Origin of the sequence: Halobacillus sp. A1-3, from assembly GCF_050971765.1 — a bacterium.
Taxonomy (GTDB): Bacteria; Bacillota; Bacilli; order Bacillales; family Halobacillaceae; genus Halobacillus; species Halobacillus mangrovi_B.
In genome coordinates, this window is sequence record NZ_JBPCEO010000004.1 from 173015 (window position 1) to 230685 (window position 57671).

Below are 57671 nucleotides of genomic sequence, written 5' to 3' on the forward strand. Positions count from 1 at the left end.
AAAGAGAATACGTTGACTCCTTTTCGTAAAATTGATGATTACTTCTCTTCCATCATAGGAATGGAAAATTTAAAGATTCGTATAAAAGAGATTTATGCACAGGTTTTAGTAGCTCAAAAGAGAAAAGATGTTGGATTGAAATCAAATGGGCAGGTTTTACACATGATCTTCAAAGGAAATCCTGGTACGGGTAAAACGACAATTGCCCGTATGGTAGCCCAGCTCTTCAGTGAAATCGATGTGCTAGAGAAAGGTCACTTTATAGAAGCAGATCGAAGTGATTTGGTAGGCGAGTATATCGGGCATACCGCGCAGAAAACGAAAGACCTGATTCATAAATCCTTAGGGGGAGTACTCTTTATAGATGAAGCTTACTCGCTTGCTCGCGGTGGGGAAAAGGATTTTGGAAAAGAAGCCATTGATACGATTGTTAAATGCATGGAGGATCACCATGACGAATTAATTATTATTTTGGCAGGGTACCCTGATGAGATGGATGATTTTCTAAAAATCAATCCAGGCCTTGCTTCTAGATTTCCTATTCAACTATCTTTTTCTAATTATTCTGCAACAGAGTTATCAGGAATAGCTTCTGAGATGCTGAAAGAACGCCAGTATTGCTTGACGAAAGAAGCGGAAAGAAAATTGTTCAATCACCTTGTGCACGTCTGTTCGGAGTCATCATATAACTTTTCTAATGCAAGGTATGTGCGCAATGTAATTGAGGAAGCTATAAGAAAGCATGCCTGGAGGGTTGTATGCAGTCTTGATCAGCGTAAATCAACTTTGATGACGCTTCAGCCAGAAGACTTTGCTGAAATCCAATCACGCTATAACTACCATTAATGGATGCAAATATCTATCCTGCTATTTTTTTGATATGATGGAGAAGAAAAAGAGGAGCAGAAAAGAAGGTGTTACAATGAAGGCAAAAGAACAAGTCATCCTCGTAGCAAGAAAAGATCCACAAGAACAGGAAGAACGGTTTCAATCTTCTCTTGAAGAGCTGCAATCCTTAACGGAAACGGCTAATGGAGAAGTATGTAAAGTCATTACCCAAAATAGAGACCGGGTTCACCCGGCTACATATCTAGGACAAGGGAAGCTTGAAGAAATTAAAGAAGCTGCAGATGAGATTGATGCTGATCTTGTTATATTCAATGATGAGCTTTCCCCTGGTCAGTTAAGGAATATAACGGATCGAATTGAACGACGCGTTATTGACCGCAGTCAGCTTATTTTGGATATCTTTGCTGGGCGTGCCCGTACAAAGGAAGGAAAGCTGCAAGTAGAATTAGCTCAGCTTCAATATTTATTGCCGCGGCTAGCAGGACAAGGGACCGAACTCTCTCGTCTTGGTGGCGGAATCGGAACTCGTGGACCTGGTGAAACGAAACTGGAGACAGACCGCAGGCACATTCAGAGAAGGATAGATGATATTAAAACAAGACTTAATACAGTTGTGAAACAGCGAGAACAGTACCGAAAACGCCGAAAAGAAAACATGGCTTTTCAAATCGCCATTGTTGGTTATACCAACGCAGGAAAATCAACATTCTTTAATCGGGTAACAGAAAGTGAATCCTTTGAAGAGGATTTGTTATTCGCTACGCTTGACCCCTTAACAAGACAAATGAGTCTTCCATCAGGTTTTCAGGCGCTTATATCTGATACAGTAGGGTTCATTCAAGATCTCCCTACAACATTGATTGCTGCGTTTCGTTCAACTCTTGAGGAAGTCTCAGAAGCAGATTTTATCATTCATATGGTAGATGCCTCACACCCTGATCATATCCAACAGGAAAGAACTGTGTTGCGTCTATTAGAAGAATTGGAAGCAGGTCACCTCCCGATCCTTACTGTCTACAACAAGAAGGACTTACTAAATGATGACTTCATACCAAATATCCATCCATCATTAACCGTCAGTGTTCATGATCGAATTGATATAAAACGCATTCTGGATAAAGTGGAAGGGGTATTAAAAGAAGAATGGCACGAATATGACCTATTCTTGCCAGCTTCAGATGGAAAGCTGCTACAGCAGTTTAAGAAATACAGCATGATTACATCTTTGCAATTTTTAGAAGAGAAAGAAGGGTATGCTCTTCATGGATTTATTCATCCAGAGCACCCACTAAAGCATCAGATTTTATAAGATTTCAAAAAGGCAGGAAAAGCACCGTGAATATACAAGAAGTTAAAAGACAAGCAGAAGAAGAAATTATTCATAAACACAAGGAAGTTAACCAAATCGTCGAGGTGAATCAGGCCAACGTTTTGAACGCTTTCCAAAAGTTGAGAGTGAGCGACTCCCATTTTAACCCAACGACAGGCTATGGTTATGATGACTTTGGGCGAGATACATTAGAAGATTTGTATGCGGAAATATTTAAAGCTGAAGATGCGCTCGTCCGCCCTCAGCTTATTTCTGGTACCCATGCCCTCACAACAGCCTTGTTCGGAGTCCTGAGACCGGGGGACGAGCTATTATACATTACTGGCGAGCCATATGACACGCTACACGAAGTGATTGGGAAAAAAGACGGTAAAGACACAGGATCGTTAAGAGATTTCGGAGTTTCATACAACTCGATTCCTTTAACAAAGGAAGGTTCGTTTAATGTCGGACGAATAAAAGAAATGATCTCTACTGAGACCAGGATTGTCGCTATCCAAAGATCGAAAGGGTATGATGATCGTCCCTCTTTTACTATCGAAGACATCTCTCAAATCATTAAGGAAGTGCGTCAAGTTAAATCGGATGCAGTGGTTTTCGTTGACAATTGCTACGGAGAGTTCGTAGAAACACGCGAACCTATCGAAGCTGGGGCAGATTTGATTGCTGGTTCGCTAATTAAAAATCCTGGTGGAGGTATTACCAGGATTGGAGGGTACATAGCAGGAAGAAAAGATCTAATTGAATTGTGCAGTTATCGTCTTACCGCTCCAGGTTTAGGTAAAGAAACAGGAGCAAGCCTGAACAGTTTGCAAGAAATGTATCAGGGGATCTTTTTGGCACCGCATGTAGTCGGTGAGGCCTTAAAAGGAGCCATTTTCACAGCGAAGTTTTTAGAGAAGTTAGGCTTTAATACGAACCCAGCATTTGATGCGAAAAGGACAGACCTGATTCAATCGGTCAATTTCGAAACAGCAGAACAGATGGTCCGCTTTTGTCAGGCGATTCAACAAGCTTCCCCTGTTAATTCTCATGTTCTCCCTCAGCCTAGTGCAATGCCTGGATATGAGGACGACGTCATAATGGCAGCAGGTACGTTCATCCAGGGAGCAAGTTTGGAATTAACGGCAGACGGGCCGATCCGTCCACCTTACACCGCTTTTGTTCAAGGTGGATTAACCTACGCCCATGTAAAAATTGCAGTTACCCAAGCAGTGACACAGTTGATTGAAGACAAGATATTCATCCCACATCGGGTAGATACTGAGATTTTCTGACAAGAAATGTCTCTCTACGCTTTGTATTATCCTGAATAAGATGATAAATATGCAATGAAACAGGTATTTCTTATCGATATCTGACTGAGGTTTTTTATTCTTATTTTATTATGTGAACATTTCTCACATATGTTGACATATCCCCTGTCTCACGTATAATTAAAGTATCATTCTTATGGGGAGGAGGCACATCGATGAGTGATGAAATTCGTCGTTCTATGCCGTTGTTCCCGATGGGGATTGTTCAATCTTTAACGGATCTTACTGCTCGCCAGATACGATATTATGAACAGCACGAGCTGATTTTTCCTGCGCGATCAGAAGGCAACCGCCGTATATTCTCGTTTAATGATGTCGATCGATTATTAGAAATTAAAGACCTCATTGACCAGGGAGTGAATATGGCGGGTATTAAGAAGGTTCTTAAGCTTAACGAGCAGCCGAAGAACGAAGCGTACGATGAAGAACAGGTTCATGAAGTTCATAATGAACTTTCTGAAAAAGAACTTCGCCGTATGCTCCAACAAGAACTATTCACCGCGGGACGACAAGGGAAATTAGGTATTCGGCAGGGAGAATTATCTAGGTTCTTCCATTAAATTATGTTGAGAGGGGAATATTGAATGGGTTTGACTAAAGAAGAAATCTACAAAAAAATTGATGAAGAAAACGTCCGGTTTATCCGACTGCAATTTACGGATATGCTCGGCACAATTAAAAACGTGGAAATCCCACTAAGCCAGTTAGATAAAGCACTAGAAGGAATGATGATGTTCGATGGATCGTCCATAGAAGGATTCGTGCGAATTGAAGAATCTGATATGTATCTTGTGCCAGACTTAGATACATTTGTCGTTTTCCCTTGGACATCGGAAAAAGGGAAAGTGGCCCGATTCATCTGTGACATTTACAACCCAGACAAGACTCCATTTGAAGGCTGTCCGCGTTATAATCTGAAGCGCAACATCAAAAAAATGGAGAAACTTGGATTTTCCGCCTTTAACATCGGAACAGAACCAGAATTTTTCTTGTTTAAGCTAGATGAAGCAGGCGACCCTACAATGGAATTGAATGATAAAGGCGGGTACTTCGACCTTGCTCCTACAGATCTAGGTGAAAATTGTCGCCGTGATATCGTTCTTGAACTAGAAGAAATGGGTTTTGAAATTGAAGCTTCTCACCACGAAGTAGCTCCAGGACAGCATGAGATTGACTTTAAATACTCCGATGCTGTGAAGCACTGTGATGATATTCAAACATTTAAATTAGTTGTTAAGACAATCGCACGTCAGCATGGATTGCATGCAACCTTTATGCCTAAGCCTCTATTTGGTGTGAATGGATCCGGAATGCACGCAAACATGTCATTATTCAATGAAGGCGGAAATGCTTTCTTCGATGAAAGTGGCAAGGAACAGCTTTCAGATGTAGCGTATCAGTTCACAGCTGGAATTATTAAACATGCGACGAACTTCACAGCAGTAACGAACCCTACAGTGAACTCATTTAAGCGTCTCGTTCCCGGGTATGAAGCCCCTTGTTATGTTGCTTGGTCCGGCCAAAACCGTAGTCCACTTGTACGTGTACCGACTTCTCGTGGTCTGAGCACGCGTATTGAGGTGCGAAGTGTTGACCCGGCAGCGAACCCATATATGGCGATGGCTGTGCTATTAGCTGCAGGACTTGATGGTGTGGAAAATAAACTCGATGCCCCTGCTCCTGTTGACCGCAACATCTATGTGATGGATAAAAAAGAGCGTGAAGCTCACGGTGTTAAAGACCTTCCAGCAACACTTTACGATGCCCTTGTAGAATTGCAGAAGGATCCGATTATGGTTGAAGCCCTCGGTGAGCACCTATTCGAGCATTTTATTGAAGCGAAAGAAATTGAATGGGATATGTTCCGTACGCAAGTCCATCCTTGGGAACGCGAACAATACTTACAAACGTATTAATGGATAGGAAAACCCTCGATTTTAAGGATCGAGGGTTTTTCATTTGCGAAAATTACTACATATTTCTAGTGTACAAAAAGACATCCACTCCATATAATAAATATAAGAACAAGTGTTCGTTTTATGGGAGGGGTGATACCAATGGGTAATTTAATGGTCCGTTCGAAAGAAGAAAATGAAAAAATTGATATTATTTATCTATCCAGCCAGGGGAAGCTTACTCAATGGATGATCCGAGTCATTGCTATTCGTGAGATTTACATTCTTGCCTATTGCTTCAATCGGAAGGAGGTGCGAGCGTTCCACACAGAAAATATTCTCTCTGCTTTTCCGATAACCAATACCAGAGGCGTAGGAGCATGACTTATTCGTTCACTTTATTCAAGTATTAGGGTGAGCCAAGTCTTTAACTTATCACTTAAACGCAAATAAATAAATTATTTTTGCCTGATTGCTTTCCAACTATTGACTCTTCTGGTGTATGTGATATAGTTAGAGTTAATTATTCTTGTTCGTTTACGAATGAAAGCAAAAGTAACTTTTAAGTCACTTTCGTCTTGAATGAATATGCAGAGCAATAATAGTAATACAATGTGGAAAAAGTTCCACGCAGGAGGTAACAACATGTTACAAGGTAATGTTAAATGGTTTAATGCAGAAAAAGGATTTGGATTTATCGAAGTAGAAGGTCAAGACGATGTATTCGTACACTTCTCTGCTATTCAAGGCGAAGGATTTAAAACTTTAGAAGAAAACGAAACTGTTACTTTTGAAATCGTTGAAGGTAACCGTGGACCACAAGCAGCTAACGTTCAAAAATAAGACGTTAAGTGTAAAAAAGAGACTCTCTTAGGAGAGTCTCTTTTTTTGTTTGGTATAATAAAGCCCATATTAATAAAACGAGACGAGCAGCGGCTCGTCTCATTTTTAATGTACAGTACGGTATAAACCAACCACTTTGCCAAGAATAGAAACATCATTAAGAATAATCGGATCCATGGTGGCATTTTCAGGCTGTAGACGAATGTGATTTTTTTCTTTAAAGAACCGCTTTACAGTAGCTTCTTCATCCTCTGTCATAGCAACGACAATATCACCATTCTGGGCTGTCTGCTGCTGTCTCACAACCACCATATCACCATCAAGAATACCGGCCTCAATCATACTTTCTCCTTGAACGATCAAGACAAAAGTATTGTCATCGGATCCAGCCAGCGTATCCGGCAGAGGAACATACTCCTCTATGTTTTCAACAGCCGTAATCGGCGTACCTGCCGTAACCTTACCAATAACCGGAGCATAGGCAGCCTCACTACGAGGAATACTATGATCTTCTTCCAATTCTATCACTTCAATCGCGCGAGGCTTCGTAGGGTCCCTGCGGATGTATCCTTTTTTCTCTAGTCTTGATAGATGTCCATGGACTGTAGAGCTGGATGCTAGACCCACAGACTGACCAATTTCCCGAACAGAGGGAGGATAACCTTTCAATAGTACTTGTTCTTTAATAAAATCTAGTATTTCTTGCTGCCGCTTCGAAAGTTTGCTCATAGATTGCCACCTCGTACATAGGATTATAGTAACCACATTGTACCATGCCTATATTTAAAATACAAACAAGCGTTCGAAAAAACGGTTGACAAGAACCTGTGTTCGTATATAATTAAAATTAACCAAACGCGAACATAAGTTCTTAAGAACGTAGGTTCTCAAAAAATGGAGGGTTTTAAATGTTTAACAAACTATCAAAGCTTGATCTCACGTATCTAGTATTATTCGTAGCGAGTTTAGCGTTTTTATACTTTTCTATGGTCACGACAGGATAGTTTGTAATATCCTTGTTAAAGTAACTTTAGAAGAGGGAGACCAGACATTATGAGAGTCGTTCTATATTGTCGAGTAAGTACAGAAAAGGAAGCTCAGGTATCTTCTTTGAAGAGACAAAGAGCTGAATTGATGCGTATGGCCGAGCATCATGAAATGGAAATTGTAGATTGTATAGAGGAACAGGCAAGCGGCTATGAGATCGAACGGGAAGGTATTTTCCGCTTGCTTGAATACTTTTCCAATCGTAGCGCTGATGCCCTTCTCATTCAGGACGAAACAAGGCTTGGAAGAGGGAATACGAAGATTGCTTTATTCCATCAATTAAATAAACTTAACGTTCGGATTTATTCGTTGTCTCATGAAGGTGAATTGGAAATTTCAGAGTCAGATTCGATGGTTCTCCAAATTGTAGGTATTGTTGAAGAATATCAAAGGAAAATACATAATATGAAAATCCGAAGAGGAATGAAGAAAGCTGTGGAAGATGGATACAACCCAGCTGAGAATCTCTCAAATAAAGACATGGCCTCGGGGAGAGAGAGGATTGAATTTCCTATTGAGGAAGTCATTCGCTTACGCCGTAACAAGTTGACTTTCAAAGACATTGCGTCAACTCTAAGAGGAGTGGGCTACGATGTATCGAAAGCCACCGTTCACCGCAGGTATCAGGAATACGTATCACTTGAAAAACAAAGTCAATCAAGTTACGATAATGTAGACAAGGGTGAATAGCCTCTTGTCTTTTTCTTGTCTTAACGACATTAACCCACATTAAGAAAGCGGGGTATTAACTATGCTATCGAAAGATAAAATCAATCGTATAAATGAACTAGCTAATAAATCAAAAAAAGAAGAGCTTACGAAAGCTGAGAAAGATGAGCAGCAAAAGCTTCGTCAGGAATATTTGAAGAATGCTCGTAAATCATTCAAAAATCAGTTGAAGGGTGTTAAAGTCATTGATCCTTTAGGAAATGATGTAACCCCTAACAAGCTGAAACAAATGCAGCAGAACGAGAAAAAAAATTAAACAAAAGATCCGTACTTAAAAAAGTGCGGATTTTTTGTTTAAGAAATCCGATTAAGGGAAAATTAGGCAAGAATTAAAAGGAATTATTGAAAAAGTTGTGCGATTGCTTGTTTCAAATCAATTTTCATTATAGGATAATACATGGTACATATACCTGAGAAAGGGGAATGAAGATTATGGCAAACAGCCTTGAACAAACTTCTATTAATACAATTCGTACTTTAGCTATTGATGCAGTAGAAAAAGCGAGTTCTGGACACCCGGGTATGCCGATGGGGGCAGCCCCAATGGCTTACACACTTTGGACGAAATTCATGAACCACAACCCAAATAATTCCGAGTGGTTCAACCGTGATCGTTTTGTTCTGTCAGCTGGACACGGTTCAATGCTTCTATACAGCCTTTTACACCTGTCTGGATACAACGTGACAATCGATGATCTAAAATCCTTCCGCCAATGGGGTTCAAATACGCCAGGACACCCTGAATATGGCCACACTGATGGGGTAGAGGCGACTACAGGCCCACTTGGACAAGGGTTGGCTATGGCTACAGGTATGGCTATGGCAGAGGCTCACCTTGGTGCAAAATACAACCGTGACGATTACAATCTAGTTGACCATTACACGTATGCTATTTGCGGTGACGGTGACTTAATGGAAGGTGTCTCTCAAGAATCAGCTTCCCTTGCAGGTCACTTAGGACTAGGAAAATTAATCGTCCTTTACGATTCTAACGATATCTCCCTGGATGGAGACCTTGACCGTTCCTTCAGTGAGAGTGTTGAGAAACGCTATGAGGCTTACGGCTGGCAAGTGATTCGTGTAGAAGATGGAACCGATACCAATGAAATTACTAATGCGATTGAAAAAGCAAAGCAAAATACAGATCAACCGACAATGATTGAAGTGAAAACCGTTATCGGTTACGGTGCGCCTACTAAATCTGGTAAATCTGCTTCTCACGGGGCACCATTAGGTGAAGACGAAGTTACGAAGACGAAAGAATACTATAAGTGGGAGCATGAACCATTCCACGTTCCTGAGGAAGTTTACGCTGATTTTAAAGAAAAAGTTCAGCAAAATGGAGAACAGCAAGAGCAAGCTTGGAATGACATGCTGAAGCAGTATAAAGAAGCTTATCCTGAACTTGCTTCTGAATTTGAAACAGCGATCAACAATGAGCTTCCAGAAGGATGGGAAAAACAGCTTCCTACCTTTACAACTGGTGAAGACAGCCCAGCTACCCGTGCAGCTTCTGGAGAAGTTATCAATGCGCTTTCTAAAGAAATCCCGAATTTCTTTGGAGGAAGTGCTGACCTTGCTGGTTCCAACAAGACAGCTGTCAAAGAAGAAGAAGACTTCTCTCGTGAGAACTACGCAGGACGTAACATTTGGTTTGGTGTTCGTGAATTTGCCATGGCTGCCGCAATGAACGGTATGGCGCTTCACGGAGGTCTGAAAGCTTATGCAGGAACGTTCTTTGTATTCAGCGACTATCTGCGTCCAGCACTTCGTCTTTCAGCACTTATGAATTTGCCAGTGAACTATGTATTTACCCATGACTCAGTTGCGGTAGGAGAAGACGGTCCAACACATGAACCGATTGAACAGCTTCCTTCTCTTCGTGCAATGCCAAACCTTTCTGTCATCCGTCCTGCTGATGGAAATGAAACGAGTGCTGCGTGGAGACTTGCGCTTGAATCAAATACAACTCCAAATGCACTTGTTCTTACACGTCAAGGACTCCCTACACTGGAAGGTACAGCAGAGAAAGCGTATGAAGGTGTGAAGCATGGTGCTTACATTTTAAGTGACTCTGACAAAAAAGATCCTGATGCAATCTTGCTTGCTTCTGGTTCCGAAGTTCAGTTGATTGTAGAAGCGCAGTCTGAGTTGAAGAAGAAAGGCTATGACGTTCGCGTCGTAAGTGTCCCTTCCTTCGATCGATTTAATGCGCAAAGCGCAGAGTACAAAGAGGAAGTGTTGCCATCTAATGTGCGTACACGTCTTGCCGTTGAAATGGCTGCATCATTTGGCTGGGAGCGTTATGTAGGGTTGGATGGATCAGTGCTAGGCATTGATAAGTTCGGCGCATCTGCTCCAGGTAATACAGTTATTGAAAATTATGGCTTTACCGTCGACAACGTTGTCAAACATGCCGAAAATCTTATGAAATAAAGCAATTTGTAAAAGCTGCTGGTATATCTAATACCAGCAGCTTTTTTTGTTTTTAGTAGTTTTAATTTTTTCGTATTTCGACAAACTTCGGTCTAGACTCCGGACATAAAGTGACAGATTATCAATAGATGTCATCGATATAATACAAAAAAGGAGTGAAAGTCAATGCAATTCTTCATATTTTCAATTAAGGATGAAATCGCCCAGCACTATTATAATAAAGTGGAATTAATGAAACGCTTCTTCCTTGAATTTGTGAGGAATTCAAAATCTGTTACATATATAAAGCAGTTTTCTTACATCTCAGAATTGTTTCCTTTTAAAGAGTGGATTGAGGATTGTATTCAAGAAGGAAACACCTCAAGAAAAAGTATCTCCTTCAGTTTTCCATTCTTCGATAACGACATTTTCTGTGGTATAATGGATAATAAGAACTATTGTTGTCTTTTTCAGTGTGATAGTCTCTGGCAGGCAAATAAGGACGTTTTTCAGCCATTAAGAACATCCTCTCAATCGTTTTTCATTGTTGAAAAGAATGGCGAGCATTATGGCTGGATTTCGCCTTTGGCAAGTCAGTGCCTATTAACGTGAAACGACTATTGTATTTCTGTTAACGTTTTACTATACTGTTATGGGAGACAACACGAAGGAGGAAGACGAAGACATGACTTTGGGGATCGTATGGGTTGTCATCATTGCCCTACTGACACTTCTCGGCGGTGTAGCCCTTGGCTTTTTCATTGCGAGAAAATATATGATGAACTACTTGAAGAAAAACCCACCTATTAATGAACAAATGCTGCGTACTTTAATGATGCAGATGGGTCAGAAACCATCACAGAAGAAAATCAACCAAATGATGCGTTCTATGAACAACCAAATGAAATAATTCGTTAAAGCCTTCTTTCCAAATGAAAGAGGGCTTTTTACTTTATTCATACATACCTTTGTTAATGTTCACAGCGGTTTCATCGTCATTTCATCTTTGTTCTGATACAATAAATACCTAGTACAACTTTGGAGGAAACACACATGTCAGAAGTAAACATTTTCTTAGCATTTGGAGCTGGATTTTTATCTTTCATCTCCCCCTGTGTGCTGCCGCTTTTCCCTGCGTTTTTATCTTATATAACTGGGATGAGTGTTAATGAATTAAGGGAAGATAACGGGATGTTAAAAAAACAAAGCTTGATCCATACAATCCTGTTCCTACTAGGCTTTACAACGATATTCTTGATTCTTGGTCTTTCAGGATCCTTTTTTGCGCAATTTATGATTCAAAATGAAGATATCATCCGTAGACTAGGGGCAATATTAATCATCTTTTTCGGCTTTGTTATCATTGGAGTATTTAATTTCAAATTCCTTATGAGAGATAGAAAAATTACATTTAAGAATCGGCCTGCCGGTTATCTGGGGTCATTCATTATCGGTCTTACTTTTTCTCTTGGGTGGACACCTTGTACCGGACCGATCCTTGGGGCTGTTTTGGCACTAGGGGTGGATCAGCCAGATTTATTTCTTGTTATGATGATTGCCTATTCCTTAGGATTTTCTATCCCGTTTTTAGTTCTATCGTTTTTTGTAGGGAAGTTAGATTGGATTAAAAGAAACAGTGCAATGATCGTGAAAATTGGTGGTTATTTCATGATTTTCATGGGAATTGCTCTATATTTAGATTGGCTCACAAAACTTACATCTTATCTTTCTGGCTTGTTCGGTGGGTTCCAAGGCTTTTAAAGCATAGATTTTCGTGAAATAATATATTATGATGGTAGTATTGAAAAAAAACATAAAGGAGTAAACGTATGACCCGAACAAATGACATTATTCTCAGAACAACGACTACACTAATTGCTTTCATATTATTAGGGTTTTCCATTTACTTATTTTTTGCGGGACACAATAAACCCGGCGGTGGTTTCATAGGCGGATTAATGACATCTGCTGCATTTGTTTTAATGTATATGGCTTACGGCTTTAGAGCTATGCAAAAGATACTTCCCGTCACCTTCCGTTACGTTATTCCAGTAGGGTTAATGATCGCATTAGCAACTGGTATTGGATCATTCGTATTCGGAGAGCCATTTCTCAGTCAAACATTTGCTTATTTCCAGCTGCCGATCCTTGGGAAAACAGAGCTTGCTACAGCGCTATTGTTTGACCTTGGCGTGTACCTGACAGTAATAGGGGTAACGATGACGATCATTCTTACGATCGCTAATGACTGTGAAGAGTCAGAGCAAGCCTAATCTAAAACGTGAACTCTAAGGCGACTGAACTTATGTTAAACTATTCATGAATGGACAGAGAAGAAAGAGTGAAACAGTATGTTTTGGTTGATAGCAAGCACGATTGTGGCAGCTGGTATGGCCACAGCAATGATATTTGTCCGGCTGAGGGCTGCTAAGCGCCCAGCAAGCGTAAAAAAAATCATTCTCCCTCCATTGTTCATGAGTACAGGAGCGTTTATGTTTGTGTTTCCTGTGTTTCGCGTGGAGTGGACACAGGTGTTGGAAGCACTAGTAGTTGGTGCTTTATTTTCAGTATTTCTAATACGTACGTCTAAATTGGAGGTACGTGAAGGGGCCATCTATTTAAAACCTTCTAAAGCCTTTATATTCATTTTATTTGGGTTATTGGTTCTTCGAATTGTCTTGAAACTGGTCATAGGTCAAACGGTTTCCTTTGGGGAAACTAGCGGTATGTTCTTTTTACTCGCCTTCGGAATGATTTTTACTTGGCGATTGGCAATGCTGAAACAATACTTACGTCTTGAAAAAACACTAGACGCAAAAAAAAACGTAGCAAAAAGAGTGTGAATCCTTATGATTCACACTCTTTTTCAACCTGAAATTTATTAAATAAATAAAAAACACATGGGTGAACCCATGTGTTTACTTTATGTCGCTTTGTATGAGCGTTCAAGAAGCGGTTCGTAAGGGGAAAGATCGATTTCTTTTTCTTCAAGTTTTTTGATAAGAAACTTGTGATCCCTTTTTGGTGTAGCTAAGATATATCCTTCTATCAAGATATCCTGTGTTATTTTCTTCTTTCTCTTTTCCAAAGCAATCTGACCAATTTTTCCTGCAATTTTCTGTCTGGCTACATCCCTGAATATTTCCGGTACGGGTGAGACGAGTTCCTCCAGCAAATCTTTATGGTCCTGGGACCACATATGACGTGTCTGATCAACATAATATTCTTCCCAGTCTATGATTGATTTTCCATCTTCTTTAGGTAGACGCTTAAGAAACTTCCTAAACATAAAGTATCCACCTATTGTCATCAAACCTACCATGATGACGATCCATCCGACGATGAAGAAGGCAAACCCACCTGACATATGATCACCTGTTTCGTTTTCTAAGTAAAAATTAATTCTTTTTTATTATAAAAGCTTGTGACTATAAATACAAGAACAGCAGTGAGAATGATCATTCAATAAGTGTCGAATTCAGAAAAATTGTGCAGATAAATATTTTACTTATAAATCGTTTTCATTTACAATAAAGGTTGGGATTTGTGAACTTGTCTTGAAATAAGGGATCAAATTTATTCAATTGGGGAATGGCGTCGCCGGTTATTCGGCTTCACCATTTAAATTATGATGAGGGGGTAAAAAAGGAATATGGCTAGCAATGCATACAATGCTCGCAAACAATTTGACCTAAATGGCAAAACGTACAACTACTACGATTTAAAAGCCTTAGAAGATGCGGGACATGGTAAGATCTCCCGTCTACCTTTTTCCATCCGTATCCTTCTAGAGTCTCTCTTACGTCAGCATGACGGACGTGTGATTAAAGATGAACACGTAGAGAGTCTAGCAAACTGGGGAACTGAGAAATCTAAAGGGGAAGACGTACCATTCAAACCTTCTCGTGTTATTCTGCAGGATTTCACTGGGGTACCAGCTGTTGTCGACCTTGCTTCATTAAGAAAAGCAATGGTAGACATGGGTGGAAGTCCGGATGAAATTAATCCTGAAGTACCTGTGGATCTAGTTATCGACCACTCGGTACAAGTTGATAAATATGGCACGCCTGACGCACTTAATGTAAACATGGAGCTTGAGTTTGAACGAAACAAAGAACGTTATGAGTTCCTTCACTGGGCGCAGAAAGCATTTGACAACTACCGCGCCGTACCACCTGCAACTGGAATCGTCCACCAGGTGAACCTGGAGTACATCGCAAACGTCGTTCATTCCATTGAGAATGAAGATGGCTCCCAAGATACTTATCCTGATACTCTTGTAGGAACCGATTCACATACAACGATGATTAATGGACTTGGTGTCCTTGGTTGGGGGGTTGGCGGTATTGAAGCTGAAGCCGGAATGCTTGGTCAGCCTTCATACTTCCCAGCGCCAGAAGTCATCGGTGTTAAACTGAATGGAAGCTTCCCACAAGGGACAACGGCTACCGACTTAGCGTTGAAAGTAACGCAGAAACTGCGTGAACAAAATGTTGTTGGTAAATTTGTTGAATTCTTTGGACCTGGGTTACAAGAAATGCCTCTTGCTGATCGTGCAACGATTTCAAACATGGCTCCAGAATACGGGGCAACATGTGGCTTCTTCCCAGTAGATGGAGAATCACTTGAATACTTAAAACTAACAGGACGTAGTGAAGAGCAGATCGCTCTTGTAGAAGAATACTGCAAGAAGAATAACCTTTGGTACGATCCATCCTTTGAAGATCCTGATTTTACTCAACTGGTTGAAATCGATCTCGGAGAACTGGAACCAAACCTTTCAGGACCGAAACGTCCGCAAGACTTGATCCCGCTTTCTCAAATGAAAGATTCCTTTGAAAAAGCAATTACAGGTCCTGCTGGAAACCATGGATTTGGTTTAGATAAATCAGAATTCGATAAAGAAGTAGAAGTACAATTTGAAAGTGGAGATAAAACTGTCATGAATACAGGTGCGCTTGCGATTGCTGCAATCACTTCTTGTACAAATACTTCCAACCCGCACGTAATGCTAGGTGCTGGTCTCGTTGCTAAAAAAGCAGTTGAAAAAGGCCTGGATGTTCCAGCATATGTGAAAACATCTTTAGCACCGGGATCTAAAGTAGTTACTCGCTATCTTGAAGATTCAGGATTGATGGACTACTTAAACCAGCTTGGTTTTAACCTTGTCGGTTACGGGTGTACAACTTGTATCGGAAACTCTGGTCCATTGCTACCTGAAATCGAAAAAGCAATTGCGGATAGTGATCTGACGGTTTCTTCTGTTCTTTCTGGTAACCGTAACTTCGAAGGCCGTATTCACCCGCTTGTTAAAGCTAATTATCTTGCGTCTCCACCACTTGTAGTCGCATACGCTCTTGCAGGAACGGTTGATATCGATTTGAAAAATGAATCGATCGGTAAAGATAAGGACGGAAACGAAGTGTTCTTCAATGATATCTGGCCTTCACAGGAAGAAATTAAAGAAGAGATCGCTCGTGTCGTAACACCAGAAATTTTCCATAAAGAATACGAAAGTGTTTTCAATTCCAATGAGAAATGGAATGAAATTGATACAACAGATGAACCATTGTATGACTGGGATGACAATTCCACATATATTCAAAACCCGCCTTTCTTCGAGGGACTTTCTAAGAATCCTGAAACGGTTAAACCGTTGAATGGTATGCGTGTAATTGGTAAATTTGGTGACTCTGTTACAACGGACCATATCTCACCAGCTGGTGCGATTCCTAAAGATATGCCAGCAGGTGAATATTTGATTGAGAACGGTGTAAGCCCTCGTAACTTCAACTCTTACGGTTCCCGTCGTGGTAACCACGAGGTTATGATGCGCGGTACGTTTGCAAATATCCGTATTCGTAACGAATTAGCTCCTGGTACAGAAGGCGGATTCACAACTTATTGGCCAACTGAAGAAGTTATGCCTATTTATACAGCTGCTATGCAGTATCAGAAAGACGAAACCCCACTTATGGTCATTGCCGGTAATGACTATGGAATGGGAAGCTCTCGTGACTGGGCTGCGAAGGGTACAGACCTACTCGGAATTAAGACGGTAATCGCTGAAAGTTTTGAGCGTATCCACCGTTCAAACTTAGTTATGATGGGTGTCCTTCCGCTTCAATTTAAAGATGGCGATTCCATCGATTCTCTTGGATTGACTGGACGCGAAACGTTTGATGTGGAAGTTGGGGAAGACGTTAAACCGCGTGATCTTGTTAAGGTTACAGCTACGAATGAAGAAGGCGACAAGAAGGAATTTGAAGTTGTTGCCCGCTTTGATAGTGAAGTAGAAGTTGATTATTACCGCCATGGTGGTATCCTTCAAATGGTACTACGTAACAAATTAAGCTAACTTCACACATGAAAACCGCCCTTCTGGGCGGTTTTTCTGTATTTTTAACAAATTCTCGGTATTTGGATTCATTATCTTTACAGGAATAACAGATGTTCTTTATTCTTATATATAGAAATAAGACAAGGATATGTGATCTAATAAAGGGGAATACGATTTTGATCAAACAAATATTTGCTACCCTGTTTTTATTATTTTTAGTAGGAGTAGTCATTTACAGCGTGGTTGATGAGAGGGAATCTGAAACAACAGAGAATACTGAAGAGCAATATGAAGTAAATGAAGGAGCGGGTATGACTGCTCCTAATGCACCAAGTGGTTTGAAAATAGGGGAGAAGGCACCTGACTTTACATTAGAAACATTAGATGGCAAGACTGTCAGCCTATCTGATTTACAAGGCAAGAAAGTATTTATTAACTTTTGGGCAACTTGGTGTCCGCCGTGCCGTGAGGAAATGCCTGAGATGGAAAAGTTTTATAAAGAATATGGAGATGAAGTAGAGGTGCTGGCTATAAACGGTACAGCATCTGAAGAAAATGTAGGAGTTGTCGAGGAATACGTACAAAAAGGAGACTATACTTTCCCGGTGCTTTTAGATAGGGATCTGGATATAACCAACACGTATCAAGCGATCTCCATACCGACCACTTATTTTATTGGAACGGATGGTGTTGTGCAGCAACCAAGAAAAGTCGGGCCAATGACTTACGATTTTATGATAAAAATGAAAGAAAAGCTAAAATAGGGATATTTTTTCTCGAAATTGGGAATCCTTAACATTAAAGGAGAGATTCCCATGAGAAAACATAATTCGATGACCTTTGAAGAGCGTGTAAAAGAAAACATCCGCTCGATTCAAGAAGACCAGCAGTTATTGGACCAAATCGATGATCGTATAGAAAAACGCCACCATGATCGTATAAAGCAAATCCCATCGTAATGTGTGGGATTTGCTTTTTTTATTTGATATAAATAATATCATCCAAAATATTCCACCTCAGGTCATCCAGATATTGGATGACCTGAGGTGGAATATTTTGTATTCGTATAATCATTGGAACTAAGGGAAAAGTAACCGATGACTCTGGTATTTGTGAGTCAATCGAACCTATAGGAGGTTGACGGAAATGTCCCACAAACAACAGCATATGCCTAACAAAGAAAATAAACCGAATCCTGATAACAGAGCTGATAATGTAGATCGTCTTCAGCAAAATGTAACCAACACGATTGAAAATATCGAAGCTTCCCATGAGGCTCTTGAATTTGCTACAGAAGAAGAAAAGAGAAACATTGAAGCAAAAAACAAGAAACGTAACCAGTCCATTGAAGCTATGCGTCAAGAAATTAAAGACGAAGCTCGCAATCAGCAGTATTAAGTAATTGAACCGCTTCTCACTTTGAGAAGCGGTTTTTTAAGTGGATAATTCAAGTTTTTCTACATAAATGGTGTACTATGGTAAAATGAAAACCGGTGATAGGAAAGGAAGTGATAACGATGATAGAACAATTAAAAAATTGGAAAACTCTAGACCAGCAGCCTCCGATCTCAGAGGTGGAAGCATTAAGATACTTAAATGAACAAGAAATTGAAGATGCAGAATTGAAAGCTCTTCTATACGTAACGCTTGCCTATCATCGGATCAAACGTCATCCTGAACACGATCCATTAGCTGATCAATTTATTGATGAAGCAAGAATTTTGGATAGAACGCATACGTTAGTGAACGATCTGTATGAATCAAAACAAATGATGCAAGGATATAGCCTGTTAAAACGCACGCCTCTAGAACAATGGGTGCTTCACGAAACAGACCACGATTCAGCAAAAGGAAAGAAAGCCAAAGCCATATATGCGGATGTGAAAGATTTAAAAGAGCAATGGGACTCAGAACTCGCTGAAAAAACCATTATCGACGCTACGAGCCGTTTAAAGCTCTATCAGCATGTATATGAGCAGCTTTCTGAATTGGAAGTCATGATGGAAGAGGCTATTGCTTCAATCGAAAATCGTAGGATTCGTATTCCTGTAAAAGAAATTAACGAGCGTACTCGTCAATTATCTGACGATCAAGATGAATTATATAAGCAGTTACCAAAATTTTTGACTGATCAGTCCATCAGCAATCCACTTGAATCCTTTGATCAAATGGTAGGCTTACACGATGTGAAAGCCTATATCAAAAGGTATTACCACTTCTTAAAATACCAGCAGCAGCGCAAAAGTTTTGGCTTCTCCATGGTGGATGAGCCTGGGCTTCACATGATCATCACAGGGAACCCGGGAACTGGTAAAACCACCATAGCGCGATTGCTCGCAAACATTTATCATGAATTGGGTATTTTGGACACAAAAGAGGTTGTAGAAGTTAACCGTTCGCATCTTGTTGGCTCCTATGTAGGTCAAAGTGAAGAAAACACAATGAACTATGTCAAGCAAGCCATAGGCGGTGTATTATTCATTGACGAAGCATACAGCTTGAAAAGGGAAGGACAGACAGGTAATGATTACGGCCAAGCTGTTATAGATACGCTCGTTTCTGCTATGACAGGTAAAGAGTTCGGTGGTAAATTTGCTGTTATCTTAGCAGGTTATCCAGAAGAAATGCGTCAATTTCTATGGTCAAATCCTGGGCTCAGAAGTCGTTTTCCTGAACAGAACCACATCGAACTGCCTGATTATAAGATGGATGAGCTTGTAACCATTGCTGAACAGACAGCGATTGAGAATGATTTTTTCTTCACTGAAAGAGCGCTTAATGAATTTACTTCCTTGATTGATCGTGAACGTGTAGATGATTCTTTCGGAAACGCTCGTACGGTGAAAAATCTAGTCATGAAAACTGTCTTTCAAAAAGGGGCATCAGAAGCTGATCGTGATAAGCATCACTGGCTCGATCATATGCGAATTGATGTAAACGACCTACAATGGGAAGGGTCTTCAGACGACGAGGAAAAGTCTCCAATGGAGCGGTTGGATGAACTAATCGGTTTGAACAACGTAAAGGCTGAAGTCCGGAAATTGTCGTCATTTGTTAAAGCGCAGCAAATGCGTAAAGAAAAAGGCTTTCCTGTGGTCCCTATTCAGCTGCATTCGGTATTCTCTGGTAACCCTGGAACAGGAAAGACAACGGTTGCTGAAATTTATGCTGACGTACTGAAGCAGTGTGGTTTGTTAAAAAGAGGTCATACAGTTGTTGTATCAAGAAGTGACCTAGTTGCTGGTTACGTTGGCCAGACCGCTATGAAAACGAAGCGAAAGATCCGTGAGGCGTTGGGTGGTGTCCTATTCATTGATGAAGCCTATGCCCTTTATAACGGAGGTCGGGACGATTTTGGCAGGGAAGCGATTGAAACCTTAGTCGATGAAATGACAAAGCATAATGAGAATCTTGTGGTCATCCTTGCAGGATATCAGCATGAAATGGAGCAATTGGTTGAGAGCAACCCGGGATTATCTTCACGGTTTAAAAAATATTTCCACTTCCCAGACTATAGTGAAAGAGAACTGCTCGAGATGACTCATTATCAGGCGAATTCCTTCGGGTATCATTTCAATGAATGGGCCGAATCGTTCCTGCTTGAAAAATATACAGACCACCGGATCAGAGGAAATGGACGTTTTGTCAATAATTTAGTGAATGAGGCCATTCAATTTCAGGCCATACGTATTATGGAAGATGAAGCAGAGGATATGAATGAACTGGAATTAGTGGACTTAGAAAAAGCATGGAATACCGTACGAAGGGAGTCATGATGGATGAAAGTGATTGAAACACCAATTCAAGTCAGATATCAAGAAACAGATATGATGGGCGTGGTCTATCACGCCAACTATCTCGTATGGTTTGAAATCGGACGTACGGCATTCATTGAATCGTTAGGGTTCAAGTATGCTGAGATAGAAAAAGAAGGTGTTGTTTCCCCTGTCATTGATGCTCAAATCAGCTTTAAGAACCCCGTACGTTATGGTGAAGATACGAAGGTGAAAACGTGGGTCAAACACTACGACGGCCTTCGGGTGACGTATGGCTATGAAGTTGTGCATGAAAATGGAGACACAGCCGTCTCGGGTGAAACGAAACATGTGATTGTTAAAAAAGATAACTTCAGACCTGTCTCCATACGAAGAAGTTTTCCAGACTGGCATGCAGCTTATCTTGAGGCAATGGAGCAGCATGTATAATGGCATTTGGTGTTAAACGAGAAGAACTTCGTAAGTGGAAACAATCCGTTAATAGAGGGGAAGTTGCAATCATCACTCATTTTTGGCTTGATGAACGCTTTCCTGGCTGCGACTCAGTCACAAAGGTGGGATGCGCAGATATCGAAAAGCTGAGCAGGTGGGGAGCACAATATGGTTTAAAACCTGAGTGGATTCATAACGACCCGCGGTTTCCGCATTATGATTTATTTGGCGACCGGCAATATGAAATCCTTAGGAATGAAGGTGAATGGGGACAAATTGAACGATTTATATTAAAACAAAAATAAGACGCCAAAACGGCGTCTTTTTTTGTTTAACAAATAAACTTTCTTCCCGTGTAGAATACAGAGATTTTCGTCTTCAATCTGACTTCCTTGACTGTTTAATTAGTGAGTTATACACGCGTTTTTTTAACTCTTGGTTCGAACCTCTTAGACCAAAAACCTCTGACAACCATAATCCATCTGCCGCCAGTTTTAATATTTCTGCTTGCACTTCATCCAACCCATCATTATGGATATGATTCTGAAAGTTTTTTTGAGTTTCTTGAATTGGTTTCAAGAGTTCTGGGTCAAATGCTTGAGCTGCAAGCAGGCCAGCAGAAATCTCCTTGCTTTCCTCCATTTGTTTGAACGTTGTGTTTATGTATGCTCTTATCCATTTTCCAGTCTTCTTTTTATCGGAGAGTGTGGCATCTTCTACAGTCTGCTTGTGACTGCGATCCATTCGTTGAACAAGTCCAGTAATTAAAGCTTCTTTACTAGAAAAATGATAGAGTAAGCCGCCTTTACTTACCTCAGCAAGCTCTGCAACGGCATCAAGAGTAAGGGATTCAGTTCCTTGTGTTAGAACAATTTCAGATGCAGCATTTAATATTTTATCTCGTTTAGATCCTCTAGGCATCAAAGTGTCCTCCGCGACTATCTTAATTGGTATTCCTATTTATCCTATCAGTACAGAAAATAATTTTCAATTTTCAGCCAACGGTTGATTATAAAATACCGTCTGGACGGTATAGTTTAAAGTTTATGTAACACAATAAAAGGAATTCAAATCGCAAAATTTACCGTCCAGACGGTTTACTTTCATTGTGAACATCTTTCAAGCATAAAAAAAGAACACCACGGATGTGATGTTCTTTCAAAGCAAAACAACTTAGGTGACCCAACCATATTGAATCATCCTTGATCCAATTTCACTTATCTTATTCACTGAAGGATTATTCATGAAAGAATTCGTTTCCTCCTGCTTATGGTTAAGTCCATTTTGTAATCTTGTTCGATCTTACTTAATTCAATCTTTCTTAAAATGTCTTCAACCTCTTTTCAAAAAGTGAATCTTAAAATGCACTATTTTAACATGTACACATCTATGCTCAACCCTGAATTCGGGCGTTTTAGTCTTATGAAGGGCAGTTTTTGTAATCCTTTACACAGGAATGGTGTTCCCTTTTAAAGACCAACGTTAGTGTTCGTATGGAAACGAACTCTATATGGTTGAGCCACCTAAGTTGTTTTTTATCTGTTATTACTATCTATATACCACGCTCTTCCGTTTATTAACCAGGTAATTTTACCTAACTTTATTAAACTTTATACATATATTCGTAGACCGTATAATTAAGTTCTCCCTTGCTCTTTTATTAAAAAGGTAAGGTTCTCCATGTAAAAAAGGGGAGCTAAAACTGCTCCCTCTTTCTTTCTAACAATTCAATTACCTCGCCAGACGGACCTTCGAAAAAAACACTTATCCAGTTTTTTTCTTCTATTTGGTAAGGTCCTTCAGTTGGTTCGACATTGATTTGAGCCAGTTTTTTGACCCAATAATGGATGTCAATAACCTCCCAGCAAAAGTGAACACTAGAAGGAGATGACTGTTTGGTTTCTATGAATTCTAAAATGAGCTTTTCTTTTTGCATCCAGACGAGTCGTTCGTTATTAAAAGTGAACGTATCTATAATCTCGAAGCCAAAACCATCTTGGTAAAATCTTTTCGTAGCTGTTAATCTGGCTGTTTCAATTCCAGCGTGATGCCATTTCATGATTGATCACTTTTTGAAAAAAGTAAATTCATGTCGCCAAACTCATGCCATAGATAATCACATTGTAAAGCTTCGTCATACGCTTTAAACAGAGCAGGAACTGGTAAAAATGAGGAGAGCATATCCAAGTGGCTGGTTTCTGGTTCATGAAAACCAGTCAACAAACCATCCACGACCGCATGTTTATAATGATGGTCAACGTACAAGGAAGTATTTCCTTCACTTGCATACAGTTCACCCTCTTCATTCACAGACGTTTCTAATGCCCGTACGACTGTAGTTCCTACAGCAATAATCCTTTTCCCTGCATCCTTCGCTTGTTGAATGATTTTTACAGTGTCTTGTGGAACATGGTAAGGCTCCGGGTGATTCTTCGGATCAGGCCAGCGGTCTTCTTCATAATAGCTTAATCCAGCATGAAGATGTATAAAAGCGATTTGTACACCCTTTGTTTTTAAATAGTTAATCATCTTCCAGGTAAACGCACGCCCTGCTGAGGGCATTTCTACTGAACCAGGTACTGAACCATAAACCGTTTGGTAAGTATCAAGGGTCCATGGATAGTCGATATATTCATACCTAACGGGCTCACCATAGAGATAAATAAAAGAAAGAAGCGAACTCCCAGCTTCTGAAAAGGATAGGGAAACTAAAGGAGATTCAGAGCCTGACCCCGTTATGCGAGCCGTCACACCCTCAGGAAAATAAATAGGCTGTTTAGAATTTATCACACTCCCTAGGACGAGTGCCTCCCATTGACTGCTGGATAAATTCCTGGATAACCTAATTTCAACAGAATTATTTCCTTGGCTTCCTCTTAATACGGGAGGAATGGTACGACTATTATTCAATACAAGGACATCTCCAGTGTTTAAAAATTGATCAAGAAGCTCGAACCGACTGTGTACAGGGTTTCTATCTTTTCCTACAACCATCATCTTAACTTGATCCCGTCTTAAACCTCTATGTTCAGCGGGGATGTGAGCATTTAGGTGTTCTGGGATTTGAAAGGTCTTAGGCATAGTGTTCATGATTTTTCCCCGCCATGCATAACGAAAGCTTGAGCCTCAAAACGCTTACCATGGATGTTGGTTGCTTTTGTAGAGGCAAGGTATAGAAATACCTCGACGACATCTTTAGGGGAAGCTAGGTCATAATTGCAATCAGGAACAGCGATATTGTGCATGCTTGTATCCATTTCTCCTGGGTCAACCAGGTTGATCCTGACTCCTGTACCTTCTAATTCATCTGCCCAGACAGATGTTAAACCTTCCACGCCGAACTTCGACACACTATAAGCTCCCCATCCTTCGTATCCTATTTTTCCAACCTCTGATGTCACATTTATAATTGAACCTGAACGACGAGTAAGCATCCCCGGCAATACTCGCTTCGTTACGAGAAATGGAATCGAAGTATTAACCCTTATCACTTCTTCGAATTTTTCGTGAGGATAGTCGAGCAAAAGAGTAGGGCCAGGTCCAAAAGTAGAAGCATTGTTAATTAGAACATCAATTGTTCCGTATGCATCTTCTATAACAGAGATAAACCGATCCACTTCTCTGTAGGTAGAGGCGTCTGCAGCCAAACTGACCACATGAACACCCATGTCCTGCGCTTGTTTTGCTGTGTTTTCCAATTCTTCCTCGTTTCTTGCACAGATTCCAAGGTCATAACCTTGAGAGGCAAAAGCAAGTGCTAATGCTCTTCCAAGTCCTTTTGAAGCTCCTATAATCACTGCAACTTCTCGTGTATTCATATAAAAATCCCCTTTCAATTTATCAAATCTTTTATACATTCATAGTAAGGAGAAAAGGGCTGTTACGAATCGGTGGGATGGAGGAATAACAAGTCCTAAAATTGGCGGAGCTCCTACTAAGACCAATGATGTATGAGCTAAATCTGTTATAAGTACTGTTACAAAAATCTATCATTGATATAGTACAGCAAAATAATTACAATAAAACTATGAAACCGCTTTTATTTATGGAAAGGAAGTGTTTATTGAGTGAAAGTACCATTGGTGTTAACCGATTTTTTAGACCGGGCTGTTGATTTGTATGGAGAGAAACCAGCAATTATTGACGATGAACGTGTGCTGACTTACAGACAATTGAATGGGCGGGTAAACCAGTTATCCAGAGGGCTAGAAAGTTTAGGGATACAAAAAGGGGATAAGATCGCTTATTTAGCTCCTAATACGACTGAGATGCTTGAAGGCTTTTATGGGGTATTTCAGCTAGGTGCTGTCATGACTCCATTGAATACGCGTCTTAAACCTTCGGACTATCGGTTTATATTAGAGCATAGTGAAAGTAGAGTGCTTTTCGTAGATCAAGAGCTTTTTCCATTGATTGAAGATGTTATAAAAGACCTTCCTCAGCTCAAGCATGTATTTATCCATGGTGGGAATACGGAGAGGAAAAATAACTATGAGCGATGGCTTGATAACTTTTCCAATGCACCTTTTAACCGGAGGGAACTCGATGAATCTGATATCGCCTCATTATTATATACAAGTGGGACAACAGGAAATCCAAAAGGTGTATTACTTAGTCACCGGGCCAACTATTTGCATGCTATGTCATCGATGCATCACTTACAAGTGACGGATAAGGATTGCCTTCTTCACGTTTTACCGATGTTTCATGTAAATGGCTGGGGTTCACCTTTTTACTATACAGCGAATGGTGCCACACAAGTGATGCTCAGAAAAACAGACCCTGAAATAATTTTAGAGAAGGTTAAGAAACATAAAGTTTCTGTGCTACATATGGCTCCAACAGTTCTAAATATGGTCATAGAAGCTTTCGAAACTAAAAAGCCTAAGATCGAACAGGATGTCAGAGTAGTTATTGCAGGGTCTGCTCCACCTCCAGCTTTTGTTAGAAAAGTAGAAGAGGAGCTAAAATGGAAGTTCATACAAGTGTACGGAATGACAGAAATTTCCCCATTAATTACTACATCTGAACTGCGTTCAATGGATCTTGACCGGACACCTGAGGAAAAGTACCTTTTAAAAGCTAAGGCTGGGTATGAAATGATTGGAAGTAAAGTGAAAGTTGTTGACGAACTCGGGGAAGAAGTAAATCATGATGGGAAGACAATTGGAGAAATTATCACCCGAACCAATGGGATGATGGAAGGATATTATAAAAACCTTGAAGCGACGAACGAAACCATTCGTGATGGGTGGCTTTATACTGGAGATATGGCGATTGTTGATGAAGGAGGAAATATTGAAATCGTTGATCGGAAAAAAGATGTGATCATAAGCGGTGGTGAAAACATTTCTTCTATTGAAGTTGAGGGGGCCCTGTACGAGCACCCTTCTGTTTTGGAGGCAGCTGTCGTAGCGATCCCTCATGAAAAATGGGGAGAAGTTCCTCATGCGGTAGTGGTAGCTAGAGAGGGAGAATCAATTTCAGAAGAGGAGCTCATTGCATTTTGCCGAGAGAAGTTGGCCCATTTTAAGGCCCCTAAGAGTGTTTCCTTTATAGAGGAGCTTCCGAAGACCGCTTCCGGTAAGATTCAGAAGGTTGTTATTCGAAAATCATTTTGGGAGGATCGCAGCCGAATGATCAACTAAATGGATGTATAGGAACATAATTGAAGCTTTACGGACAGAACCTTAATTCGACCTTGTATCCTTCAAGATGTAAGGAATTCATATGTTCACCGACTTGATGTGAACGAGTTGTGAATCTTTATTTTTTGATTCACAACTCGATTTTTTATCTAGCGCTGCTCGGCGTAGGACTTTTTGTATTGACGAAATCTAGTATTTTTTCTAATAGAGAAGAAAATCGCCATTAGCCATCCGACAATTAATACACTATAAATACCATATAGTAAGGACGGATCCATTTGCCCGGCAAGGAGAACGGTTCTTAGGTTTGTCAGGATAATAAATCCTCCAGCAAGAACTCCTAGAATCAATGACGGAATCACTTGGACAAGCCAGGCTGCAAGAGGAGCGGCAAGAACTCCTCCGATAACGAACGCAGCCACCCAGGTCCAGTTGAATTGATCTAACCCAAGGAATAGGATGAATCCAAGCGTTGCCGAGGTCGTTACGGCAAATTCACTCGTATCTACGGTGCCGATCACTTTTCTTGGTGTTGCTCCTTTTTGGGAAAGTAGAATAGGTGTATTGATCGGTCCCCATCCCCCGCCTCCAATTGAATCAAAAAAGCCTGCTAAAAACCCTAGAGGATAAATAAACCGCTTTTTCAACGAGAGCGTTTGTTTCTTGTCAGAAGACTCCTGATTTAGAAAAAGGAACCTGAACAAAATGTAAACACCTAGAAGAAGCAGGAATGTGGATATGAAAGGTTTAATAACTTCACCAGGAAGGCTGCTTAAAAAAGCTGCCCCAACAAAAGCGCTGATTGATCCTGGAATGACAAGGGTTAGCACCAACTTCTTGTCGACGTTATTGAATTTGTAATGCGAATATCCAGACATAGCGGTTGTCGCAATCTCTGACATATGTATAGAGGAAGATGCGACAGCAGGTGCAACTCCGTATGCAAGGAGCAAGGAGGACGAACTTAATCCATATGCCATGCCGAGCGCCCCGTCGATTAATTGAGCAAAAAAGCCGACAATGGCAAAAATAATTAGCTTTCTCATAATGATTCACCTCTTAAATTTATTATTCTTATAAAAATACTCGGGATTATACCGAAAAATTTTTAGCAATGGTAATGTAAAAAGAATTTTTTCAATAAAAAAACCCCTTTTAATAAGAAGAGGTGAATAACTACCTTCTCCTTATCTTTCAGATCAAGCCTGCTGGACTGAGCACCTTCTTTTTAGAGGTTGCTGCGGGATTATAGGACCAGTTTCCTCCCCCGACTCTTTATAAGGATTATCATATTATGGTTTTAAAATTTTGATACATCCTAATCTAAGCGAGTTCAGAAATGTTGTCAAGCCCAATGTTAAAATATACAGAATTTTTAAATAAGCTATTGACATATGATTAATATGGGCATAAGATTTGTATCAATCCTAATTTTTGAAAAACTTATAATCGATTTTCTTATCCTGAGAGGTGGAGGGACTGGCCCTTTGAAGCCTCGGCAACGGGTCTGAGCAGGAAAATTCAGAAACTGTGCCAATTCCAGCAAGTGAATTCACTTGGAAGATAAGAAGATGAGCTTTTACATATCAATGTAAACCTCTCTTCTTATTGATCAAGAAGAGAGGTTTTTTGATTTAGTTGATTAGGTAGGACCCTAGAAGGGAGGATATGATGAAAAAAGATAAAGTGACGTATGAACATTTTACCGGTGATCCATTTGCCGGCTTACAAACGGATAACGAAGTGAAGCAGGCTTTGGAAGTATTACGCTGGGCTTATGATTCATACGGTGAGTCTATCGTCTATGCGTGCAGTTTCGGTGCGGAGGGTATCGTGCTAATCGATCTAATTTCAAAAATTAAATCTGACGCTCGTATTGTTTTTCTTGATACTGGCGTACACTTCCAAGAAACTTACGATTTGATTGAAAAAGTACAAAAACGATATCCGAATTTAAATATTGAATTGAAAAAGCCTGAATTGACACTGGATCAACAAGCAAAGACTTATGGTGATGAGTTATGGAATAAGAATCCTGACCAATGTTGCTATATAAGAAAGATCAAGCCATTGGAAGACGCCCTTTCAGGTGCGACTGCTTGGATTTCAGGCTTGAGAAGAGAGCAGTCCCCGAGCCGCAGCCGTACGAACTTTGTTAATAAAGATGAGCGGTTTAAATCTGTAAAAGTTTGTCCCCTTATCCATTGGACTTGGGACTTCGTATGGCAATATATCCGACTAAACAACTTGGATTACAACGAATTGCATGACCAAGGATATCCGAGTATTGGCTGTATGCCTTGCACATTTCCGGAGGATGGCGATGGCCGTTCAGGCAGATGGAAAGGATTTAATAAAACAGAATGCGGTTTGCATACGCCAGGAAACCCTGAAGCATAAACAGAATCAATTATGAGGAGGAGTATGGTATGACAATTATATCCCCACACGGTGGTAAGCTTGTAAATCGGTGGAAAGCAGGGGCACCATTACCTGAAGCAAATGAAAAAATTGAAATCGATGCAATGGCATTGAGTGATTTGGAGCTGCTCGCAAACGGAGCCTATAGTCCATTGACTGGTTTTCTAAATCAGGAGAATTACGAATCAGTGGTGGAGACGATGAGGTTAGCGGATGGAACACCATGGAGCATCCCCATCACATTGCCTGTAGACGAAAAGAAAGCTGAACAACTCAATAGTGGCGATATCGCTGAACTCATTTATCAGGATACTGTCTATGGCGTTATCGTAGTAGATGAAATCTATCAGCCAGATAAAAACAAGGAAGCAGAGAAGGTGTACTTAACAACCGAACTCGAACACCCTGGGGTGAAAAAGCTTTTCAACCGTCCTAATTATTATGTGGCAGGGGAAATTCAATTAATTAAAAAACCTAGCCGTCACCATGAAGATAAATATTATTTAGATCCAGCGGAATCAAGAGAACTCTTTCAACAGCTAGGCTGGAAAAAAGTCGTCGGCTTCCAGACTCGAAATCCAGTCCATAGAGCTCATGAATACATCCAAAAAGCTGCGCTTGAAATTGTGGATGGTCTTTTTCTTAATCCACTCGTAGGAGAAACGAAGAGTGATGATATTCCAAGTGACGTCCGAATGAAGAGTTACGAAGTGTTAATTGATCATTATTACCCTCATAACAGGGTTGTGCTTGCTGTATTTAATGCTGCCATGCGCTATGCAGGGCCGAGAGAAGCTATTTTTCACGCCCTCGTCAGAAAAAATTTCGGCTGTTCTCATTTTATTGTCGGCAGGGATCATGCAGGCGTCGGAGATTATTACGGGACGTATGATGCTCAAAAGATCTTCTCAGAATTCAGTGAGGATGAGCTCGACATTACACCGCTGTTTTTCGAACATAGTTTTTACTGCCACGCTTGCGAAGCGATGGTTTCACACAAAACATGTCCCCATGATGACGATCAGCACGTCATTTTATCAGGTACAAAAGTTCGTGAACTTCTAAGAAACGGAGAAAAACCACCGAAAACGTTCAGCAGACCTGAAATTGCTGAAGTATTGATCGAGGGATTGAAAACAAATTCTCCCATAAAATCTTAAATAGAAAGGGTGAGAGTGATGAGTTCGAATATTACGTGGCATGATACCTCATTGGATGTTAATCATTACCGGAAGTTAAATGGCCATCATAGTGGGGTCATCTGGTTAACAGGATTATCAGGTTCAGGTAAATCTAGTATTGCTAATCGTTTGAATCAGTTGCTTTATGAAAAGAAAGTACACACCTATTTGCTGGATGGAGACAATGTTCGGCATGGATTGAATAGAGATCTGGGATTTTCTTCTGAAGACCGCGTGGAAAACATAAGACGAATCGGAGAAGTTGCCAACCTTTTTGCAGACAGTGGCAAAATTGTTATCACGGCTTTTATATCTCCTTATCAAAAAGACAGGGATCGAGTAAGGAATATTCTTCCTGAAGGTGATTTTATTGAAGTACATGTTGATTGCCCTATAGAGGAATGTGAAAAAAGGGATCCGAAAGGTTTATATCAAAAAGCAAGAAATGGAGAGATTAAAGGTTTTACTGGTATAGATGCTCCTTATGAATCTCCACGTTCATCTGAACTAACTTTGCATACAGACCAGGCAGATGTGAATGAGTGTGCATTACAGCTCGTTTCATTCTTAGAAGACAAAGGGTGGGTCTAAATCGACAGGACACAGTTTTTACTATAGAGGGAGTGAGAAGATGGCTAAAGTTTACATCGTAGGAGCCGGACCAGGGGATGTTGAATTGATTACAGTTAAAGGACTGAGAGCAATAAAGGAAGCCGATGTGATTTTATATGACCGGCTGATCAACCCAGATCTGCTTGATGAGGCGAGCGCCGATGCAGAATTCGTTTATTGCGGTAAAAGCCCTGATAACCATTCGTTAACCCAAACATCTATCAATGGTCTTTTATGTAAGTTTGCCTTGCAGGGTAAAACCGTTACTCGACTAAAAGGGGGAGATCCTTTTGTTTTTGGCCGAGGAGGAGAAGAAGCAGAAGAATTAGCTCGCAGGAACATCCCTTATGAGATCGTTCCCGGAATCACTTCAGGAATTGCTGCTCCCGCCTATGCGGGGATTCCTGTAACCCACCGAAATTATAGTTCATCCGTATCCTTTATTACAGGGGTAAGCAACCTTGGAGTAGATCAAGAGGAGTATTGGGAGCATGTTGCAAAAAGTATGGATACGCTTTGTATCTATATGGGGGTAAAGAAACTCCCTCAAATTTCAGAAAGACTCATTCGTCATGGACGTGATCCCCTCACTCCCATTGCTCTTGTTCATTGGGGAACAACAGGAGATCAGCTCACTGTGACAGGGACGCTTGCCGATATAGTAGAAAAAGCTAAAAATGTGAAAAATCCAAGCATGATCGTTGTTGGCGAAGTAGTAAAACTCCGTGATAGCTTACAGTGGTTTGAGCAGTTAAAAGCGGAAGCAGAGATACCTGCTCAGCAAGTTGTAGGATGAAAGGAGCTTGAGCTTGATGGAGATGAGATCCGTTTTATATGTCAGTCACGGCAGCCGAGTAAAAGAAGCGCGGGATGAAGCCGAATCATTTTTACACACTGTGCATGAACAGGTGGATGTGCCCTTATGGGGAATCTGTTTTCTAGAACTCGCTGAACCTTCCATGAGGGAAGGAATTAAGAGACTGGTCGATAAAGGTGCAACTGAAATCACGATTATACCTGTGCTCCTGTTAAGTGCAGGTCATTACTATCAGGATATACCTGAAGAGATAGTAGATGCGATGAATATGTATCCGAAAATCAAGTTCAAATATGGTAAACCGATAGGCGTTCAAGGGAGGATCAATGAAGTTCTTGTTGATCGTGTAAAGGAACTCTCATCTAGCGTTTCAAAGAAAGAGGATATCCTGCTTGTCGGCAGAGGTAGCAAAAATCCAGAGACTAAGCATTCTATCCAATCCATAGCAAGTAACCTTAAAAAAAAGATGAATGGAATAAGTGTTGACGTTTGTTACTTGGCAGCCTGTAAACCTTCGTTTGAGGAAGGTTTGGAACGCTCTTTAAAAAAGGATAGCGAGACAATTGTTGTCCCATACTTATGGTTTACTGGAATATTAATCGAATCTATGAAACAAAAAATCAGCCATCTTCAAAAAGAGGGACATAAAGTCAAGATGACCCATTATTTAGGGAGCCATCCCATTATGGTGCTCGCAATGGCTGAGCGGGTAAAAGAAGCCATTGACAGTCAAGAACTCACCGAAAGTTTGGTGAAATCGGAGCTATGCAGGGAGCGAATGTAATGAGTCCCATCCCACTAATGATCGACTTGACAGGAAGACGAACAGTGATTGTAGGAGGAGGATCTGTTGCAGAGAAACGCGTTAAAGTTTTGTGTGAGGCAGGAGCGTTCATTACAATCATCAGTCCATTTGTTACAAGCTCATTGGAAGAGAAATTAACCAGCAATAAAAGGATCAAGTGGATAAAAAAAGAGTTTGATGAAGCAGATTTAAAAGATGCTTATACAGTTGTTATTGCAACAAATGATGAAAAGGTAAATGAACAAGCGCTCCGTTCGGCAGCTCATGTCCCTCTAATTAATTATCCTCCTGATGCGAATAGAGGAAACTTTACGATTCCTGGCTATCTAACACGTGGGAAACTTACCATTTCCATATCTACAGGTGGGGCCAGTCCGATTCTTGCATCAAGAATCAGGAAGCGTCTTGAGAACGAATTTGATGATGATTACGGCCAGTACGTGGACTTTTTATATGTTTGCCGCAAGGAGCTTAAAAAATCTTCCCTTCCGAAAGAGAAAAAACAAACTCTAATGAAACATTTGCTTCACGATTCTTACAAGAACAGAGATCAGCAAACTCTATTCCTAAAAGAATTAGAGAAATTGAAGAAAGGAGAGAGAGTTTTTGAAGGGATTAACTGACAAACGCATTGGAGTAGCCGCTGATCGTAAATCTGAGGCTATTTGTAAGCTTATCGAAAACATGGGTGGAAACGGAGTCGTCTATCCTTCCCAGGGAAAGCAAGTTTTAAATGAAGATATCAGTAGCCAAAACGTAAAAGATTACCTAAATAAAACTTTTGACTGGGTCATCTTAACGACTGGAATCGGAGTGAGAACACTCGCACAATCTGCTGCTGAAAATAACATGCGTGACAAGTTTTTAGAAAAATTGGGTCAGAGCTCGCTTGCTATTCGCGGAAGTAAGACGATGGATTGGCTGAGAGAAAACCATCTAAACCCTGACCTTGTTTCAGAAGACGGGACGATGGATCATTTATTCTCATTATTGCCATCCCCCACAAAAGAGGCAGCAAGCGTTTTTTTACAAGCTTATCATCAGGACGATGCGTTATTAAAAAATAAATTAGAAGCAGTAGGATACAACGTCTATTTATCACAGCCTTATGCTTTTGAGCCTCCAAGTGAAACGATCATGAATAGCTTGAAAGAGGAGATTGTTAAACAATCGCTTGATGCTGTGGTCTTTACAAGTAAAACCCAAGTTAAAAATCTCTTTAATACTCCGACACAGGAGTTGACGGAAGCTTTTAATGATCAAGTGCTTGCCGTTGCAGTAGGTAAAGTGACTGCAAAAGAACTTGAGGATCAAGGCATTAACCAAGTGTTGCAGCCAAATCGACCGAAGATGGGGGCGATGGTAGTAGCCATGGATCGCTACTATCAGAAAAAGCTTACCACCTAATTCTAATAAATTATTAACGGAGGTGTTTATTTTTGCAGTTAGAGGTTATGAACAGTCCTTTTAATCAAGAGCAGGCAGAGCTGTTAAATCGGCTGCTGTCTACACTAACAGATAGTCAGAAAATGTGGTTGAGCGGTTATTTAGCTGCTCCTCAAGCTGGCGCGGCTGTGAAGGAATATCCGCCAGCTACTGAAACTATTAAAGGGGGAAATACTCCTCAACAAACAAGGGAGATTACGATTCTATATGGATCACACACTGGAAATTGTCAATCTCTAGCAGAAGAGTTTACTCAAAAACTGAAACAAGAAGATTACAATGTGACACTATCTTCTATGGACGATTTTAAGACGAAAGCATTGAAAAAAGTAGAGGATTTACTTATTTTGACCAGCACACACGGAGATGGTGATCCACCCGATAACGCCATTACCTTTTATGAATTTCTATACAGTAAACGAGCACCAAAGCTAGATGGTCTTCGTTTTTCTGTGCTTTCTCTTGGTGACAGTTCCTATGAGTTCTTTTGTCAAACAGGAAAAGACTTTGACAAGCGACTCAGTGAACTTGGGGGCGAGCGGCTTTATGATCGAATCGATTGTGATTTAGATTTTGAAGAACCAGCCTATCAATGGTTTGAGGGCGTATTTGAAAAGCTGAATAAAGAGAAGGATACAAGTGCTGCCCAACCGTTGTCCTCCAGAGAAAACATATCTGCGGATCTTCCTGTTTACAGTAGAGCCAATCCTTTTCATGCAGAGATTCTAGAAAATATCAATCTTAATGGGAGAGGATCGAATAAAGAGACCCGCCATCTGGAACTAGATTTGGAAGGAGCTCAATTGGACTATCAGCCTGGTGACAGTTTGGGGATTTATCCAGAAAACGATTCAGAGTTAGTTGACCAGTTGATTGCAGAAATGAACTGGAATCCAGAAGAATCTGTACCTATTAATAAACAAGGAGATATCCGCTCACTAAGAGAGGCGCTTCACTCGACTTATGAAATTACGAGCCTTACGAAACCGCTGGTTGAGAAAGCCGCTAAGCTTTCTGAAAATCAGGATTTGCATAAGCTGCTAGAAGCAAATGATTCCAAAGAGTTGAAAGATTATATGTATGGAAGAGACTTACTCGATTTAGTCAAAGACTTCGGGCCCTGGAGTGGTTCCGCTTCTGAGTTCTTAGGCATATTACGAAAAATTCCTGTGCGACTCTATTCGATTGCTAGTAGTTCGAAAGCCAACCCTGACGAAGTGCACCTAACTATTGGAGCATTGCGGTATGATGCCCACGGTAGAAATCGCAAAGGAGTTTGTTCAGGCCAGTGTGCTGAGAGATCACAACCAGGAGACCGCCTGCCAGTTTATGTACAGAAAAACTCCAACTTTAAGCTTCCTGAAAATCATGCAACTCCGATTATCATGATTGGTGCTGGAACAGGTGTCGCTCCTTATCGCGCTTTTCTTGAAGAACGTGAGGAAGAGGGAGCTGAAGGGAAGTCCTGGTTGTTTTTCGGTGAGCAACATTTTGTAAGTGACTTTTTATATCAAACCGAATGGCAGAAATGGTTGAAGGATGGAGTTCTTACGAAAATGGACGTAGCCTTTTCGCGGGATACAGAGGAAAAGGTCTATGTGCAGCACCGAATGAAGGAAAAAGGAAAAGAACTTTTTGAATGGATAGAAGCGGGCGCATATATCTACGTTTGCGGAGATGAAAAATATATGGAAAAAGATGTCCAGTCAACCCTTCTGCAAATTATTCAGGAAGAAGGAAAATTATCAAGTGAAGAAGCGGAAGACTATTTGAATCAGCTCAGGAAGCAGAAACGCTATCAGCGCGATGTTTATTAAACAAATGAGAAAGGGGCTTTAAAATGGTGAAAAATAGATTTCCAGAAGAGTTAGGGCCTCCTAGTGAAATGGAAAAAATCAAGGAAGACAGCAAGTTCCTTAGAGGTTCTCTTGTTGAAAGTTTTGCAGATCGTATTACTGCCGGAATTCCAGAAGAAGAAACGAAACTTTTAAAGTTCCACGGCAGCTACATGCAGGATGATCGAGATGTAAGAATTGAAAGGAAGCAAAAAAAGCTTGAACCAGCGTATCAATTTATGCTGCGTGTGAGGCTTCCCGGGGGAGTAGCGACACCTGAACAATGGTTGGTCATGGATGATCTCGCAAACACACACGGAAATGGCACGATGAAACTGACAACACGACAAACGTTCCAGCTCCACGGGATTTTAAAATGGAATATGAAAAAAACCATTCAGGCTATGGATGATGTGCTCATGGATTCAATCGCAGCGTGTGGGGATGTAAACAGAAATGTGATGTGTAATTCGAATCCTTACCAGTCAGATGTTCATCATCAAGTCTACCGTAAAGCGCAGGAAGTAAGTGAGCATTTACTTCCAAAGACAAAAGCCTATCATGAAATTTGGCTAGATGAAGAAAAAGTCTCTGACAGCCGTGAGGAAGATGAAGAGCCTATTTACGGTCCGTTATATTTACCTCGTAAGTTCAAGATTGGGGTTGCTGTACCGCCTTCTAATGATGTCGATATCTTTTCTCAAGATTTAGGGTTTATAGCGATTCTTGAGAACGGAGAGCTGGCTGGCTTTAATATTGCAGTAGGAGGAGGCATGGGGATGACTCATGGAGATACCTCTACTTATCCGCAATTGGCTAGAGTCATTGGTTTTTGCCAGCCAGATAAAGTAAATGAAGTTGCTGAAAAGATACTTACAATTCAAAGAGACTATGGCAATCGATCAGAGAGAAAGAATGCGCGGTTTAAATATACAGTTGATCGAAAAGGAGTAGACTGGATTACAAATGAACTTAACGAAAGATTAGGGTGGGACCTTGAAGAAGCCCGTCCATATTCCTTCGATCACAATGGAGATCGTTACGGTTGGGTGAAGGGAGATGGAAAGTGGCATCTTACCTTGTTTATCCAGAATGGCCGGATTAAGGATGATAAAAACCATCCGCTAATGACAGGGCTCCGTGAGATTGCTAAAGTCCACACCGGAGAATTTAGACTGACCCCTAATCAAAATATAATTATCTCAAACGTGGAAGCCGAACAAAAAGAGATCATCGATGCTCTTGTAAAAGAGTACGGTCTTACCGATGGCAGCTATAATTCAGCTTTACGCCGTAATTCAATGGCATGTGTAGCTTTGCCAACCTGTGGGCTGGCTATGGCAGAGGCAGAGAGGTATCTTCCTTCACTCATTGATAAGGTTGAAGAACTTTTGGATGATGCGGGTTTAAGAGACGAAGAGATCGTAATTCGTATGTCAGGCTGTCCGAATGGGTGTTCCAGACCTGCGCTTAGTGAAATAGGTTTCATTGGTAAAGCTCCAGGAAAATACAATATGTATCTTGGGGGAGGCTTTAAAGGTGAACGCCTAAATAAGCTGTACAAGGAAAACATTGGAGAAGAAGAAATACTGAATGAATTAAAGCCCCTTCTATTTCAGTATGCGAAAGATCGACAAGACAATGAACCCTTTGGTGATTATGTGATTCGGGCAGGGCATATCGATGCAGTTGAATCAGGTTTAGATTTTCACGCCTAAAAATCTTAAAGACGCTTTCCAGATAAGGGGAGCGTCTTTTATATGTTTAAGAATGTTATTGGAATACTTATAAATAGATCATGGAATTAAAAGGAGGAAGTAAATGATGAATGTAACTTGTTTCTTTTGTAAAAAGAATAATGCGATTAATAGATCGGATGATCAGTACTTTAAAATCAAAAAGAATCCAAAGGCTAGTTATGTTTGTAAGGACTGCAGTACTTCGATGCAAAAAGAAGCTCAAAAAAGTACAGGTCTAAATCCAGATACTATTGACTTACATAACAAATATTTATAAATCTATGCTATAGCGTAATTCCTATTGCATAAAGGTTTGCGCCAAAGGCCTGGATCCAGCTTCCCAAGGCTTTCACGTTTTCCCCATTTTCGTTCAGTAATTCAGCTCGGTCTCCAAATACTTGTAAGACATTTCCGATGGCTTGCAGAATGCTTCCATACAAAAGAAATAACTGACTCTTTCCAGGTCTTTCTTTTAAAGTTTCAACAAAAGCCAGCGAAGATCCAAAGGCTTGAAGCAAATTTCCTTTTATAAATAACTCCTTTTGGGATTTATCTTCGAGGATTAGCAGGATAGCATAAATAATGGTAGAATTACCAGCTGCCTGAATCAGACTTCCTGTCTTTTCAAGCGTTCCATTTTCACTATCTGCTAATATACCGTTTCCAGTAGCTTGCAATGTATTGCCAGTTAAGTTGAAGTCTTCGAGGGTTTGCACGGGAACTGGGGTATTAGGGGTTGATCCGATGGCTGAAACGATTGTACCAACAGCTTCAACCCATGCTCCTACAATAATTGCTTTCTCGTTATCATCCATCGTATTCACCACCTATATCCATGTTAGACATTTAAGATAAATTTGTTACTTTATTATGATTGCAATCGTTACTTTGAATTTTTCTAGATTACATGTAGGGTGGATCGTAAAACGGAGAGACTCCTGTAGGATAAACCTGTTAGATGCCGCTGGAAACAAAGTTTGAGGAGGCTCAGCACATGCCCACGGAAAGCGAGTCGTTTTCCCATCCACCATTATCCAAACAAATGTCTCGAAACTAAGTCTTCAAGGAACTTTTACAGAGTTTAAAAAATAAGCAATCCAATTGGTATGCTGTTGGACTGCTTATTTTCCATTTATTTATCCCATTTTTTTGTTGAAAATCTATCCATTCTCCTGCAATTCTCTGGATTCTAAATCTGGTGCTTCTCGGTAATGGGTTGCTTGCTCGTAATCGTAAGCCATGCCAAGCAGCTCTGCTTCACTCCACATATCACCAAAAAATGCGAGGGAGAAAGGGGCTCCGCTTTCGTAATACCCGGCAGGGATAGTGACGAGGGGCTGACCACTGATATTGATTTCAGGTGATGTGGTCGGCTGATAGATGCGGTTTTCATCCTTTTTTGGAATTTCTTGTTCCATTTGTGGAAAGGCAAAGGCATCCAGGTTGTGCTTTTCCATTACCTGGTCCATTATTTCTAAATATTTTTCACGTGTATTGAAAAAGTAGTTTAAATCGGGGGCTGAAGCTGGATTTTGTATATCCTGAGCAAAATTCACTCCTCTGTTATAGAAATGGTGAAGAGGTCCACCTTCTGCCCATGGCACCACATCTACTTGTCTGAACAGTTCGGCTGCAGAAGGAATAGTGCCCGTTTGATCCATGCGCTCGATATAAGAATGGAAATCACTTACCAAAGCACGATAGCCAATGCTTCCGGTTGAATCGACGAGGGAACGTAAGCCGGAATCTGCAAATGGATCCTTTACTACGATAGCTCCTTGCTCTTCCAGTTCTTGTACAGCTCTGTTATACAGTTCTCTAGTTTCTTTGGAAAGTTCTCCTCCATGCCAGCCAGGGCCATAAAGGCCAATACGTTTTTCTTCCAGATAGGAATCATTTAAATCTTCTGTATACCCACGATTAGGAAGATTATCTTTGGCGGCCTCTGTTTTCGGATCGTCTGGATGATATCCAGCGATGACATCCAGCATGATTGCCGCGTCTTTGATTGTTCTTGCATGTGGTCCCAATACGTCCCGTGTGTTTGCTGCTAACGGGGTCGCACCTGTATTAGGTACAAGCCCAAACGTTGGTTTTACTCCGACTATACTCTGGGCGGCAGCCGGGTTTTGGATGGACCCGCCTGTTTCTTCTGCTATCCCTAAAACAGCCAGATTACCAGATACAGAGGTTGCGGTTCCAGAGCTGCTTCCGCCAGGGACAAAGGCGGGAGCGATAGCGTTTAACGTTTCGCCATCCCAGCTTGTGCTTGCCCGTGTACCCGATGAGCTGAATGCAGGAATGTTCGTTTTTCCAAGAATAATAGCACCATCATCTTTCAATTTTTCTACAATTGGAGCGTCAATTTGTGGGATAATCTCGATTCCTCCTGCTTCTTTGCTGAAACCTTTCCAGCCAAAGGTGGAAGGAAAGCCGACGACATCAACCGCTTCTTTGATAGCAATAGGGACACCCGCCAATCTTCCAGGGGTTTTGCCACTATCATAAAGTTGATCTATTTCTTTTGCCTGTTCCATGGCATTTTCATTTAAAAACGTAAATGCGTTATATGTATCTTCATACTTATCGATTCTCTCTAAGTATACTTCTACAACTTCTCTCACTTGAAAGTCTCCGTTCTTGTATCCTTCTGTCAGTTTTGTAACTGTGACTTCTTCGTCGCTTGCAATCAGCTCTTCTGCCGAGATTTTTTCTTTTTCGAGCTCGGCTTTGTCATGTGTATCAATTTGTTCTACTGCAGGCTCATCTTGTTGCCCATTTTCTTCTGTTGCGTTAAGAAAAAAACCAGTCCCGAGCAGTATAGACAGTAAAGCAGAAGCGAGCAGTGTTTTCCTTCTTTTTAACATATAAAAACCCCTTATTATTTCCAAATTCAGCATAACATAGTAAATTGGACTTAGAAATTATTTTAAATGTCAATTGATTTATGAGAATAAAATAGGCGAATTCACCGACCCAGGTTTGGAGAGACTCAACGCTTTCTTGAAGAGGGTAAAAGTGCTGTAGCGGTAGTTTTAGATTAAAAACGGCTATAAAAAAGAGAAGTCCTATTAAAGGACTCCTCTAAATTCATTATTTATCAAACCATAAAGGTGTATCATTCTCAACTTCACCATTATAATTGATGAAAATTTCTTCATCTTGCTTTATATCTTTATGAGCAAAGAACTCAAACGTATGATTATCAAAATTGATTCTGTAATCAGCATTTGGCTTGTAAGAGTGGTTGAACATCATCCCATACCCAAGGAGCAGGGCTGTGTGATTCTCGCCGTATTCAAACATGTAGTCTGCAAGCATGGTTTTCTCAATGTGCTCATGCTCTTCATTAGGATAGGGAATGACTGGAGCTTCATGAATCAACTCGTCTTTTTTTATGGTTTTTGTTGCAAATACTCCTCTATTGAACTCTTGATCATTAAGTGTTGAAGTTCTGATTTCAATCATATTTTTTCACCTGCGCTTTCTTTAGGACAAATCCATAGACCTCCTTTAGTCTGACAGGTGTGAGGTGGAAACGCAAATTTCTTTGAGTAGGGGATGGATTCAACAGTTGGAAAGCAGGGATATAATAGTGGAGAGGTTGTAAAGTGGAAAACTTCATACGTATTATGTAGAAAGTGAAAAAATTAGGACTGGAGTATTTTCAAAGGTTAATTCATCCTTTGATTAATACGATCCAATCCTTCAATCTTTGCTTGTTCTATACTCAGTTCCCGTTTTAGAAGTACGTTTTCAGCTGTCATACCAGCAAGTATGGAAACACCAATAAGCGTACGTAAAACTTCTGGCTCAGGTATTAAATAGCTGACAGCAAATATGGAAGCTGCTGAACCAATTAGGAAATCTGCAAGAAAACCTAAATACACTCCCTTTGGACGTTTTCTAATCTTCGGGAAAACTAATACCTTACCATTCCTTAACAAGTGGGCAATTACTCCAGTAAAACCTCCTATTAAACCAGCAATGACCAAGGTATTCGTCATGCAACTTCCCCCTAATAACCAGTCTAAAAAAAGGGCGGATTCAGTAATCATAGAAACATAATAAATATGTACTAATCATGACTGAACTAACCGCCCTGTTTTAAGACTGTATTTTTTTATAAAGGCAAGAGTGAGGTAAGGATACTATAATGAACACTATAGGGATAGTATACAATTAATTTGTCAGAAAATAAAGACTTTTTTGGGTTTTTTTTACACTTTTTGTGAAATTATGTTTTAGACAAGTTAACGCGAGTGATTAAGTCATGGATCTGCTTTTCAAAATAGGTGACTTCTTTTTTATCAGAAGCATCTAACATTTTCTGCTTCAGCATCTCAAATTGCTTTAACTCTTCGGCGTTCATTCTCTTAAAAACGGATCCTTTCTCTATTTGCAGTGTGTTCAAAAAGTCTTGAATGAGATCAAAATAAAATCTCGTTTGTTCCATAGATTTAGCTTTCTTTAAAGATGATAATAACTGATCGAACTTTTCTCTCTCCTGATCATTCATTTGGAATATAATGAACACCTCCATTATCACTTTGGATAGAGCCTATGATTTAAATACCACATCGATGTATCTTCTACACTATTTTTAATTAAATTATATGACAATAAAAAGAGCCAGCTCTCTAAAAATAGAGGATAGCTGGCCTTTTTATATCTGGAGGAAGTTTAAGTCATCGTTACTTCCAGCCGTTCTAGCCCTCTCAATAAAAATACAGGACGCCATGGTGAGGTGGACAGTTTTTCAGTTAATTCGATATTGGGGAATCTTTCCAATAACTTGCTTAGAGCAATCTCTCCTTCTATACGTGCCAGGGGAGCACCGAGACAGAAATGTATCCCAAATCCAAAGGCAACATGGGGGTTAGGTTTTCGTGTTATATCGAATGTATCCGAAGCTTCAAATTTCTCCTCATCCCTGTTGGCAGAGGCTAGTGAGGCTAAAACAAGATCGCCACGTTTGATAGTTTTACCGTGGAACTCAATATCATCTTCAGACCAGCGAGCGGTTGTAAAATCAACAGGACTATAATATCTAAGTCCTTCTTCAATTGCGGTTGTAGTTAACTTAGTATCATTCTTTAGCTTTTCCAACTGATCTGGATGCTCAAAGAGTGCGTACATGGTGTTGGCGATTAAGTTTACTGTTGTTTCGTGTCCAGCGATGATTAAAAGTACGACCATCGAATACAATTCATCTCGATTAAGTTGGTCACCATCTTCTTCGGCTTGAAGTAGATTAGATATGAAGTCATTTTCAGGTTTTTTTCTCCTTGAATCAAACAAATCCGTCAAATAATTTGTAAATGCTTGTACATCTTCCATAATATCAGGATCAAATTCATCGGAAGCAGCGACAATCGTGTTTGACCATTTTCTGAATTTATTTCGGTCTTCCGAAGGTATTCCAAGCAGCTCACTAATGACGATAATAGGAAGAGGGAAGGCAAATTCATCAATCAAATCGACAGGACCCTGTTTTTCACTTGCCTTGTCAAGCAATGCATCAGCAATTTCGCTGATTCTAGGCTTTAAATCCTTGATAGTCTTTGGGTTGAAATAAGGTTGGACAAGTTTTCGTAGTCTTGTATGGTCGGGCGGATCTACATCTAGCATCATATTTTGAAAGATGTTGAAGTCTCCATTTTCTTGGCTTGCTTGGGATGGATCGCTGGAAGATAACTTCCTTTGATCTTTTATAAAGCTTTTGCTTTTCAACATTTCTTTGACATGCTCATGCTTTGTTATTACCCAAGTTGTATGATTAGGTTCCTGAGACATAGCAAAGATAGGATCGTTAGCTCTAAGGTGTTTGTAAAAAGGGTACACATTTTCCTTAAAATTAGATTGGTAGATCGTTTCTATACTTTCCATTTTTGTCCCCCTATGTAAAAAATTCTTTCTCCACATTCTTCAATTATATAAAACAAGCCAAGAAGCTACAAACAATATATGGAAAATGAATCGGAAAAACTGTTTTCGTTATGGAGAGATGATAAAACTAGGACATTCGTTTATACAAGATGCTCTTTTCTTCCATAGGATAACCATAGGCTAAGGAAGAGGGAGATGAATCATGTTTTCAAACATGTTTGGGAATATTGAGAAAAAAACTGGTGTAAAAATGGAAGAGGTATTGAAGCTTGCCAAATCATTAAGGCATGCGGATTTCCAAGATGAGAAAACGGTGAGAGAGGTCATCAAAAAAGTCAGCGCACTAGCGAATAAACCAGTATCAAAGCAGAAAGAGGATATGCTAGTTAAAACGATTATAAACGGTAAGGTACCGAAAGACTTTTCGTCACTTGAGAAGATGTTAAAGAAGAAGAAAAAATAAAAACTCCTATCTAAATCAAAATAAAGTCCAAGAATAAGGGGATGTTCTTGGACTTTATTAATTATTCATATTGAAAATCTGGCTCATTCCATTTATCATCAAGTTCTACTTTCAAGGAATAATTATCGAAATACCATTCATCATTTTCTTCAACAAAATAAGTGATGTTTCCAACCGTCGTTTCAGCAATTGGTGAATCCGGCTCCTCAAACTTGATCGCCAAGGAAAAACCTGGCTGCAGCCCTCCAACGCCCCCATAACGTACATAGAAGCGGAGATTTGACTTTTCTTCTACGTCTAATTCTTCTTCATACCATTTTGCTGCTTCTTCTGTAACAGTTAAATTCATATATCTCAGCTCCTGTTCGTTCAATTAATAATGTTGTTATGTTGTTTCCTAATTTTCTGCTTTGTAAACATTACTCGTAATGAAAGACATCCTGAACGTAGAGCCCGTTCAGGATGTTTGTGATTTATTGCTCTCTTTTTCTGGAACGGGGTCGAATCCTCCCCTATGGAAGGGGTGGCATTTCGATATTCGCTTGACTGTAAGAAACAATCCTTTAATGAAACCGAATCTTCGAAAAGCTTCTAAACCATATTCCGAGCATGTTGGTTGAAATCTGCAAGAAGGAGGAAAGAAAGGGCTGATGCCCTTTCTGTAAAATTGAATGAGCATGATCATGATTTGCTTCATGATATTCTTCCTTTACTCTCTTTCTTGTTTCTTATCATAACTTAACGATGCTACCGCATCGTGCAAGTGAATGGATTCTTCATTTCGGCACATAACAGTAAATGATTCAACAAAGTCATATTCATATAAATCAGCTGCAACAAGACGAACAATATCTTCCACAAAACGAGGATTTTCATAAGCTTGTTCTGTTACCATCTTTTCGTCTGGGCGTTTCAATACAGGATGGATACGAGCACTAGCATTACTTTCTGCTGCTTCGAGAAGAGCTGCTTTCCAGTCAATTTCCTGTTCATTGAAATCATCTGTTAGTTTGATGGTCATTGTGACATTTCCTCGCTGGTTGTGGGCACTATACTCACTAATCTCTTTAGAACATGGACATAATGTCGTTATTTTTCCAGTTAAAGAAACGGTAATATCATGGCCGGTTTCTTTGTGATATTCAACACGAATGGTAGCATCGGCATAATTCATTCCTGCTAAGTCTGAATAAGGACCTTTTCTTTCAAAGAACCAAGGAAATGTGACTTCAACTTCAGAGTCATTCTGTTTTAATCGTCCAGCCAGTTCTTCTGTAAATTCTTTCATTGTTGCTATATCAACGGCAAATCCTTCATTATGATATTGATCAAGTTGCTCAGTGAATCGGCTCATATTTGTCCCTTTACTTCCTTGAGTGATGGATGAACCAAAAGAGAACGTTCCGATAGTCGTCTGTATTTCAGGGGTCAGTTGACTAGGGATTCGGATAGGGTGTTTCACATTTGAAATACCCACCATATCAATATCAAAAAGGAAATCCTTCTTAGAATTTTGTAAATCAGCCATGCCTTTTTTATCTATTGGTTTAGTCCTGGGACCTGGTTTGACAGAGCCGAATAATTTATGTCGCTCTTCTTTTGAAGGTAGTGATTTGTTGTGATTCAATTCGGTTTTATTCATAGCAAAGACTCCTTTCAGGCCTTCTTTCTACGTCAAAGTATACAATATGTACCTTTATTTATACAATTTAATGCTCTTTGAAATGTGTTCTGTTTAATTCTTAATAATCTTAGAATACCTTCAGCAGTGAGGATTTATCCATGAAATAAAAGCCTATGCGAGATGCACAGGCTTCACCATCCTACATCCAAGTGATTTTGGGTTCGGTTTTGTTCATGATCCTTTTTATATTTGCCCTGTGACGATAGATAACAAAGATTGTAAACACAGAAATTACGAGTGTAAGACCGTAATCTTCGACAATAAGGGTAGCAATGACACCGACTATTCCGCTAATCATAGAGGATAGTGAGACATACTTGCTGAGGTATAATAGGATGAAAAAAGATAAGAGCAGGACTAGAAAAATAATTGGGTTTACCCCAAGAACGACGCCTCCAGAGGTAGCTACTGCTTTTCCTCCTTTGAAACCTGCGAACACAGGATACATATGACCGATGACCGCAAAAATCCCTACGACTAACGTGATAACATCTGCCCCTAAAAAGAAAGGGAGTGCTGCGGCAAGTGTACCTTTAAGGATATCTGCAGTGGTGACGATTAAGCCTGCTTTAATACCTAGTACGCGAAAAGTGTTCGTTCCCCCAAGGTTTCCGCTGCCATGCTCCCTGATGTCAACACCATAGCCCATTTTACCGACAATCAATCCCGAAGGAATAGAACCTAGTAAATAGGCAAGAAGGCAGTACAAAATATATTCCAATTGGTTCAACTCCTTAATTTCTTTCTTATAGTTTATCATGAGAATTAATAGTAAAGAACATGAGAAACACTCGTTTGATTACATATGTAAATAAAATTCGAAATATCCTATTATTTTTGGAAAAATGTCATGGTGATTTTTTCCATAATTATAACAAAACCAGCGTAACAATTACCTATTATACCAATTTAGTACCAGGTGACAAGTTGCTTTTTTCTTTTTACTATTGAGAAAATGAGAAGCATTAAATTTGATGTAAGATCTTTGCTAAATGTTTCGAATTATGGAAATCTGGATATATACTATTGTTTAAACTATCGATGAATAAAGGGGGAACACGATGATTACTTTTAAAGACGTAACCAAAACTTATCCAGATGGGACGACAGCCCTTAAAAGCATTAGTTTAGAGGTGAAGGAAGGCGAGTTATTGACCCTTATTGGCCCAAGTGGTTGCGGAAAGACGACAACTATGAAAATGATTAACCGTCTCATTCAACCAACAGAGGGGACGATCACTATACATAATAAAGATATTCGAGAGTATAACATTCACGAACTTCGTTGGAATATTGGTTATGTATTACAGGAAATCGCATTATTCCCACATATGACGATCGAGGAGAATATTTCGATTGTACCTGAGATGAAAAAATGGGGAAAGAAGGATTTGTCCAAAAGAATCGATGAGTTAATGGATATGGTCGGTTTAGATTCAAACAAGCATAGAAAACGGAAACCGAGTGAACTTTCAGGTGGCCAGCAACAACGGGTAGGTGTGATTCGTGCGCTTGCTGCAGATCCGGATATTATTTTAATGGATGAACCCTTCAGTGCTCTCGACCCGATCAGCAGAGAACAGCTTCAGAATGATATCCGTCAGCTTCAGCAAGAAATTCAAAAAACGATCGTCTTCGTCACGCACGATATGGATGAAGCGATGGCTCTAGGCGATAGAGTCTGCCTTATGAAAGAAGGAGAGATTATTCAACTTGATACTCCTCAGAATTTGATTCATCATCCTGCAAATTCCTTCGTAAAAGATTTTATCGGAAGTAGAAAAACACCTTGGCAAACGGCTGTCGACGTTATTATGGATCAGACTAAGAGTCAGATATATACTTCTTCAGATATGGAAGCAGATCGTGTGCCATCATCTGGAATCTTCGCGATTAAAGATGAGAGTGGTAAATACGTAACATGTTTACTCAATGGAAAGAAATCCGACTTTCCGACTTTAGCCAACGGCATGACTTTGAAGGAAGCTATTACTGTCTTTGAAAAAGGGGATTATCCTCTTTTGCCAATTGTAAAAGGGGAACAATTGATTGGTACATTGTCTTATAAAGATATGGTTCTGCACTTGAAAGAGAACACTCGTGAAAACGGGGTGGTGCAGGCATGAATTCATTTATAAATGTATTCACTCAGAGACAAGATGTTTTATGGGAAAAGATATGGGAACACTTGCAAATATCTATTATTGCTCTTGTTATCGCCACGTTGATTTCGGTGCCCTTAGGGCTCCTATTGACGAGGTATCAGAGGGTAGCAGAGCCTATTATAGGAGTTGCTGCAGTTTTACAAACCATTCCCAGTTTAGCAGTTCTGGCTTTTCTTATTCCTTTCTTTGGAATTGGCCAGACCCCAGCTATCATTGCTTTAACCGCTTATGGCTTACTACCGATTATTAGGAATGCCTATACAGGAATTAAGGAAGTAGATCCTGCTCTCAAAGAGGCCGCAACTGGCATGGGCATGAGTTCTTTCAGAAGACTATCACGAGTTGAACTTCCCTTAGCCATGCCGGTTATTATGGCAGGGATCCGCACTTCTATGGTTCTTATCGTAGGTACTACAACCATTGCTGCTTTGATTGGCGCAGGAGGGCTTGGAGATCTTATTCTTTTAGGACTAGATCGGGGCGGGGACATCAATCTGATTCTATTAGGTGCTATTCCTGCTGCCTTGCTGGCTATTGCTCTTGATGGAATTTTACGCTTATTCGAGCGGACGTCCGCTAAATCAGGATTTCGTTCGCTCGTAAGTCTTCTAGTAATTGCAGCTCTGATCGCCGTCGGTCCACTGGCTTTTGGCGGCAAAGTGAAAGACGACTTGGTATTAGGGGCCAAACTTGGTTCCGAACCTGCTATTCTAATCAACATGTATAAACTTTTAATTGAAGAAGAAACAGATTTACAGGTCGGACTACAGCCTAATCTAGGTAAGACCGACTTAGTATTCAGCGCGCTTCAAGAAGGAAGTATCGATATCTACCCTGAATTTACGGGGACCGCGCTTGTGTCACTCCTTGAGCAACAAGCAAAAAGTAATGATGCCGAACAAGTGTATCAGCAAGCGAAAGAAGGGATGGCCGCGACTTACGACATGGCTTATCTTAAACCGATGAAATTCAATAATACGTATGCGGTGGCTACGACCCAGGAACTTGCCAAACAGTATGATTTAGAAACCATTGGTGATCTTAAGCCCGTTGAGGATCAAATTACTGCAGGATTCACGTTGGAGTTTAACGATCGTCAAGACGGGTATCAAGGCATGAAAGAAGTTTATAACCTTAATTTTGCTCAGGTAAAAACAATGGATCCTGGCTTGCGCCAAGGTGCAATCGAATCAGGGGACGTTGATGTGATTGATGCTTATGCCACTGCTGGTTATATGGTAGACCTGAATCTGAAAGTCCTGGAAGACCCGAAAAATTTATTCCCTCCATACCAGGGAGCTCCGTTAATGAGGCAGGAAACGCTGGACAAGTATCCTGAAATAGAGGAAATCCTGAATCAATTAGGAGGAAAAATCACTGGTGATCAAATGCGCCAGATGAATTATCAAGTAGATTTTGAAGACCGGAATCCTGAAGAAGTCGCACGTGAGTATCTGGTGGAAGAAGGATTGATTGAAAAATAGGAGGAACTATTATGTCTTTTCAAAACCCAACGAAGGATGAGATCAAACAGCTTTTAGATGAATCGAAAACCATTGCAGTTGTAGGTTTGTCTGACAAACCTCATCGGACTTCTTACCAAGTTAGTAAAGCGATGCAAGAGGCTGGATTTAAAATCATTCCTGTGAATCCAAGTATCCAGGAGTCATTAGGAGAAAAATCTTACAATTCTTTAAAAGATGTTAAAGAACAAATTGATATCATCAATGTATTCAGACGCTCAGAGTACCTTCCAGAGGTCGCCCAAGAAGCATCTCAGATTGATGCAAAAGCTTTTTGGGCCCAGCAAGGAGTCATTCACGAAGATGCTTATGAGGAATTAAAAGACGAGAATATGCTGATTATCATGGACATGTGTATAAAAGTTGCTCATGCAATCTACCAGTAAAAGATGAATAACGTTTGGCTGTCGACCTAGTCGGCAGTCTTTTTTTGTTTTTTAAACATCGCTATGCTGTTCCCCAGCAGGAAAGGGAGTTATTTTCCAGCCATTCCTAACACGATTACAAATACAAACCCACGATAAATTGGAATCTTACTTTAGGGTATATTCATTAAAATAAATTGGGTATTGCAAAACGACACTAATGTCGCTATAATGAGTATACATATAAAACGACATTGATGTCGTTATAGGAGGCGTTATTCTTGCAAAAAGGATTAAAAACGAACAGAGGTTATCTCACACTGATGGCATCACAGGCCATTTCCAGTATCGGTGATTGGTTAAGTGTTGTGGCGATCATTACCCTTGTCGGTTTGAAATGGAATGCAACACCGATGGAAGTTTCCTTTGTCATTTTATCTTTGGCTTTGCCTATGGCTTTATTTGGGCCTTTAGCGGGTACGTTTGCAGATCGGTTCAATCGCAAGGCTTTAATGATTACATCTGACTTCGTCCGAGCTGGACTGATTTTAATCCTTACGGTTGCAGACTCTCTTCTTGTCATCTATGCAAGTTTGTTAGCAATAGGGACACTTTCAGCACTATTTATTCCCGCTAAAAACGGAAAGTTAAAAGAGCTCGTGCATGAAGAGAATATGAAAAGTGCCATGTCGGTTACATCTATGATTGATTCCGGAACAAAGATCCTCGGCCCTTTGCTCAGCGGTATTCTTGTAGCAGCTTTTAGTGCTAATATGGTTTTCTACATTGACAGTATGACGTTTATTATCTCTGGACTTCTTATTGTAATGATCCCTCGTCAGAAATACGAAAACAATGAAGAGGCTGAGAAGGAAAATAGGCAATCGGCATCATTCAAAGATGACTTTATAACAGGCCTCTCTTATATTAAATCCAATCGTTTTATCCTCATGGGATTGTTCTTACTCGGGGTCAGTCTGATGATTCTTCAGCTATCAGACTCACAAATTATCGTCCTTTTAAGAGAATTGACCTCTGTTTCTCCGGATTTATTCGGATACCTGGTTACATCCGCAGGGGCAGGGATGTTTATAGGTGGATGGCTCCTCTCTAGGAAAACGGATTACAATTCTTATTTTCTTATGTTGATAGGTGTTTGTGGGATTGGAACCAGCTTTGGTATGATGGGAATACTAACCTATTATGATTTTGGTTTTTCTATCTTCTGGGGCTGTGGATTAGGGCTTACGGCAGGATTCTCTGCAGGCTTAACGTTTGTTCCATTTCAGGCATCTGTTCAAGTCGATACGCCTGTTCATCTTACAGGCAGAGTGTTTGGTGTCGTTAATAGTGTTACTACGACAGCTACAATTATAGGACCATTGTTAGGAGGGTGGCTTTCGACGATCATTGGAGTTATCCCAACGTTCATTACCACAGCCAGTCTTCTGATCATCTTGTCACTGGCTGGATACTTGACGAGAAATAAATTCGCACGGGGGAAAGTAGATGTCACCGAAAGTAAGCAAGGAGCACCTAGCGAAGCGACGAGCTAAAATCTTAAAATCAGCTAAGCAAGTGTTTATCGAACACGGCTATGAGCGGACTACAATGAAGCTCGTCATGGATGCAGCGGATGTGAGCCGCGGAGGTTTATATCAGTACTTTTCTAATAAAGAAGATTTATATGAAGCCTTGTTAGAAGCAGATTTATCACAGGCAGTTTCTGCTACAGAAGAAACGTTAGAAACAGAAGTAAAATCTCATTGGGAACTCTTAAAACAGAAAATGTTTGGTGAAGATGGGAACCCTGATGATGAAATGGACCCGATGGCTCCTAGTAATTTAGAATTCTTCATCACGGGTAGAAATGACAGTCGTCGGAGAAAATATGGCCATGAAAGATACAAACTTGGCTTGAAGCTTTATGCAAACGTAATAAAAGCGGGCCAGCAAACGGGAGAATTTAGTAGCAAGTACGATAGTGAATTGATTGCGAAATCTATCGTCTCCTTCATTGATGGCTTATCATTAGATGGGGCTATTTTGCCAATAGAAGAAGTCCAATTGAAGGAGCAATCTTTCTTATTTCTAGACTATTTAAAAGCTGTGCTTGAAGTGAAGGAAGAATAAAAAGGTGAGGCTGGGCCTCATCTTTTTTGTTTACGTTCATGCTACATCGGAAGAAAAGAGAGGAAATTATGCTAAAATAGAGATAGAAAATGGTTTGAAAGCGCTGAAATCCCTGTGAAAAAAGGGATTTTTCACGTTTTCTGGAAGATTTATGTTTGCGAAACCATATAAAATCGCTACAATATAACAAGCGATATTTTTATTGGGCGTTTACACATGCGAACGTTTGTTCTATTATTGGGTTAGATGGTGTTGACGAGAAAGGAGCCGATGGTAAATTGTCGAAACAAAATCAAACATATTCAGATGATTCCATACAAGTATTAGAAGGTTTGGAGGCTGTACGGAAACGTCCGGGAATGTATATAGGATCTACAGATCACCGGGGCCTCCATCATCTAGTTCATGAAATCGTCGATAATGCAGTAGACGAAGCCTTGGCGGGATTTGGTCAGCAGATGACCGTTACTCTTCATAAAGATGGCAGTGTTTCTGTTCAGGATGAGGCACGCGGTATGCCTACGGGAATGCACAAGACTGGAAAACCTACTCCTGAAGTTATTTTAACCGTGCTCCACGCTGGCGGTAAGTTCGGTCAAGGCGGGTATAAGTCGAGTGGTGGACTTCACGGAGTTGGTGCATCTGTTGTGAATGCCTTATCTGAGTGGCTGGAAGTCCATATATGCAGAGATGGAGAGAAATTTTATCAACGTTTCGAAAACGGAGGAGTTCCTGTAACCTCCCTGGAGCATCAAGGAACAACAAGAAAAACAGGGACAACCATCCGCTTCAAACCTGATCCGAGCATTTTTTCGGTTACGAAATTCAATTTTGAAACATTGTCGGAGCGGTTGAGGGAAGCGGCGTTCCTTTTAAAAGGATTTCGGATCAATTTAGTGGACGAGCGCGGTGAGACCGTTAAAGAGAGCTACCAATATGATGATGGACTCGAGTCATTTGTAGCTTATTTAAACGAAGAAAAAGATACTCTTCATCAAGTGGTCTCTTTTGAAGGGAGCCATTCTGACATAGAAGTGGATTTTGCTTTCCAGTTTAACGATGGATTTTCCGAGAATATTTTGTCTTTCGTAAATAATGTAAGGACAAAAGACGGAGGGACTCATGAGTCTGGGGCTAAAACAGCGATCACTAGAGTATTCAATGATTATGCCAGACGTGCCCAGCTGTTAAAAGATAAAGATAAGAACCTGGAAGGAAACGATATCAGGGAAGGATTTACGGCGTTAGTTTCTGTCCGTATTCCTGAAGAATTGTTACAGTTTGAGGGACAGACGAAAAGTAAGTTAGGAACCTCAGAAGCTCGTTCAGCCGTGGATGCTGTCGTTGCTGAACAGTTGTCTTACTTTCTGGAAGAAAATCCAGATGTCGCATCGATGCTTATTAAGAAAGCCATAAAAGCTAAAGAAGCAAGAGAAGCTGCACGAAAAGCACGTGAAGATGCACGGTCTGGGAAAAAGAAGAAACGTAAAGAAACACTATTAAGTGGAAAATTAACACCTGCACAGTCAAAAAACGCTCAGAAAAATGAATTGTATTTGGTGGAGGGTGACTCTGCAGGAGGATCTGCAAAGCAGGGACGTGATCGCAAGTTTCAAGCGGTTCTTCCTTTACGAGGGAAAGTAATTAACACAGAGAAGGCTAAAATAGCAGATATCTTTAAGAATGAAGAAATATCAACGATCATCCACACGATCGGTGCTGGTGTCGGAGGAGATTTCACCTTAGAGGATTGCAACTATGACAAAATTGTCATAATGACCGATGCAGATACCGACGGAGCCCACATTCAGGTTCTTCTCCTAACGTTCTTCTATCGTTATATGCGTCCTCTCGTTGAAGCTGGGAAGGTATTCATTGCTCTTCCTCCATTATATAAAGTTTCTAAAGGTAAAGGGAAAAAAGAAAAAACTGAATATGCCTGGGATGAAGAAGGTATGCAAAAAATACTTAAGGAATTTAAGAACGGATATTCGATCCAGCGTTACAAAGGTTTAGGTGAAATGAATGCAGATCAGCTATGGGAAACGACGATGAACCCGGAAACGCGCACATTAATCCGAGTGACGATTGATGATCTTGCTCGAGCAGAGCGTCGCGTAACTACGTTGATGGGAGATAAAGTTGAACCTCGCCGTAAATGGATTGAATCCCATGTCGCTTTTGGGCTGGAAGACGAGGCTAACATTCTAGAAAACGACAAAATACAAGCGTAAAAGGGGGATATTCTGTTGGCTGAGGCAGAAAAGTTTTTAGATTTACCATTAGAAGAGGTACTTGGGGACCGTTTTGGTCGCTATAGTAAATACATCATTCAGGAGCGCGCCCTTCCTGATGCCAGAGATGGATTAAAACCTGTACAGCGTCGGATCTTGTACGCGATGCATCAGGAAAAGAATACGCACGATAAAGCATACCGTAAATCCGCAAAGACCGTTGGTACGGTAATCGGTAACTACCATCCGCATGGAGACACGTCGGTCTATGATGCGATGGTTCGTCTAAGTCAAACTTGGAAAGTACGTAAACCACTGGTGGAGATGCACGGAAACAATGGTAGTGTTGACGGTGACCCGCCGGCAGCGATGCGTTATACAGAGGCAAGACTTTCTGCTATCTCCTCTGAGCTGTTACGAGATATCGAAAAGGAGACCGTCGATCACATTCCTAACTTTGATGATACCATTGAAGAACCTACCGTCCTGCCGGCTAAATTTCCGAATTTGCTTGTGAATGGTTCGACTGGTATATCCGCAGGCTATGCAACTGAGATTCCTCCACATAATCTAGGGGAAGTGATTGACGCCGTCATCATGAAAATCGATAAACCTGAAGCCACAGTACCTGAACTGATGACGAAACTGAAAGGTCCTGATTTTCCAACAGGCGGAATTATTCAGGGAGTCGATGGCATTCAAAAGGCTTATGAAACAGGTAAAGGAAAAATTGTTCTTCGCGGACGCGCTGAAATTCAGAAGCAACGTGGGGGCCGTGAACAAATCGTTATCGATGAGATTCCTTTCGAAGTAAATAAAGCGACGATGGTTAAACGTATGGATGAACTGCGCATCGATCGTAAAGTGGAAGGGATTTCTGAAGTTCGTGATGAAACGGATCGCACTGGGCTACGTGTCGTTATTGAATTGAAAAAGGATGCAAACAGTGAAGGTGTCCTCAATTACTTATATAAACATACAGACTTGCAAATCTCTTATAACTTTAATATGGTTGCCATCCATGGGAGAACACCGAAGTTATTGGATCTTCCGACGATTTTGGATGCTTACATTCTTCACCAAAAAGAAGTTGTGACACGTCAATCCATTTATGATCTAAATAAAGCAAAGAAACGAGCGCATATTGTAGAAGGGCTCATTAAAGCGATTAGTATTCTAGATGAGGTCATCGCAACCATTCGTAGTTCTAAAGATAAGCAGGATGCTAAACAGCAATTGATGAAAAAGTACGACTTTACAGAAGAACAAGCGGAAGCCATTGTTACTTTGCAGCTCTACCGCTTAACGAATACGGATATTACGGCTCTGCAAAAGGAAGCAGAAGAACTCCAGAAACAGATTGCTAAACTAGAAAAGCTTCTTGCTAATGAAAACGAACTAATGAAGGTTATTAAAGCGGATCTAAGGTCAATGAAAAAGCAGTATAATGATGACCGTATGACTAACATTGAAGAGAAAGTTGAAGAGTTGAAAGTCGATCTAGAAGTGACTGTTGCAAGCGAGGATGTGCTTGTGTCAGTTACAAAAGATGGATATGTCAAACGTACGAGTCTGCGTTCGTATGCAGCATCAAATGGTGAAGGTTTTGCTCTGAAAGACGGAGACCATCTTTTGAGATTGTATGAAATGAATACAACAGACACGATTCTAATATTTACGAGCTTAGGAAAGTACCTGTTCCTTCCTGTCCATAAGATGCCGGACATCCGATGGAAAGACCTGGGCCAGTATATTTCCAATATCGTTCAAGTAGAAAAAGAGGAATATATCGTTGAAGCTATTCCAGTTCGAAACTTTGATACTGATCAATACCTGATATTTTTCACGAAAAATGGCATGGTCAAGAAGAGCGAACTTAAGCTTTACCAAGCTCAAAGACATTCGAAAGCATTGGTTGCGGTCAATTTGAAAGGTGACGATCAAGTGGTTGATATTCACTTGACGAACGGACATTCAGATTTATTTATAGCATCGAATAAAGCCTATGGTTTGTGGTACAAAGAAGAAGAAGTGAACTCTGTAGGTCAGCGAGCGGCAGGAGTGAAAGCTATTCACCTGAAAGAAGGAGAAGAAGTGGTTTCAGGACAAGTCTTCCAATCCGATGAAGACCCATCTATTCTGCTAACGACGCACCGAGCGGCTGTTAAGAGAATGCGCTTGAAAGAGTTCGAACTATCTTCTCGAGCAAAACGCGGAGTAATTATGCTGCGCGAATTGAAAAAGAATCCTCATCGTCTTGTAGATGTACATCTCGTAAACAGAGATGATCAAGTGGTGTTGAGAACCGATAAAGACGAAACAGCGATTGTAAACACGATGGACTTTAAAGCAAATGACAGATATAGCAATGGTTCTTATGTGATGGATACAGAGCATAAAGGTACTGTGACTGAAGCTTGGATTAAACCGGATTACGAAAAACCATTCGACAATAGTGACGAAGAACAAGAATAAAATTCTAACAGCCCCTTTTAATTTAGGGGCTGTTTTTTCTTAAAAGATCCCGTTCATGAAAAAAGAATTACTAAATTACTAAAATTAATATTTGAAACATAGGAGTTTTGACGAATATAAATTTTACTTTAAACTTAGTAGCAACTCCGACAAACTAAAAAACAATCTCCATAAACCAGGAAGACGCTTCCAAAAATTGAATTGTATTTTCTGAAAACTATGATAAAATGAACATATATTCAGCAGATTGGGGATGATTTATGAAAGATTTAAGGGAACGAATCATTCAAACGTCTCTTGAGTTGTTCGAAAGGCATGGATTTCACGGGGTGACGGTGAACCAAATTGTTGAAGCTTCTCATACATCAAAAGGTGGGTTTTATCACCACTTTCAGTCCAAAGAAGAACTCCTATTTGTTATTCATGACACCTTTATTACATACGTACTAAAAGAAGCCCAGGCTGCCAACATTACTCATAATTCACCCGTAGAGAAAATCCAATCCATCGTTCAGTCTTTTGTTGGTGTTTTTGACTTGTATAAACCTCATATATCGGTTTTTTATCAAGAAAGCAACTACTTAAAACCCGTTTATGAAGAACAAATCAAGCATAAACGCGATGTGTTCAAGAAGATGGTTTTTGACGTCATTCAAGAAGGCCAAGAGAGCGGACATTTCCGAAAAGAACTGCCACATGAAATTACAGGTATGGCCATACTTGGAATGGTCAACTGGATTTATAAATGGTACCGGAGGGATGGTAAGTATTCAATTGATGAAATTGCTGATGTTTTCACAGATTTAATTTTACGTTTTCTGCTTCCCGGACCCCCAACGGATGAATATCTTAATCATTTGCTTCATATTCCTTTTTTTTACAATGTTAAGTAAACGCTTACATTATTTTTTTGGATTTCAACAGACCAACCAGTCGGTCTTATATTCTCAAGGAGGATTCTTATGAACTTTGAATTGACAAAAGAACAAGAAATGACAAGGAAGATGGTCCGTGATTTTGCAGAGGATGTTATTCGGCCGCGAGCAGTCGATATTGATGTTAATGCTGATTTTCCTGAAGATCTTTTTAAGGAAATGGGCAAGCTCGGACTTCTAGGCATTCCATTCCCTGAAGAATATGGAGGTTCCGGCGGAGATACGATCACTTATGCGCTTGCAGTTGAAGAAATCGGCAGAGTCTGTGGTTCTACCGGATTAAGCTATGCTGCTGCGGTTTCTCTCGGTGCGAGTCCTATCTATTATTT

General features: G+C 40.3%; 60 protein-coding genes and 2 riboswitches (2 of these 62 running past the window's edge). Of the genes, 43 read left to right on the forward strand and 17 right to left on the reverse strand.

The annotated features are described in order from the left end of the window. The 7 genes from ACRYKC_RS08685 to ACRYKC_RS08715 form a co-directional block, all read left to right on the forward strand. Positions 1–846, forward strand: the 3' portion of a protein-coding gene (locus ACRYKC_RS08685; RefSeq protein WP_433806589.1) for an AAA family ATPase. 96 nt of this gene lie to the left of the window's left edge; only the last 846 of its 942 coding nucleotides appear in the window; its start codon lies off the left edge, out of view; the stop codon is at positions 844–846. Positions 847–922: 76 nt separating this feature from the next. Continuing rightward, complete coding sequence (gene hflX, locus ACRYKC_RS08690) at positions 923–2158, forward strand: GTPase HflX (protein ID WP_433806342.1); 1236 nt, start codon at positions 923–925, stop codon at positions 2156–2158. Between the two features lie 26 nt (positions 2159–2184). Then, positions 2185–3456, forward strand: coding sequence for a methionine gamma-lyase family protein (locus ACRYKC_RS08695; protein WP_433806343.1), 1272 nt, complete (start codon positions 2185–2187; stop codon positions 3454–3456). Positions 3457–3650: 194 nt separating this feature from the next. Next, complete coding sequence (locus ACRYKC_RS08700) at positions 3651–4055, forward strand: MerR family transcriptional regulator (protein WP_433806344.1); 405 nt, start codon at positions 3651–3653, stop codon at positions 4053–4055. A 24-nt stretch (positions 4056–4079) separates the two neighbouring features. Then, positions 4080–5411 carry a type I glutamate--ammonia ligase gene (gene glnA, locus ACRYKC_RS08705; protein ID WP_433806345.1) on the forward strand — a complete coding sequence of 444 codons (1332 nt, stop codon included), beginning with the start codon at positions 4080–4082 and terminating at the stop codon, positions 5409–5411. Positions 5412–5552: 141 nt separating this feature from the next. Next, on the forward strand, positions 5553–5774 hold the full coding sequence (locus ACRYKC_RS08710; protein WP_433806346.1) for a hypothetical protein: 222 nt from the start codon (positions 5553–5555) through the stop codon (positions 5772–5774). Positions 5775–6035: 261 nt separating this feature from the next. Beyond that, positions 6036–6233, forward strand: coding sequence for a cold-shock protein (locus ACRYKC_RS08715; RefSeq protein ID WP_035553249.1), 198 nt, complete (start codon positions 6036–6038; stop codon positions 6231–6233). Between the two features lie 105 nt (positions 6234–6338). Here the strand turns inward: ACRYKC_RS08715 and lexA are convergent, their stop codons facing one another. After that, positions 6339–6962, reverse strand: a complete 624-nt coding sequence (gene lexA, locus ACRYKC_RS08720) for a transcriptional repressor LexA (RefSeq protein ID WP_433806347.1) — start codon at positions 6960–6962, stop codon at positions 6339–6341. 324 nt (positions 6963–7286) lie between these two features. Here lexA and ACRYKC_RS08725 point away from each other — a divergent pair, with 324 nt between their 5' ends. From ACRYKC_RS08725 to ACRYKC_RS08760, 8 genes are all read left to right on the forward strand, one after another. Beyond that, positions 7287–7970, forward strand: coding sequence for a YneB family resolvase-like protein (locus ACRYKC_RS08725; RefSeq protein ID WP_433806348.1), 684 nt, complete (start codon positions 7287–7289; stop codon positions 7968–7970). 61 nt (positions 7971–8031) lie between these two features. Continuing rightward, on the forward strand, positions 8032–8265 hold the full coding sequence (locus tag ACRYKC_RS08730) for a DUF896 domain-containing protein (protein ID WP_433806349.1): 234 nt from the start codon (positions 8032–8034) through the stop codon (positions 8263–8265). Between the two features lie 176 nt (positions 8266–8441). Beyond that, a complete protein-coding gene (tkt, locus tag ACRYKC_RS08735) occupies positions 8442–10445 on the forward strand; it encodes a transketolase (RefSeq protein ID WP_433806350.1) in 2004 nt (667 codons plus the stop codon). A 165-nt stretch (positions 10446–10610) separates the two neighbouring features. After that, complete coding sequence (gene sirA / locus ACRYKC_RS08740) at positions 10611–11036, forward strand: sporulation inhibitor of replication protein SirA (RefSeq protein ID WP_433806351.1); 426 nt, start codon at positions 10611–10613, stop codon at positions 11034–11036. Positions 11037–11115: 79 nt separating this feature from the next. Continuing rightward, on the forward strand, positions 11116–11334 hold the full coding sequence (locus ACRYKC_RS08745; protein ID WP_198162777.1) for a YneF family protein: 219 nt from the start codon (positions 11116–11118) through the stop codon (positions 11332–11334). 143 nt (positions 11335–11477) lie between these two features. After that, positions 11478–12185 (forward strand): cytochrome c biogenesis CcdA family protein, encoded by a 708-nt coding sequence (locus ACRYKC_RS08750; RefSeq protein WP_433806352.1) that lies wholly within the window; start codon positions 11478–11480, stop codon positions 12183–12185. 68 nt (positions 12186–12253) lie between these two features. After that, positions 12254–12697, forward strand: coding sequence for a Na(+)/H(+) antiporter subunit B (locus tag ACRYKC_RS08755; RefSeq protein WP_433806353.1), 444 nt, complete (start codon positions 12254–12256; stop codon positions 12695–12697). A 78-nt stretch (positions 12698–12775) separates the two neighbouring features. Further along, complete coding sequence (locus tag ACRYKC_RS08760) at positions 12776–13267, forward strand: CcdC family protein (protein ID WP_433806354.1); 492 nt, start codon at positions 12776–12778, stop codon at positions 13265–13267. 80 nt (positions 13268–13347) lie between these two features. Here the strand turns inward: ACRYKC_RS08760 and ACRYKC_RS08765 are convergent, their stop codons facing one another. Continuing rightward, positions 13348–13791, reverse strand: coding sequence for a DUF2621 domain-containing protein (locus tag ACRYKC_RS08765; RefSeq protein WP_433806355.1), 444 nt, complete (start codon positions 13789–13791; stop codon positions 13348–13350). Between the two features lie 285 nt (positions 13792–14076). On the opposite strand from ACRYKC_RS08765, the gene acnA reads away from it, so the two are divergent. The 7 genes from acnA to ACRYKC_RS08800 all read left to right on the forward strand — a co-directional run bounded on the left by acnA (position 14077) and on the right by ACRYKC_RS08800 (position 21277). Beyond that, positions 14077–16782, forward strand: a complete 2706-nt coding sequence (gene acnA / locus ACRYKC_RS08770) for an aconitate hydratase AcnA (protein ID WP_433806356.1) — start codon at positions 14077–14079, stop codon at positions 16780–16782. Positions 16783–16940: 158 nt separating this feature from the next. After that, on the forward strand, positions 16941–17528 hold the full coding sequence (locus ACRYKC_RS08775) for a TlpA family protein disulfide reductase (RefSeq protein WP_433806357.1): 588 nt from the start codon (positions 16941–16943) through the stop codon (positions 17526–17528). A 51-nt stretch (positions 17529–17579) separates the two neighbouring features. Further along, positions 17580–17723: an FbpB family small basic protein gene (locus tag ACRYKC_RS08780; protein ID WP_433806358.1), complete on the forward strand. Its 144-nt coding sequence runs from the start codon at positions 17580–17582 to the stop codon at positions 17721–17723. A gap of 187 nt (positions 17724–17910) precedes the next feature. Continuing rightward, entirely contained in the window at positions 17911–18162 is a 252-nt protein-coding gene (tlp, locus tag ACRYKC_RS08785; protein WP_433806359.1) for a small acid-soluble spore protein Tlp, read from the forward strand. Positions 18163–18281: 119 nt separating this feature from the next. Continuing rightward, positions 18282–20540: an AAA family ATPase gene (locus tag ACRYKC_RS08790; protein ID WP_433806360.1), complete on the forward strand. Its 2259-nt coding sequence runs from the start codon at positions 18282–18284 to the stop codon at positions 20538–20540. A gap of 3 nt (positions 20541–20543) precedes the next feature. Next, a complete protein-coding gene (locus tag ACRYKC_RS08795; protein WP_433806361.1) occupies positions 20544–20969 on the forward strand; it encodes an acyl-CoA thioesterase in 426 nt (141 codons plus the stop codon). Beyond that, on the forward strand, positions 20969–21277 hold the full coding sequence (locus ACRYKC_RS08800) for a hypothetical protein (RefSeq protein ID WP_433806362.1): 309 nt from the start codon (positions 20969–20971) through the stop codon (positions 21275–21277). Before ACRYKC_RS08795 ends, ACRYKC_RS08800 begins: the two co-directional genes overlap by 1 nt. A 73-nt stretch (positions 21278–21350) precedes the next feature. Here the strand turns inward: ACRYKC_RS08800 and ACRYKC_RS08805 are convergent, their stop codons facing one another. The 4 genes from ACRYKC_RS08805 to ACRYKC_RS08820 all read right to left on the reverse strand — a co-directional run bounded on the left by ACRYKC_RS08805 (position 21351) and on the right by ACRYKC_RS08820 (position 24790). Continuing rightward, the gene (locus ACRYKC_RS08805) at positions 21351–21893 is read right to left on the reverse strand and encodes a TetR/AcrR family transcriptional regulator (RefSeq protein ID WP_433806363.1); all 543 of its coding nucleotides are present in this window, start codon (positions 21891–21893) and stop codon (positions 21351–21353) included. A gap of 775 nt (positions 21894–22668) precedes the next feature. Next, the gene (locus ACRYKC_RS08810) at positions 22669–23031 is read right to left on the reverse strand and encodes a VOC family protein (protein WP_433806364.1); all 363 of its coding nucleotides are present in this window, start codon (positions 23029–23031) and stop codon (positions 22669–22671) included. Beyond that, positions 23028–24062, reverse strand: a complete 1035-nt coding sequence (locus tag ACRYKC_RS08815; protein ID WP_433806365.1) for an S-adenosylmethionine:tRNA ribosyltransferase-isomerase — start codon at positions 24060–24062, stop codon at positions 23028–23030. The genes ACRYKC_RS08810 and ACRYKC_RS08815 overlap by 4 nt, the downstream gene beginning before the upstream one ends. Continuing rightward, on the reverse strand, positions 24059–24790 hold the full coding sequence (locus ACRYKC_RS08820; protein ID WP_433806366.1) for an SDR family NAD(P)-dependent oxidoreductase: 732 nt from the start codon (positions 24788–24790) through the stop codon (positions 24059–24061). Before ACRYKC_RS08820 ends, ACRYKC_RS08815 begins: the two co-directional genes overlap by 4 nt. 249 nt (positions 24791–25039) lie before the next feature. Here ACRYKC_RS08820 and ACRYKC_RS08825 point away from each other — a divergent pair, with 249 nt between their 5' ends. Next, positions 25040–26620, forward strand: coding sequence for a long-chain-fatty-acid--CoA ligase (locus tag ACRYKC_RS08825; RefSeq protein WP_433806367.1), 1581 nt, complete (start codon positions 25040–25042; stop codon positions 26618–26620). A 149-nt stretch (positions 26621–26769) separates the two neighbouring features. Here ACRYKC_RS08825 and ACRYKC_RS08830 read toward each other — a convergent pair whose 3' ends face one another. Next, positions 26770–27666 carry a sulfite exporter TauE/SafE family protein gene (locus tag ACRYKC_RS08830; RefSeq protein ID WP_433806368.1) on the reverse strand — a complete coding sequence of 299 codons (897 nt, stop codon included), beginning with the start codon at positions 27664–27666 and terminating at the stop codon, positions 26770–26772. 138 nt (positions 27667–27804) lie between these two features. Continuing rightward, positions 27805–27904, reverse strand: a riboswitch (SAM riboswitch). A 171-nt stretch (positions 27905–28075) separates the two neighbouring features. Beyond that, a riboswitch (SAM riboswitch) is annotated at positions 28076–28190 on the forward strand. A gap of 101 nt (positions 28191–28291) precedes the next feature. Between ACRYKC_RS08830 and ACRYKC_RS08835 the strand changes: the two genes are divergently transcribed. From ACRYKC_RS08835 to ACRYKC_RS08880, 10 genes are all read left to right on the forward strand, one after another. Then, positions 28292–29020, forward strand: a complete 729-nt coding sequence (locus ACRYKC_RS08835; RefSeq protein WP_433806369.1) for a phosphoadenylyl-sulfate reductase — start codon at positions 28292–28294, stop codon at positions 29018–29020. Between the two features lie 29 nt (positions 29021–29049). After that, complete coding sequence (sat, locus tag ACRYKC_RS08840) at positions 29050–30201, forward strand: sulfate adenylyltransferase (RefSeq protein WP_433806370.1); 1152 nt, start codon at positions 29050–29052, stop codon at positions 30199–30201. 18 nt (positions 30202–30219) lie between these two features. Then, positions 30220–30813, forward strand: coding sequence for an adenylyl-sulfate kinase (gene cysC / locus ACRYKC_RS08845; protein ID WP_433806371.1), 594 nt, complete (start codon positions 30220–30222; stop codon positions 30811–30813). 40 nt (positions 30814–30853) lie between these two features. Continuing rightward, the gene (gene cobA / locus ACRYKC_RS08850) at positions 30854–31630 is read left to right on the forward strand and encodes a uroporphyrinogen-III C-methyltransferase (RefSeq protein ID WP_433806372.1); all 777 of its coding nucleotides are present in this window, start codon (positions 30854–30856) and stop codon (positions 31628–31630) included. A 16-nt stretch (positions 31631–31646) separates the two neighbouring features. Beyond that, positions 31647–32435, forward strand: a complete 789-nt coding sequence (locus ACRYKC_RS08855; protein WP_433806373.1) for a sirohydrochlorin chelatase — start codon at positions 31647–31649, stop codon at positions 32433–32435. Next, a complete protein-coding gene (locus tag ACRYKC_RS08860) occupies positions 32435–33079 on the forward strand; it encodes an NAD(P)-binding protein (RefSeq protein ID WP_433806374.1) in 645 nt (214 codons plus the stop codon). Before ACRYKC_RS08855 ends, ACRYKC_RS08860 begins: the two co-directional genes overlap by 1 nt. Continuing rightward, positions 33063–33863: a uroporphyrinogen-III synthase gene (locus ACRYKC_RS08865; RefSeq protein ID WP_433806375.1), complete on the forward strand. Its 801-nt coding sequence runs from the start codon at positions 33063–33065 to the stop codon at positions 33861–33863. Before ACRYKC_RS08860 ends, ACRYKC_RS08865 begins: the two co-directional genes overlap by 17 nt. Before the next feature lie 32 nt (positions 33864–33895). Then, positions 33896–35719: an assimilatory sulfite reductase (NADPH) flavoprotein subunit gene (locus ACRYKC_RS08870; protein ID WP_433806376.1), complete on the forward strand. Its 1824-nt coding sequence runs from the start codon at positions 33896–33898 to the stop codon at positions 35717–35719. Positions 35720–35742: 23 nt separating this feature from the next. Beyond that, positions 35743–37455: an assimilatory sulfite reductase (NADPH) hemoprotein subunit gene (gene cysI / locus ACRYKC_RS08875; RefSeq protein WP_433806377.1), complete on the forward strand. Its 1713-nt coding sequence runs from the start codon at positions 35743–35745 to the stop codon at positions 37453–37455. 103 nt (positions 37456–37558) lie between these two features. Beyond that, positions 37559–37753 (forward strand): DUF2197 domain-containing protein, encoded by a 195-nt coding sequence (locus ACRYKC_RS08880; protein WP_433806378.1) that lies wholly within the window; start codon positions 37559–37561, stop codon positions 37751–37753. Positions 37754–37760: 7 nt separating this feature from the next. Here the strand turns inward: ACRYKC_RS08880 and ACRYKC_RS08885 are convergent, their stop codons facing one another. The 6 genes from ACRYKC_RS08885 to ACRYKC_RS08910 form a co-directional block, all read right to left on the reverse strand. Continuing rightward, positions 37761–38291 (reverse strand): DUF6944 family repetitive protein, encoded by a 531-nt coding sequence (locus ACRYKC_RS08885; RefSeq protein ID WP_433806379.1) that lies wholly within the window; start codon positions 38289–38291, stop codon positions 37761–37763. Between the two features lie 345 nt (positions 38292–38636). Next, entirely contained in the window at positions 38637–40343 is a 1707-nt protein-coding gene (locus ACRYKC_RS08890; protein WP_433806380.1) for an amidase, read from the reverse strand. Positions 40344–40569: 226 nt separating this feature from the next. Next, on the reverse strand, positions 40570–40944 hold the full coding sequence (locus ACRYKC_RS08895; RefSeq protein WP_433806381.1) for an SET domain-containing protein: 375 nt from the start codon (positions 40942–40944) through the stop codon (positions 40570–40572). A gap of 206 nt (positions 40945–41150) precedes the next feature. Next, entirely contained in the window at positions 41151–41483 is a 333-nt protein-coding gene (locus ACRYKC_RS08900) for a DUF4257 domain-containing protein (protein ID WP_433806382.1), read from the reverse strand. A 230-nt stretch (positions 41484–41713) separates the two neighbouring features. Further along, entirely contained in the window at positions 41714–41995 is a 282-nt protein-coding gene (locus ACRYKC_RS08905; protein ID WP_433806383.1) for a hypothetical protein, read from the reverse strand. 164 nt (positions 41996–42159) lie between these two features. Then, positions 42160–43365 (reverse strand): cytochrome P450 family protein, encoded by a 1206-nt coding sequence (locus tag ACRYKC_RS08910; protein WP_433806384.1) that lies wholly within the window; start codon positions 43363–43365, stop codon positions 42160–42162. Between the two features lie 214 nt (positions 43366–43579). Between ACRYKC_RS08910 and ACRYKC_RS08915 the strand changes: the two genes are divergently transcribed. Continuing rightward, positions 43580–43828, forward strand: coding sequence for a stage VI sporulation protein F (locus tag ACRYKC_RS08915; protein WP_433806385.1), 249 nt, complete (start codon positions 43580–43582; stop codon positions 43826–43828). A 61-nt stretch (positions 43829–43889) separates the two neighbouring features. Here the strand turns inward: ACRYKC_RS08915 and ACRYKC_RS08920 are convergent, their stop codons facing one another. The 4 genes from ACRYKC_RS08920 to plsY form a co-directional block, all read right to left on the reverse strand. Continuing rightward, a complete protein-coding gene (locus ACRYKC_RS08920; protein WP_433806386.1) occupies positions 43890–44177 on the reverse strand; it encodes a HesB/YadR/YfhF family protein in 288 nt (95 codons plus the stop codon). A gap of 108 nt (positions 44178–44285) precedes the next feature. After that, positions 44286–44525, reverse strand: a complete 240-nt coding sequence (gene yidD, locus ACRYKC_RS08925; protein ID WP_433806387.1) for a membrane protein insertion efficiency factor YidD — start codon at positions 44523–44525, stop codon at positions 44286–44288. A 12-nt stretch (positions 44526–44537) separates the two neighbouring features. Continuing rightward, positions 44538–45470 (reverse strand): GTP cyclohydrolase FolE2, encoded by a 933-nt coding sequence (folE2, locus tag ACRYKC_RS08930; protein WP_433806388.1) that lies wholly within the window; start codon positions 45468–45470, stop codon positions 44538–44540. A 181-nt stretch (positions 45471–45651) separates the two neighbouring features. Beyond that, positions 45652–46233 (reverse strand): glycerol-3-phosphate 1-O-acyltransferase PlsY, encoded by a 582-nt coding sequence (gene plsY, locus ACRYKC_RS08935; RefSeq protein WP_433806590.1) that lies wholly within the window; start codon positions 46231–46233, stop codon positions 45652–45654. 340 nt (positions 46234–46573) lie between these two features. On the opposite strand from plsY, the gene ACRYKC_RS08940 reads away from it, so the two are divergent. The 9 genes from ACRYKC_RS08940 to ACRYKC_RS08980 form a co-directional block, all read left to right on the forward strand. Beyond that, positions 46574–47638 (forward strand): ABC transporter ATP-binding protein, encoded by a 1065-nt coding sequence (locus tag ACRYKC_RS08940; RefSeq protein WP_433806389.1) that lies wholly within the window; start codon positions 46574–46576, stop codon positions 47636–47638. Continuing rightward, positions 47635–49161, forward strand: a complete 1527-nt coding sequence (locus tag ACRYKC_RS08945; RefSeq protein WP_433806390.1) for an ABC transporter permease/substrate-binding protein — start codon at positions 47635–47637, stop codon at positions 49159–49161. Before ACRYKC_RS08940 ends, ACRYKC_RS08945 begins: the two co-directional genes overlap by 4 nt. 11 nt (positions 49162–49172) lie before the next feature. Beyond that, on the forward strand, positions 49173–49586 hold the full coding sequence (locus ACRYKC_RS08950) for a CoA-binding protein (protein WP_433806391.1): 414 nt from the start codon (positions 49173–49175) through the stop codon (positions 49584–49586). A 260-nt stretch (positions 49587–49846) separates the two neighbouring features. Beyond that, positions 49847–51121, forward strand: a complete 1275-nt coding sequence (locus tag ACRYKC_RS08955; RefSeq protein WP_433806392.1) for an MFS transporter — start codon at positions 49847–49849, stop codon at positions 51119–51121. Beyond that, positions 51075–51698, forward strand: coding sequence for a TetR/AcrR family transcriptional regulator (locus tag ACRYKC_RS08960; RefSeq protein WP_433806393.1), 624 nt, complete (start codon positions 51075–51077; stop codon positions 51696–51698). Before ACRYKC_RS08955 ends, ACRYKC_RS08960 begins: the two co-directional genes overlap by 47 nt. Before the next feature lie 278 nt (positions 51699–51976). Continuing rightward, positions 51977–53932: a DNA topoisomerase IV subunit B gene (parE, locus tag ACRYKC_RS08965; protein ID WP_433806591.1), complete on the forward strand. Its 1956-nt coding sequence runs from the start codon at positions 51977–51979 to the stop codon at positions 53930–53932. A 15-nt stretch (positions 53933–53947) separates the two neighbouring features. Next, positions 53948–56407: a DNA topoisomerase IV subunit A gene (gene parC / locus ACRYKC_RS08970; protein ID WP_433806394.1), complete on the forward strand. Its 2460-nt coding sequence runs from the start codon at positions 53948–53950 to the stop codon at positions 56405–56407. 260 nt (positions 56408–56667) lie between these two features. After that, a complete protein-coding gene (locus ACRYKC_RS08975; protein WP_433806395.1) occupies positions 56668–57300 on the forward strand; it encodes a TetR/AcrR family transcriptional regulator in 633 nt (210 codons plus the stop codon). A gap of 69 nt (positions 57301–57369) precedes the next feature. Then, positions 57370–57671: the 5' end (the start) of an acyl-CoA dehydrogenase gene (locus ACRYKC_RS08980; RefSeq protein WP_433806396.1), read on the forward strand. It continues 841 nt past the right edge of the window; only the first 302 of its 1143 coding nucleotides appear in the window; the start codon lies at positions 57370–57372; its stop codon lies beyond the right edge, outside the window.

Bases quoted from the DNA above. Each gene is read 5' to 3' on its own strand.
- folE2 (WP_433806388.1), bottom strand. From the start codon at position 45,470: ATGAATAAAACCGAATTGAATCACAACAAATCACTACCTTCAAAAGAA.
- lexA (WP_433806347.1), bottom strand. From the start codon at position 6,962: ATGAGCAAACTTTCGAAGCGGCAGCAAGAAATACTAGATTTTATTAAA.
- ACRYKC_RS08920 (WP_433806386.1), bottom strand. From the start codon at position 44,177: ATGAATTTAACTGTTACAGAAGAAGCAGCAAAATGGTATGAAGAAGAA.
- ACRYKC_RS08805 (WP_433806363.1), bottom strand. From the start codon at position 21,893: ATGCCTAGAGGATCTAAACGAGATAAAATATTAAATGCTGCATCTGAA.
- ACRYKC_RS08810 (WP_433806364.1), bottom strand. From the start codon at position 23,031: ATGAAATGGCATCACGCTGGAATTGAAACAGCCAGATTAACAGCTACG.
- ACRYKC_RS08880 (WP_433806378.1), top strand. From the start codon at position 37,559: ATGATGAATGTAACTTGTTTCTTTTGTAAAAAGAATAATGCGATTAAT.
- ACRYKC_RS08900 (WP_433806382.1), bottom strand. From the start codon at position 41,483: ATGACGAATACCTTGGTCATTGCTGGTTTAATAGGAGGTTTTACTGGA.
- ACRYKC_RS08835 (WP_433806369.1), top strand. From the start codon at position 28,292: ATGAAAAAAGATAAAGTGACGTATGAACATTTTACCGGTGATCCATTT.
- ACRYKC_RS08915 (WP_433806385.1), top strand. From the start codon at position 43,580: ATGTTTGGGAATATTGAGAAAAAAACTGGTGTAAAAATGGAAGAGGTA.
- tkt (WP_433806350.1), top strand. From the start codon at position 8,442: ATGGCAAACAGCCTTGAACAAACTTCTATTAATACAATTCGTACTTTA.
- yidD (WP_433806387.1), bottom strand. From the start codon at position 44,525: ATGAAGCAAATCATGATCATGCTCATTCAATTTTACAGAAAGGGCATC.
- ACRYKC_RS08765 (WP_433806355.1), bottom strand. From the start codon at position 13,791: ATGTCAGGTGGGTTTGCCTTCTTCATCGTCGGATGGATCGTCATCATG.
- ACRYKC_RS08895 (WP_433806381.1), bottom strand. From the start codon at position 40,944: ATGATTGAAATCAGAACTTCAACACTTAATGATCAAGAGTTCAATAGA.
- ACRYKC_RS08820 (WP_433806366.1), bottom strand. From the start codon at position 24,790: ATGAATACACGAGAAGTTGCAGTGATTATAGGAGCTTCAAAAGGACTT.
- ACRYKC_RS08750 (WP_433806352.1), top strand. From the start codon at position 11,478: ATGTCAGAAGTAAACATTTTCTTAGCATTTGGAGCTGGATTTTTATCT.
- ACRYKC_RS08910 (WP_433806384.1), bottom strand. From the start codon at position 43,365: ATGGAAAGTATAGAAACGATCTACCAATCTAATTTTAAGGAAAATGTG.
- ACRYKC_RS08790 (WP_433806360.1), top strand. From the start codon at position 18,282: ATGATAGAACAATTAAAAAATTGGAAAACTCTAGACCAGCAGCCTCCG.
- ACRYKC_RS08795 (WP_433806361.1), top strand. From the start codon at position 20,544: ATGAAAGTGATTGAAACACCAATTCAAGTCAGATATCAAGAAACAGAT.
- ACRYKC_RS08710 (WP_433806346.1), top strand. From the start codon at position 5,553: ATGGGTAATTTAATGGTCCGTTCGAAAGAAGAAAATGAAAAAATTGAT.
- ACRYKC_RS08945 (WP_433806390.1), top strand. From the start codon at position 47,635: ATGAATTCATTTATAAATGTATTCACTCAGAGACAAGATGTTTTATGG.
- ACRYKC_RS08890 (WP_433806380.1), bottom strand. From the start codon at position 40,343: ATGTTAAAAAGAAGGAAAACACTGCTCGCTTCTGCTTTACTGTCTATA.
- cysC (WP_433806371.1), top strand. From the start codon at position 30,220: ATGAGTTCGAATATTACGTGGCATGATACCTCATTGGATGTTAATCAT.
- ACRYKC_RS08950 (WP_433806391.1), top strand. From the start codon at position 49,173: ATGTCTTTTCAAAACCCAACGAAGGATGAGATCAAACAGCTTTTAGAT.
- ACRYKC_RS08860 (WP_433806374.1), top strand. From the start codon at position 32,435: ATGAGTCCCATCCCACTAATGATCGACTTGACAGGAAGACGAACAGTG.
- ACRYKC_RS08800 (WP_433806362.1), top strand. From the start codon at position 20,969: ATGGCATTTGGTGTTAAACGAGAAGAACTTCGTAAGTGGAAACAATCC.
- tlp (WP_433806359.1), top strand. From the start codon at position 17,911: ATGTCCCACAAACAACAGCATATGCCTAACAAAGAAAATAAACCGAAT.
- ACRYKC_RS08940 (WP_433806389.1), top strand. From the start codon at position 46,574: ATGATTACTTTTAAAGACGTAACCAAAACTTATCCAGATGGGACGACA.
- glnA (WP_433806345.1), top strand. From the start codon at position 4,080: ATGGGTTTGACTAAAGAAGAAATCTACAAAAAAATTGATGAAGAAAAC.
- ACRYKC_RS08975 (WP_433806395.1), top strand. From the start codon at position 56,668: ATGAAAGATTTAAGGGAACGAATCATTCAAACGTCTCTTGAGTTGTTC.
- cobA (WP_433806372.1), top strand. From the start codon at position 30,854: ATGGCTAAAGTTTACATCGTAGGAGCCGGACCAGGGGATGTTGAATTG.
- ACRYKC_RS08960 (WP_433806393.1), top strand. From the start codon at position 51,075: ATGTCACCGAAAGTAAGCAAGGAGCACCTAGCGAAGCGACGAGCTAAA.
- ACRYKC_RS08760 (WP_433806354.1), top strand. From the start codon at position 12,776: ATGTTTTGGTTGATAGCAAGCACGATTGTGGCAGCTGGTATGGCCACA.
- cysI (WP_433806377.1), top strand. From the start codon at position 35,743: ATGGTGAAAAATAGATTTCCAGAAGAGTTAGGGCCTCCTAGTGAAATG.
- ACRYKC_RS08815 (WP_433806365.1), bottom strand. From the start codon at position 24,062: ATGAACACTATGCCTAAGACCTTTCAAATCCCAGAACACCTAAATGCT.
- ACRYKC_RS08700 (WP_433806344.1), top strand. From the start codon at position 3,651: ATGAGTGATGAAATTCGTCGTTCTATGCCGTTGTTCCCGATGGGGATT.
- ACRYKC_RS08725 (WP_433806348.1), top strand. From the start codon at position 7,287: ATGAGAGTCGTTCTATATTGTCGAGTAAGTACAGAAAAGGAAGCTCAG.
- ACRYKC_RS08780 (WP_433806358.1), top strand. From the start codon at position 17,580: ATGAGAAAACATAATTCGATGACCTTTGAAGAGCGTGTAAAAGAAAAC.
- acnA (WP_433806356.1), top strand. From the start codon at position 14,077: ATGGCTAGCAATGCATACAATGCTCGCAAACAATTTGACCTAAATGGC.
- ACRYKC_RS08755 (WP_433806353.1), top strand. From the start codon at position 12,254: ATGACCCGAACAAATGACATTATTCTCAGAACAACGACTACACTAATT.
- ACRYKC_RS08715 (WP_035553249.1), top strand. From the start codon at position 6,036: ATGTTACAAGGTAATGTTAAATGGTTTAATGCAGAAAAAGGATTTGGA.
- ACRYKC_RS08905 (WP_433806383.1), bottom strand. From the start codon at position 41,995: ATGAATGATCAGGAGAGAGAAAAGTTCGATCAGTTATTATCATCTTTA.
- ACRYKC_RS08855 (WP_433806373.1), top strand. From the start codon at position 31,647: ATGGAGATGAGATCCGTTTTATATGTCAGTCACGGCAGCCGAGTAAAA.
- sirA (WP_433806351.1), top strand. From the start codon at position 10,611: ATGCAATTCTTCATATTTTCAATTAAGGATGAAATCGCCCAGCACTAT.
- hflX (WP_433806342.1), top strand. From the start codon at position 923: ATGAAGGCAAAAGAACAAGTCATCCTCGTAGCAAGAAAAGATCCACAA.
- ACRYKC_RS08730 (WP_433806349.1), top strand. From the start codon at position 8,032: ATGCTATCGAAAGATAAAATCAATCGTATAAATGAACTAGCTAATAAA.
- sat (WP_433806370.1), top strand. From the start codon at position 29,050: ATGACAATTATATCCCCACACGGTGGTAAGCTTGTAAATCGGTGGAAA.
- ACRYKC_RS08830 (WP_433806368.1), bottom strand. From the start codon at position 27,666: ATGAGAAAGCTAATTATTTTTGCCATTGTCGGCTTTTTTGCTCAATTA.
- ACRYKC_RS08885 (WP_433806379.1), bottom strand. From the start codon at position 38,291: ATGGATGATAACGAGAAAGCAATTATTGTAGGAGCATGGGTTGAAGCT.